This window comes from Ningiella algicola, assembly GCF_028401415.2.
Lineage (GTDB): Bacteria > Pseudomonadota > Gammaproteobacteria > Enterobacterales > Alteromonadaceae > Glaciecola.
Map to the genome: position 1 here is coordinate 634,385 of NZ_CP171821.2, position 57,391 is coordinate 691,775.

Consider the following 57,391-nt stretch of genomic DNA (forward strand, 5'->3'; position numbering starts at 1 on the left):
CCGACGGCACTTACAATGAAGGACTGTAGATCTGAAATATTTAGCCCGTATCGTGCTGCCTTACTGCGGTTAATATCGATGTTTACATATCTTCCACCCGCAACGCGCTCGGCATAAACTGATGCTGTGCCATCAAGGTGCATGAGCAAGGCCTCGAGCTGCCTGCCGATGTCTTGAATGACAACAAGATCGGGGCCACCCACCTTGATCCCCACGGGCGTTTTGATACCGGTAGCAAGCATGTCAATGCGCGTTTTTATGGGCATTACCCAAGCGTTGCTCAAGCCAGGAAAATCAACGAGCCGGTTGAGCTCATCAATCAGAGATTGAGTATTTAATCCGCTCCGCCATTGCGATTGAGGTTTTAACTGAATGAAGGTTTCAATCATTGTAAGGGGCGCAGGATCGGTTGCTGTATCTGCACGCCCTACTTTGCCGAACACCGTTTCAACCTCAGGTAAGGTTTTAATAAGCTTGTTTGTTTGCTGCAGAATATCCCGCGCCTCGCCTATCGAAACAGCGGCATAGGTAGTTGGCATATACATCAAATCGCCCTCGTCCAACGACGGCATAAATTCAGTGCCGATTTTTGTTGCCGGCCATAATCCGATCAGCAAAATAACGGTAGATAATGCGACTGTGGATTTTGGAAAACGTAAGACGGTTTTTAGAATAGGCCGATATACTGCGAAAAGGATGCGATTCAAGGGATTTTTGTGTTCAGGACGAATGCTACCGCGCACAAAATAGCCTATCAACACCGGTACTAAGGTAATCGCGAGTATAGCAGCTGCCGCCATGGCATATGTCTTGGTATAGGCGAGCGGTGCAAACATTCTTCCTTCTTGCGCTTCAAGCGTAAACACGGGAAGAAAGCTCACGGTAATAATAAGCAAACTGAAGAACAGAGCCGGCCCCACTTCAGCCGCAGACTTTGCAACAAGCTCCCATCGGTTGTTGTCGTTAATCGGTGTTTTTTCGATATGCTTGTGCATGTTCTCAACTAGCACAATCGCACCATCTATCATCGCGCCAATAGCGATTGCAATGCCCCCTAAAGACATAATATTCGCATTTATTCCCTGCATATGCATAACAATAAAAGCCGCTAAAATGCCTACCGGAAGGCTCAGGATGGCAACCAATGACGAACGAAGGTGGAAAAGAAAGATCATGCAGATAAGCGAGACAATGCCAAATTCAGCTAAAAGCTTATAACTTAAGTTATTCACTGAGCGCTCAATCAAGCCAGAGCGATCATATACCGTAGTGATTTCTACGCCATCAGGAAGGCTATTTTTGAGGGAGTTTAGCTTCGCTTTGATTTCATTTATGGTTGTTTGCGCATTTTCGCCATAGCGCATCACCACAATACCACCCACAGTTTCGCCCTCTCCGTCCAAATCAGCCACTCCCCGTCTCATTTGCGGGCCAATCTCTATATCTGCGATATCTTTTATCAATATGGGCGTTACATTGCCTGGTTTATTTGTGGGCAATCCGATTGGAATATTTTCTATGTCTTCTTTACTTGATATATAACCACCTACGCGAATCATATACTCAGCTTCTGCCATCTCAATCACAGATGCGCCGGTTTCCTGATTGCCGCGTTGTATCGCCATTTGGACATGAACAAGCGGAATATTAAACGCTTGCAGCTTAATGGGATCCACCATAACTTGATATTGCTTGACCATGCCACCAACGCTCGCCACTTCTGATACACCGGGCACGGTTTGTAATTCAAATTTAAGAAACCAGTCTTGGAGACTACGCAGTTCGCTTATATCGTGTTGGCCACTAGGGTCACTTAAGGCATACATATATACCCAGCCGACCCCGCTTGCATCCGGGCCTAACTGGGGCTTTGCTGTTGCTGGTAAATTAGGGGTGACCTGAGAGAGATACTCAAGCACCCTACTTCGTGCCCAATAAAGCTCGGTTGTGTCATCAAAAATCACATACACATAGGAGTCACCGAAAAATGAAAATCCGCGTACAGTTTTGGCGCCGGGTACCGACAGCATTGCCGTGGTCAAAGGATATGTAACTTGATCCTCAACGACCTGTGGAGACTGACCAGGAAAGGATGTCTTGATAATAACCTGAATATCTGACAAATCAGGAATAACGTCTACAGGTGTGTTTTTTATCGAATACAACCCGACACCTACAACAACAAGCGAGGCAAGTAACACAAACACGCGCTGACGGATTGACCAATAAATAACAGCCGCAATCATTGATGTTCTCCATCTACAAAATGCACCGTTTTCACTTGATACATGCCTGATGGTGCTTGCACAATCTCCACATGCACTTGCATGCTAACTTCAAAGGACGTGATATCAATGTTGTCAGCAAGCTCAAAATTCATTGTCATGCCCATCATGTTAAATGCATCGAGCGGGCCATGTGTTAGGCGAAGCATGCGCATGTCAGCCATGACCTCTTCTACACTTGCTTCAGTCCATGCGCTCAATGACTCCACTTCATTCTTTGTTGTAAAATGGTCCTGCATACGCATGAAATTAGATGTAATACTGCTCTCTGAATCAATGAGAAACTGCGCGGAAACAACCACTTCATCGCCTTCGCTTAATCCCTCAACCACTTCATAACCTTGGTCAAATTTTGCGCCAACCTTTACTTCAACGGATTTGAATTTACCCTCTCCCAAGGCCAAAACAACACGCTCTTGCTTGCCTGTTCTGATGAGCGCTTGTTCTGGAAGCATAAGAACAGGATTAGTTTGCGCTTTGTCTTCAGGGCTGGTATTGATTTGGACTGTTGCGAACATTTTGGGTTTGAGAGAAAGGTCGGCATTGCTAAGCACGAATCTAGCCTGCGCTGTACGGGTGTACTCGTTCAGTTGTGGATAGATATACTCAATTTGAGATAAATATGACTTAGACGGTAAATGGTCAAATTCAATACTTGCCGATTGACCGAGCGCGACTTTACTTAAGTCGGACGAAAGCACATCGGCGATCAGCCACACTGTGTCTAGAGATGCAATCGCAAGCATTGTGGTGCTAGGTTTTACAAAAAAACCTTCTTGAATATTGATTTCGCTAATAAAACCACTTTGAGAGGCGTAAAATGTGACGCTACGCGCGACTTCTCTGTTTTTACTAAGCGATTCAATCAGTGAGTTCGGTGCGTTTAGCGCAATAAGCCGAGCCTCGGCAGCGCGAATGAGTGCTCGGTTGTTCTGCTGTAAAGCTAGCAAGAGCTCTTCTTGCGCATTCACTAGTTCGGGCGAATATAACGAATACAATGGCGCACCCTTTTCCACGTATTCGCCTTGGGTCCGCGCATGTAGAGTTTCAATCCAGCCTTGGACTCGCGGATGTACATGCACGACTTTATCTTCTGCAAATCTTACCGTTGCAAAGCTCTCTATCGTATCTGACCGTATCAGCTTTTCCAGTATTATCGTTTTTACCCCTAAGTTTTGAATTGTCACAGGATCAATGCTTACAGTGCCGGGTGAATCTTGGGAGGCATCATCGGCATACACCGGCACTAAATCCATCCCCATGGGAGACTTGCCCGGTGTATCACGTTTAAAATTTGGGTCCATAGGGGCGACCCAATACAGGGGCTCGTCCGCAGTATCCTCATCAGCACTTGTGTTTTGCTTTATGGAAATTGCGAAAAAATACACGCAAGCACTCAATACAATGCCGAGTATTAAGCCAGTTAGGAGATTTTTTGAAACATATTTATTCATGGTTTGCTCCTACTGCTTGCATGTTTATTGAGTTATTGTTGATTGATGAGCAATAGAATATTTGGGCCAGTGCTTTTCGTTGCAAAACCTGAATCTCAAGTAAGGTCAGCTTGGCATCAAGCTCGGCAATTTTTGCGCTCACTACTTCTGCAAAGCCTTCTCTATCGTTTGCATAAGCTTGCAGTGTAGCTTGCGATTGCTGAGACATTTGAGGGAGTATTTGCTCTTCGTAAATGATGAGTCTTTGTGATGCTCCGTGGTAATCATCCAATGCGCTTCTTAAGGCCGCAATTAACTCTCGCACTACTAAGCGCTGCTCAGTGCGCATGGCTTCTGTCTTTTGTGTACTGTAAGCCACCTGGGCATCCTGTCTGGTGTTTGAAAACAAAGGCAAACTGACACTTAAGCCGACTGAAAAAAAGTCAGCGCGACTATTACCGCCTAACTGAGTGGGGGCGTCATCACGCAATGCGTAACTAGCATTTATCGCGTATTGCGGTTTATAGCTTTGTTTGGCAATTTCAATATCAACACTTGCGGCACGAATTTGTTGCTCCATTGCAGACACTAGCGGGTGCTCAAAAATTATCTCCATAAGTATTTGGGGGCTTGTGTTTTTCAATGACGCTAATTGTTGTTTTTCAGCATTGCTGAGCAAAGAAAGCGACTCAGGAAGTGTGAAGTGAGTATTTAATTGATCAGCAAGGCCCGCTTCATCATTGCCAATAAATTGAGAGAGTTTAGACATGGCAACACGCTGGCGCGTCTGTGCACTAAGGAGGCGATCTTGGAGTCTTCCCAGCTCTAGCTCTGCACGAATAATATCTTGCTGACTGGTGTTTCCAGAAGACGATGCATAACTGGCACTAACTATAGCGCCTAACTTATCAAGTAAGGGGCTTGTCTGTTCAATAAGCTCATAGCTATTGCTCGCTTGGTATGCATCCAGCCACAGTAAAGTGGTATGCAATGCGACTTTTTGCCGTCTATCCACTCGTCTATATGGTTGTTCTTGTGCGGCTATCTGGTGTTTACTTTGTGTAAGACTAAGCGTGTCACCACGCCCAAAGGTTTGGCTAGCGCCAATTTTCAGCTGCGTCATTGGCTCTTGGTTGAAAGCAAAACCGTCACTTGGCAAATTAAGCAAGCTCAGACTAACAGTCGGGTCTGGCAAGGCAGTTGCTCCTGCACTGAGATGCATAAGCCCCTGCTCTATCAACTCACTCTTTCGCAACCAATCATCTTTAGCATGCGCTTTTTGGATCGCCTGCTTAAGTGTCAATGCTGCTTTAGTGTCTTGCTCCTTCGAAATTGTATACGAAGACATGAATAACAGGACGATTAAGGCCTTCAGGAATACGCTGTGTTTAAATACTGATTTAACTTTGTTAAGGCTTGAGTAGAACTCTGGTTTAGAATATTTACACATGTCACATTCTCGCTACGTGTGAAGCATGGAAAACTGCAAAGAAAGCTTAAATAGCCATAGCTATTCTTGCGCTATCGATAGTTTCTTTGCTTGAGTGCCGACGCGCGTCGACTAAACGAAAGTTAAGCTATTGGGGGACGTTTTGTTTGAGCAATAAATGGGGGGGCAACATCCTGCATGGTGTAAACAAGCAGTTTATCGCTGAGTAAGGTCTGATCTTGAGCAATAGGAGAATACACGAATATAGATGAAGCGCTTGCAACAGAGCACTCGCAATCACCATTGCAGCAAGATACGGATGCTGTGCCATCACAACAATCCATTGGAAACACATCTGATGAAGCATGATTGCTTTGCATATGGCTATGTTCCATCATCGCTGCGTCAGACATATTCATAGAGCAGCCCTGATTTTCAGGGTCAGCAGCAAAGGCGTTACCCACTTGAGCAGCTAATAACACGAATATCAAAATGAAGCATTTAACGCAGGAATAACAGTTCATGCGACTGAGTATAATGAAATATTGAGCGATTTTCACATTTTATGGATAAAGGCCTTAGCCTAAGCATTGTTAAAGACCTGAATCAACGAACCACTCTATGGCAGTTTGTACATCCCCCTGAGACTTTTCCTGCAAAATAGTAGTTTGGTTGCGCAAAAGATGCATTTACTTTTGCTCTATCAACCTTTTTGGCGAAATCGCGCAAGTAGTCTTGCATATAGGGATGATTCGAACCGCCGTTTCCAGCGGATAGCTCTGTGGCAATTTTTGACATTTCTTTTAACGATGTAAGTACCTCATTTCGCTGTCGTTCCATCGCAAGCTCATCGTCATCTTGCGGCGGAACAAGTGCTTGATCAAGTAATCGCATTTGTAAGGCAAGTTCATCCATATTCGAGCGCACTTGAGCAGGTTCAGTGTAAGTAAAATCTGGCGGGTAAGTGACTTTTCTCAACGATTTCGCCACATCATTACTGCATGCAACAAGGATAAGAAGGCAAATTGCAATGATGATGAGGATGGTTAACTGCTTTATACGAAGTGAATTCATCTAGTTTGATACCTCAGTTGAACCCTTATAGCGTCCATAAACTGTTCAAGCTTTTTTGATAACACCCATATTGTGTTTTTCTCGCGTGCATATTTTGATGAGGATCAAGATTATTGTTGATTTTAGGTGATGAGATACCAAGTATTTGTTCAGGATAAAGATTGACTTACACGGTGTGAACGAATTCAATACAGCCTTACAGGCGCACATAAAAGCAGTAAAACATGCATAAGATCATCATTATCGGTACAGGCTTCGGCGGTATCAGTGCCGCTATAAACCTTAAAAAACGCGGCATCGAGAACTTCATTATGCTTGAGCGTCGCGAGTTTTTTGGCGGTACCTGGCTTCAGAATCGTTACCCTGGCGCAGCGGTGGATGTGCCCTCCCCTCTGTATAGTATTGAAGATGAGCCCTATCCATGGACTCAAATGTTTGCACAGCGCGATCAGTTAGAACAATACACGCTGCACATTGTTAAAAAGCATCAATTGGACAGTCACATTCATCTTAATGCACAGGTTAAAATCGCTTCTTGGCAAGGAGAACATTGGAAACTTGAATTGAGCAATGGCAACACCCTGCTCGCGCAGACAGTCATTAATGCAACTGGCCCCTTAAGCACGCCCGTTATACCTGAGTTCAAAGGGAAAGAAGACTTTAAAGGTGTAAGCTTCCATTGCAATGACTGGCCAAGTGATTTAGACCTAAAAGATAAAAAGGTTGCCATTATTGGCTCTGGGGCAAGCGCAGTGCAGATTATTCCCGCTATTGCGAAAGACGTGGCGCATTTGCACGTCTTTCAGCGTACGCCTCACTGGGTGCTCCCCCGCCCCGACTTTCGGTTTCCAAAATGGTTTCAGAAGCTTCTACCCAATAAATGGGTGTATGCATTATTGAAATGGGGTATTTACATTCACCATGAACTTCGTGTGCTGGCATTCAAATACTCCCCTTTGTTGCTGAAATGGGTAGCGCAGCGCCCCGCTTTGAGGCATTTGAAAAAGCAAGTAGGGAATGATGAGACACGAAAAGCATTAACGCCCGATTTCATCATTGGCTGTAAGCGCATTTTAATGTCTGACACCTACTATCCTGCACTGCAACGAGATAACGTAAGTCTACATGACAAGAGCGATAGTATTGTCACCATCAACAACAAGGGCTTATTGACGAGTAATCATCAACAAATTGACCTCGATGTTATTGTTTATGCTACTGGCTACGACGCTGCAGATAGCATGATTTCGTATCAAGTAGTGGGTAAAAACGGAATTGAATTGCAAGCGCAGTGGCAGGAGTATCCACGTGCATATTTGGGTACAAGCATGCCAAATTTTCCCAACTTTTTTGTTGTTACGGGTCCCAATACAGGCATTGGGCATACCAGTGCGATATTCGTTATTGAATCGCAAATGCGCTACATCATGCAGTGCATAGAAAAATTGCAAGCCCCTGATGTACTTAGCATGGAACCCACTGAATATGCTGAGGATAATTATACAAACATGGTGCACAGCGAAATGGAAAAGACCGTCTGGCACTATGGCGGTTGTCATTCCTGGTATCAAAATAAGTCCGGAAAAGTGATTGCAATGTTTCCAGGATTTAGCTTTAACTACCGTTTGATGTGTAAAAAGTTTAAAGCGCAGGATCATCTTATTAAGCGCAGTCATCTTCACGGCGCAAGCCCTTCAAACATTAATGAGCAAGCATCATGCTAATATTCGCGCTTAGTCTTCTGGCAGTCGCCGCTATTGCAACATACCTTCTGTTTTTTAGTCGATCGCTTACCATAGGAGAAGGTTTATACCAGCTAGCCATGTCGCTAGAGCGAAAGTTAGCTGGATTGGTAGAAACTTCCGTCATTATTGATGGAACGCAAGTCAGCTATTATAAAAGTGAATCATTCAGTGCGCATGAAGCCCAGACGAAAAAGCCAGTATTAGTCTTACTGCATGGCTTCAGCGCTGATAAAACTATTTGGCACCGCTTTGCTAAACTGGCAAAGCACGATTTTGATTTGATTGTTCCTGATCTGCTAGGCCACGGTAAAACGCCTTATTGCGCTAAACAGTCGTATTCAACCAAACAACAAACTGCCATGCTGCTCAAATTGCTAAAAGCGCTGAACATCAGTAAATGCTCTGTGGCAGGTAATTCCATGGGCGGAATGATTGCAGCGCAGTTAATTGAGGATGCTACTGAGCGGGTCGACAAAGTTGTGTTACTTGACCCTGCGGGTGCCAAATCTGAATTTGCGGTAGCGATGACTGCCTCAGGTATGAATCCCTTTGTACACGCAACACTCGCGCAGTTCTATGAGTTCTATAAGGTGTCGATGTCTAAGCCACCGCTTGTCCCTCCCTGCGTACTGGACTATTTGGCGGTTACGCGTTACTTAGAAAGGCAAAATCAACTAGCACACATGTTCAGCGACTTCTTCGATTTAGGTGATTTTTTCGATAAACCGTTCGTCAACACAAATGAAAACAACACACTCGTCATTTGGGGCGACCAAGATCAACTGCTGCCCGTTAAAGAAGCGGAATATTGGTCAAAGCTTACTGGCACCAAGCCTGTCATTTATGAGGGAATTGGTCATATGCCAATGGTCGAACACATTCAACATACTTATAAAGACTGTCGGCAATTTTTAACTATTTGAGTGCGTGTGACTGAACATTGGATAGCACATGGGCAAAATATACTTAGGTATAATGGTAAGCGCTCTATAAGCCTTAAAGATTGAATACACTGGCTCCGTCTGATTACATCATCAAATTTACATTGTGTAAGCCATAGGAGATGTCATGACAGGACGCGCATTTATTCGTCTCATTTCAAAGCGGGGCATTCCACTTAGCTGCATTGCAAACCGCTTAAATTGCCAGCTAAAAACACTGAGGGCTCTAGAGCAATCTGATAAGGTCCCATCCCACTATGTAAACGGATTCAAACGGGCTTTTAAAGAATCACTTACCCTCGCCGATATTCAATTGCTGTCTACTTAAGAGCGCTACGCCCTTAAATCAAAGCCTTCCATAACAATTTTTGAGAATGGCTGGCAAAAGACATTGATTCTCAATCAATTGAGATTGCGTAGTAGCGCATTTTTAAGCTATCTTATTGATTCATATTTAGATTTTGAGGCATTGCTGCAGGCATGGAATACTTACTATTACTCATTGCATTTTTGTGCGGTTTTGCATGTAAGTTCGTCAGCCTTCCTCCCCTTATTGGATATCTTGTTGCGGGATTCATTCTCAATGCACTTGGCTTTTCAAGTAATGAAACCTTAGTAAGCATTGCCAACCTCGGCATCACGGTAATGCTGTTTACCATTGGCCTTAAGCTGAACATCAAAGATCTCATAAAACGAGAGATATGGTTTGCCAGCATTGCACACAGCCTTGTTTGGATATTGGTGTGCGCAAGCATCTTGTTTCTGCTTAGTTTTACTACCATTGGATATTTTACAGAGCTTAGTTTCGCCCAAATGGCCTTGATTGGGTTCGCTTTTAGTTTTAGCTCTACCGTTTGTGTGGTCAAAATCTTAGAGGAAAGCGGTGAAACTAGGACGCGGCATGGTAAAGTCGCCATTGGTATATTGGTGATGCAAGATATTTTTGCCGTGTTGTTTCTCGTGTTTGCGACCGGAAAAGTTCCGTCAGTCTTTGCAATTGGATTGTTTGCTTTGATTCCTTTGGCACCACTTCTCAAAAAGCTATTGTTTGAAGCCGGACATGGAGAGTTGCTGCCACTTTGCGGATTTGTATTCGCGCTTGGCGGATATCACTTATTTGAGCTTGTGGGCGTAAAAGGCGATTTAGGCGCACTCATCTTTGGAATCTTGCTGGCCGGCAACTCAAAAGCCAGTGAATTATCTAAATCCTTATTAAGCTTTAAGGACATCTTCTTAATCGGTTTCTTCTTATCCATTGGCCTCACCGCCCTACCGGACATGCAAATGACGCTTATCGCGTTGTTGCTTACCTTAATTATTCCAATCAAATTCATCCTGTTTTTCAGTTTATTCACTCAGTTGAGGCTTCGAGCCCGAACCTCTTATTTAGCGAGTTTGGTCATGTCAAACTACAGTGAGTTTGGCTTAATCGTGGCGGCAGTGGCCGTTAGTGCAAATATGATTAGTGACCAGTGGCTAGTAATTATCGCGATGAGCGTTGCCTTCTCGTTTGTTATTTCAAGTATTCTTTACAAGAATTCACACAACCAATATCAATCGTTTAAAGACGCTCTAAGAAGATACCAAAAAACAAAAGCACTACCGGAAGACGAATACCCGAGTTTTAAACACGTTGATGTGATGGTGATAGGTATGGGGCGCGTGGGTAAAGGCGCTTTCAATGCCTTATCTGAATCATTGAATGATGCAGTATGCGGCATGGACGCGGACGTTGATAAGATCAAAAAACTAAATGAATCAGGTTTAAACGCCATTGTAGGTGATGGCGAGAATATCGACCTTTGGGAAAATATCGATATATCAAATTTAAAATTAGTACTGCTCGCACTACCTTCAATAGAGGACTCATCCAATGTCACTCAGCAGCTACGAAATGCAAATTTTTCCGGCAAAATTGCCGCGATTGCCCGCTATGAAGATGAAGTAAAACCCCTTCTACAGAATGGTGTAGATGAAGTGTTTAATTTCTTCACTGATGCGGGTGTTGGTTTCGCCCAGGAAAGTAAAGCTATTTTAGAGCAGCAAAAAACATAAAAACCCACCTTATGACCTCTCGTAATCGAATACGAAATGTAATCCTTAATGAGAATGATTACATTTATTAAATAATTGAATTATATAGTATTTTTTGATTTATCGCCCGTGTGTTGCTACACTCGCTTTATATCGTAACACTGGAGTACATTATGAAAGGTGATATGCCGGTAATCAAAGCGTTAAATGAAATGCTGACCATCGAGCTCACTTCTATTAACCAATATTTTTTGCACGCAAGAATGCACAAAAATTGGGGATTAAATAAGCTCAACGATGCTGCGTACAAAAAGTCCATTGAAGACATGAAACAGGCCGATAAATTGATTGAGCGTATTTTGTTTTTGGAAGGTTTACCCAACTTACAAGCCCTCGGAAAGCTATACATTGGTGAAGACACACCTGAGTCACTTGCGTGCGATACCAAATTTGAACATGAGCAAATCCCTCAACTCAAAGAGGCAATCGAACTTTGCGAGAAACACAGAGACTATGTGTCCAGAGACCTGCTATGCGAAATATTAGACGATGAAGAAGAATATCTAGATTGGCTTGAAACCCAAACCTTACAAATTGAACAAATGGGACTAGAAAATTATCTTCAGGCGCAAATCGGTGATTAGTCAAGGTGCGTTAATAAAACACAATTATTCAATAAGAAAAGCGCAGATATGTGCTGCGTGAGGTAAATATTATGCAAGGTAACGATAAAGTAATAGCGGGTTTAAATAGTCTTCTTGGCTACGAGTTGGCCGCGATGGATCAGTATTTCATTCATTCACAAATGTATCAGGATTGGGGCTTAAATAAGCTGTATGAACGAATTGCTCATGAATTTGATGATGAGAAGGGACATGCGACTAAGTTAATCGATCGAATGCTATTTTTAGGTGGCACGCCCGATATGCAAACCCGAACAGGGCTTCAAATAGGGAAAGAAGTGCCAGACATGCTTGAAAGCGATTTGCGCGTTGAATATGAGGTGGCCGCTAAGTTAAAAGAAGTGATAGCCATTTGCGAAGGGGCCAATGACTATGTATCTCGTGACATGTTAATTGTGCTGCTAGACGATACCGAAATGGATCATGCTCATTGGCTTGAGCAACAACTAGGTTTAATCAAGCGCCTTGGTTTGCAGAATTATTTACAGTCTCAAATGTAATTCAGCGTTTAATTGGGCAAAAGATGCTTGGCAGAACTTGTTGTAATCGACAAGCATATTAGGGCGTGTTGATCTTTGCTCAGTTAAGATAAGTGTTGAAAGGAAGGGCTAAAGTATGTTGCCCTTGCTTTGAATTGACACTAAGTTGTACTTTTAGTTGCCATTGCATTTCGTCTAAGTTACAGCTTCCTAAAAATGTGACGCCCCGATTCGGGGCGTTTTCGTCTTCAAACAAGACGGGCGTTTTTCCCATGTACATATTTACGCCCTCAATCCAAATATCCTCAATTTTGACTGTTTCTGGGAGTTCAAAATTCAGGAATAGCTCCTCCTCAGAAACTGGTGTTTGTTCGAAGCTCACTGTAATCGTATGATTTTCGATCAATATTTGGCATTTAGAGTCAGTTAAATTGCAATTAACGCGCTCACTTTGGTCCTGCACAAAGCGGCTTAAATAAATTCCGTACGCAAGCATTACGCCCAGTATTAATAGGCCTGCCAAGCGGAAAAATGAAATTTTTTTGAGCACTGTTTTGATAACGTAAACTTTCCTTTATTGACCAAGATCAAAGCTTGCGGCGATTCGGTATCTTTTTGTATTTAAAATCTTTATGATCTCTTTCGACCAGTGCCGAGTTTACTTTTCTTGCACGCGCCACTCAACTAGGACGTTTCAATAAAAGTTATTCATCACTCGTCTCAAAAATAAGACATTATTTTTACACCTTTTGTTGTTTCTATACACGGAAATTTTCAGTTATGAGCGAGACCAGCCAAGCACAACCTGACTACAATTATAAAGTCGTCAGGCAGTTTACAATCATGACGGTAATTTGGGGCATCATTGGAATGTTGGTAGGTGTGATATTAGCAGCACAGCTATTTGCACCTGCATTGAATTTTGACATTCCATGGCTTACTTACTCCCGTCTTCGTCCTCTTCACACCAATGCGGTTATTTTTGCCTTTGGTGGTTGCGCATTATTTGCCACCTCCTACTACATTGTCCAGCGAACCTGTCAGGTTAGACTATTTAGTGACAAATTAGCGGCATTTACTTTTTGGGGCTGGCAAGCGGTTATCGTATCGGCGGTGATTACCTTACCATTGGGAATTACAGCTTCTAAAGAATACGCAGAGTTAGAGTGGCCAATTGATATTTTGATCACGCTAGTTTGGGTGGCTTATATCATCAACTTCTTCGGTACGCTGGTGATTCGAAAAACCTCGCACATATACGTCGCAAACTGGTTCCTCGGTGCATTCATGCTCACCGTGGCCGTGCTTCATATTGGTAACAGCATGGCAATCCCGGTCACTTTCTTTAAATCCTATTCGATTTATGCCGGTGCAGTAGATGCAATGATGCAGTGGTGGTACGGGCATAACGCCGTTGGCTTTTTCTTAACGGCTGGCTTTTTGGGTATGATGTATTACTTTGTTCCTAAGCAAGCTGGACGCCCTGTTTATTCATATCGTTTGTCAATCGTTCACTTCTGGGCATTGGTTTCGCTTTATATTTGGGCAGGTCCTCATCACCTTCATTATACCGCGTTACCTGACTGGACCCAGTCTTTAGGAATGGTAATGTCGGTTATTCTTTTCGTTCCATCTTGGGGCGGCATGATCAACGGCATTATGACCCTTTCAGGGGCTTGGCATAAATTGCGCACCGACCCAGTTCTTCGATTCTTAATTGTTTCTTTGAGCTTTTACGGCATGTCGACTTTTGAGGGTCCAATGATGGCAATCAAAACCGTAAATGCGCTATCTCATTATACTGACTGGACCGTTGGTCACGTTCACTCAGGTGCACTGGGCTGGGTGGCCATGGTGTCCATAGGTTCTATTTATCACTTAGTGCCTATTTTGTTTGGTCAACCCAAAATGTATAGCACCCGTCTAATTAACGTGCACTTCTGGTTAGCCACCATTGGTGTGGTACTTTACATCGTTGCGATGTGGATATCGGGTGTACTTCAGGGCCTAATGTGGCGTGCTATTAACGCTGACGGTACTTTGGCTTACTCCTTTGTTGAGTCACTAGAGGCATCAAAACCTTTCTATGTTGTTCGCTTCATCGGTGGTTTATTCGTAGTCGCAGGTATGGTCCTAATGGCTTACAACTGCTACATGACCATTCGCGGTAAAACCGAAGAGACCGCAGACGATACTGATGCAGCAGCACTGGGAGCGGCGAAATGAAAAATCCACATGAGTTAATTGAAAAGAACGTTGGTTTGTTAACCATTTTGGTGTTAGTTGCCATTAGCTTCGGGGCGATGGCTCAAATTCTGCCGCTTATGTTCCAGCAAAGTGTATTGGAGCCAGTCAAAGGTTTAAAACCCTACACTGCCCTACAAATGGAAGGCAGAGATATATACATTCGTGAAGGCTGCGTGGGCTGTCATAGTCAAATGATTCGCCCCTTCAGGGCAGAAACTGAGCGCTATGGACACTACTCAGTGTCGGGCGAGTCTGTATGGGAACGCCCGTTTTTGTGGGGTTCAAAGCGAACCGGCCCTGATCTTGCCCGTGTTGGCGGTCGTTATTCCGACGAGTGGCATCGCGTGCACTTAATCAACCCTCGCAACGTAGTTCCTGAGTCTAATATGCCTGGCTATCCTTGGTTAGAAACAAATATTTTAACCGGTGACGACATTGCCAAAAAACTCGAAGTAAATCGCATGCTCGGTACTCCGTATACCGACGAAGATATTGCAGGTGCAAAAGCGGCCGTTGAGGGTAAAACCGAAATGGAAGCGCTCATTGCTTACCTACAATCTCTCGGCACATATTTACAATAATGCGCTTTGACTTATTGAGGTTATAGAAATGGATCAAGGCACAATTGGCAGTATTTTCACTGTAATAGTATTTGTTTCCTTTGTTGGTGCAGTAATTTGGGCGTTTAGCAGCCGCAATAAAAAGAGTTTTGATGAAGCGGCTAACCTACCCTTTGACGATGAAGAGAAACACCAGTCATCACAGAAAGATCAGGAGTCATAGATCATGACTATGTTTTGGACAATATGGATTAGCGTAATAACCTTAGGCACCATTTTAGGTTGTTATTTATTAATGCGCTGGACGCTCGCCAATAAAACGGGCGTTGAAGAAGGCGAATCGATGGGCCATGAGTTTGATGGGATTGTTGAAATTAACAATCAATTACCGCGCTGGTGGACCATCCTGTTTTATTTAACCATGGTATGGGGTGTTTTATACCTCGTGCTTTATCCCGGATTAGGTGGTTTTAAAGGCGTATTGGGCTGGGAAAGTGCAAACTTACACGTGCTTTCGCTAGAAGAGTCGGAGCAAGCCCTGAGAGAGGATATTGAGCAAGGCCGCTTAAATGAGTATGCGAGCCAAATTAAGCTTGCTGAAGATCTGTTTGATCCTATCTTTGCGGAGTATGCAAAAACACCCGTTGAGTTACTGGCGCAAAACGACGAGGCTTTACAGGTAGGCAAGCGTTTGTTTTTACAAAACTGCGCTCAGTGTCACGGCTCCGATGCGCGAGGTCAGCGCGGTGGCTTCCCTAACCTAACCGATAACGATTGGCTGTATGGTGGAAGCGGTGACAAAATCAAAGAAACGCTTATTAAAGGTCGCATTGGCGCAATGCCAGGCTGGTTAGCAAGTTTTGGTGAAACCGGTGTTGATGAGGTGGTCGCGTATACTTTGAGCTTAAGCGGTCGCGACGTAGACTCAGCGCTCGCCGCTGCCGGTAAGGTCCGCTTTGCCGCTTGCGCAGCATGTCATGGGATGGACGGAAAAGGCAACCAATTACTGGGTGCACCCAACTTAACTGATAACATTTGGTTGTATGGTGGCAGTCAGCGAGCCGTTACTGAAACCTTGTATTACGGACGTAATGGTGTAATGCCAGCCTTCGACAAAACCTTGGGCGAAGACAAGGTTCATGTGGTTGCGGCGTACGTTTACAGCTTATCTCAAGAATAATCGCGTATCCTAATGCAGTAACTTAGGGAAATACGTAGAATAAAGCCTCGTTTTACGGGGCTTTTTAATTTAGATTCGATAGAATATTGCTTCAAAAAACGTGCTAAGCAATAAGCCTAAAAGTGGTAACAATGAACTTACAAGATACAGATACTAAGCCTTGGTATAAGCAGTTTTGGCCTTGGTTTTTAATTGCTATTCCGACCTCATCATTAATTGTGGGCTCATTCGTTATACGTTTTGCAACCGATGGCACCAACACTTTAGTGGTCGATGATTACTACAAGGAAGGGAAAGCTATCAACGCCCGCCTTGACAAAATAGACCGAGCTATCGAATTAGGCATATCAACAACGTTGGATATCAAGCAAGGTCAGGTTGCCATAGAGTTTTTGGATGGAGCCCCACAGACCGGTGAAGCTTTAAGGCTCGAGTTTTTTCATGTCACCCTTGCGCATAAAGATTTTAATGTCCTTTTATCTCGAGATGCTAACGGCATATACCGCAGCAGCTTCGATGAAGATATCAAAGGCAAGTGGAGAATCCGTTTGCTGCCAATGGATGAGTCTTGGAAAGTCCAGGACACCGTAAATCTTCCACAAGAAAAGGTAATCAGTTTTAATCCCCAATGAGCATAAGCGTTTCTCAGGGTTGCTGTTTTCACTGTGGCCTCCCAAATATTGATGGTGACAAATATCCCGTAAGCATAATCGGCCAAACACACTTTATGTGTTGTCCTGGCTGTCAGGCGGTGGCCTCAGCTATTGTCGACAATGGCCTTGAAAGCTATTACGAATTTCGCACAGAACTAGCCGCCCGTGGTGACGCAGCGCTTGATAACACCATGTCAAAACTTGCGGTATACGATGAGCCTGAGCTGCAAGAGGAGTTTGTTTTCGAACAAGGCAAAGACAAACAAATCCAGCTTACGGTAGAAGGCATTACCTGTGCTGCGTGCGCATGGCTGATTGAAAAACAGCTCGCCAAGTTGCAGGGAATTAAGCAAGTATCGGTCAACGTCTCTGCCAGAAGAGCATTGGTAACATGGGATAACGATCAAATTAAGCTCTCTGGTGTGTTAAGCAGAATGAAAGCGATTGGCTATGAATCTCTGCCCTTTCAAAGCGACAATCACGAAGCATCCTTTAAAAAAGAGCAAAAAGCTTACCTTAAAAAGTTAGGGCTTGCTGGCATTATGACGATGCAAGTGATGATGCTGGCAATGGGTCAATATTTCGATATTTTTGGTAATATTGATGCAGAGGCGATTTCCTATTTCAATGCAGTAAGTTTACTTCTTACTACACCAGTGGTGCTGTATTCAGGCAGCATATTTTACGTCAGTGCGATAAAGGCAATACAGGCAAGAACCGTCAATATGGATGTGCCGATAACAGTGGCGATCATTGCAACCTACGTTGCAGGTGTGCTGGCGGTAAATAAAGATGCAGGTGAGGTCTATTTTGAATCTATCTGTATGTTTGTGTTTTTTTTGCTGATAAGTCGATATCTTGAACATCGCTCTCGCCATAAGGCCACTGAAATATCTTCAAACATGCTCAAGTTGATTCCTGTTACCGCTCTAAAAATGAGTGATGGTCAATGGACGTCTGTACTTGCCAAGCAGCTAATTACGGGAGATAAAGTGCTGGTCAAAGCGGGGCAATCCATCCCTATCGACGGCATTGTGATTGATGGTAAGTCCACGGCGGATGAGTCCATGCTAACGGGAGAGTTCGAGCCCGTTAAAAAGCAGGTTGGCGATCGGGTGTTTGCGGGTTCGCTAAATCAACAGGGTAGTATCACGCTTGAAGTATCAAATGGCCTAAAACATGCGATGATGAATCAGATTCTGCGTCTGCAAGAAATGGCCATGGGCAGTAAACCCAAAGTTGCGCTAATCGCGGATAAACTCTCTCGCTATTTTGTCAGCGCAGTATTAATCATAAGCGCCCTAACCTATTGGTATTGGTGGTCTCAAGACGATCCGCACGCCTTTTGGATCACAATTTCAGTCTTAGTCGCAACCTGTCCGTGCGCACTTGGACTGGCCACACCTTCTGCGCTTACGTGCGCTATGGCAAAGCTTAATAACATCGGTATTTTACTCAAACGCGCCGATGCATTAGAACAAGTTACTCATGCCAGTGACATCGTCTTTGATAAGACAGGTACGCTAACAGAAGGACAGTTTTCAATTGCACAAAGCATATTTGTCGAAAAGGACAAAGCCGAGCATTATCTGGCACTTGCTTGTTTACTTGAGAGTCGCTCTGAACATCCTATCGCTCGTGCGTTCAGTCTGGACAATGTCGCGCTCCCCTTAGACGAATCTCAGTGGCAGATAAGTGAATACCGCACAGAAATTGGTAAAGGAATTCGTGCTACCGTTAATAATACAGCGTGTTTAATCGGGTCGAAACGCTTCGTGTTAGCGCAATTGGGCATAAGCCAGGACACGCTTGACGCTCAGGCTAGTCTGACGTTGACTGGCGCAAATGTATTGCTGGCCGTTGACGGAGAAGTAAAAGCCGCTTTTTGGGTCACAGATACAGTTAAAAACGATGTCATTGAAGTGTTAACGCGCTTAGATAAATATAGTCTAAGGATTTTAAGTGGCGACGATACTAGCAATGTCGAAGCAATTGCTAAGCAAATCGGTATTAGGCATGCTTTTGGCAATTGTTCCCCAGAAGATAAACTCAGCCATATTAGAGAACAACAAAGCCAATCGCGTTCGCTCATTATGCTTGGGGACGGCATTAACGACGCACCTGTACTTGCTGCAGCTGATGTTTCAGTTGCCGTCGGTAATGCCTCTGATCTTGCAAAGAATGCGGCAGACGTAATTTTACTCAATCCTAGCTTACATTCACTAGTTGACCTAATTGAAATGGCAGAAAAGACCAAACGTAAAATTAAACAAAATATCGCTTGGGCGCTTGGGTATAACCTCCTTGTCCTTCCGTTTGCGGTCAGCGGTGTACTTTCGCCATGGCAGGCCGCACTTGGAATGTCGCTATCTTCGATAATAGTGGTATATAACTCTACACGATTAATGCGATAATAAGGCTTAGAACTTATTGTTAGGCGTAGCCATGAGCATTATTTTTGTCTTAATTCCATTAGCCATTATTATTGTTTCTATTGCAATAGGCGTGTTTTTTTGGGCCGTAAAGTCTAATCAGTTTGACGACCTTGAACGTCAGGGCTATAGCATTTTGTTTGATGATGATATAAAGCAAGATGACAAAGCAAATCCTACAAAATGCGAAAGCATCGCGTTTAGCTCAGATGAATGCTCAGATGAATCACAAAAAGACAGTTTGACTGAAAATCACAAAGAAATTTGATCATACTTCATCCTACTAATGAACCCCGCACATGAGTGAATTCAATTTACTATCAGCTTTTTTGATGGGACTCGCTGGCGGTGTTCACTGCGTAGGAATGTGTGGGGGTATCGCAAGTGCTTTTAGCTTCGCTATCCCAAAAGGCGAGTCCAAAATCGTTTATATTTTATCGTACAACAGCGGCCGCATTGCCTCATATACAATGGCAGGCGCGCTAACCGGCTTTCTAGGCGCTATCGCCAGTAGCGCCATTACCACCACCTTACCCATCTTAACAATGATAAGTGCCTTATTTTTAATTTTACTTGCTCTGTACATTAGTGATGTATACAAAGGATTGTCATATTTTGAAAAAGCTGGCGGATACCTGTGGCGTAAGATTCAACCCTTGTCTAAAAAGTGCTTACCCTTTAAAAACCCAAGTTATGCGCTCGCATACGGCGCTGTTTGGGGCTGGTTGCCTTGCGGTCTTGTTTACGCAGCGCTAACGTGGTCTTTAGCAGCTGGCGATGCAGTTAGCGGTGCGCTGTTTATGTTAATGTTCGGCCTGGGCACATTCCCCGCTTTAATTGCGACTTCTTTAGGCGCATCGTATATCATTCCTATTTTACAACACAGAGCGTTTCGATACATTGTGGCGCTTTGTTTGATTATTTTCTCGTTTGTTTTGATTTTCAATATGGTTCACGGTATAAAGTGATCTGAATAATAAAAAGGAATGTGGCCATGGCAACCAGTCCTGAGCTCTCCATACATTGTGAGACCTGTAGTTTTAGTCATCTTTGCCTACCTGTTAGTCTTAACAAGTCTGAATTAGAATCTTTAGATGACATTATCGAACGTAAACGTCCTTTACATAAGCATGATAAGCTTGTGAGTTCTGGTCAAGCTTTCCATTCCTTATACGCGGTACGTTCTGGCTCATTTAAGTCTTATGTTAGTGACAAAGATGGCGTCGAACAAATTGTGGGTTTTCATTTCCCGGGCGATATTATTGGCTTTGACGCTTTAAAGGACCAGACTCATCAGAGCTATTCACAGGCACTTGAGACTGCTATGGTCTGTGAACTGCCGTATGAAACCTTAGATAAAGTATCTGAAAAGTATCCAAAACTCCGTCAACAAATCATGAAGTTCATGAGTGCTGAAATTAAACATGACCATGATTTGATGATGCTTCTTAGTAAAAGGAGTGCTGAAGAGCGTTTGTTACATTTTATTAGCCACCTTTCACAGCGTTTTGATGAGCGAGGATACTCAGCAAAGCAGTTCAATTTATCTATGACACGCAACGAGATTGGAAATTACCTCGGCTTAACGGTTGAAACCATTAGTCGTTTGTTAACACGATTTCAAAAAGAAAACTTAATTAAAGTTGACGGTAAACTTATCACGATCGTAGATTTTGATGGTCTCAAGCAACGAATGCCAGAGTCAGAGATCCCCTTCGCTGCCGTTAATTAGCAGGTCTGATTGAAATCGTAAGTTTATTACCTTTATATTTTATCTAGCACAAGGTGGTTACATGCATATGTTAACCACCTTTTTTATAATGCTTAAGTGCTCTACCTGAAGTCTGGATAACAATCTGCAACGACATAACGGAGTAAATTATGACCTTAAGCTCACACGATAGCGTGTTCACATGCCAACGTATTCTCGTCGTTTTTGACCCTTATCACACTGAACAACCTGCGTATCATCGAGCCTGTTTTTTGGCCAAAAAGCTTAATGCAGAGCTTTTAGTAGTCAGTTGCATTTATGATGAAACATACGACATGACCAATTTTCTTAGCGCTGAACAGCGCGTTGACATGAAATCCGCCCTGCTTAACGGTCAACTCAAAGCCATGCAAGCCTGTACTGCAAAAACTATTGGTGTAAAAGTGTCCGTGAAATCTGTATGGCATAAGTCATTGCATCAAGGGATCATCGACGTCGCCACTCACGAAGATTGCGACATGATTGTAAAGGCATGTAAAAATCATACTAAATTTGCACATAAACTGTTTACTCCCTCCGATTGGCGTTTATTGCGGTATAGCCCACTTAATGTCTTGATGGTAAAAGATCATGACTGGCCAGAAAATGGAAATATTGTCGCTTCGATCAGTGTTGATACAAACGATAAAGTACACAATTTGTTAAGTGAACGCGTCACAAAAATCAGCTGCGACCTGGCGAAAATGGTCAACGCGCGAGTCAACTTGGCAAACACTTTTGCAGGCGCACCGGTGCATGTTGCTATCGAAGTACCTAGTTTTAACGCGCAAGCTTATAACCAAGATATCCAGGATAAACACGAGAAAGACGTGCATACCATTGCGCAAGCGCACGACATACCAGATGATCAGGTATTTGTATCAGAAGGACTTCCTGAAGATATCATTCCTAAAGTGTGTGAAAAGCTTGATGCCGAATTGTTAGTACTGGGCTCGGTTGGTCGCCGGGGTATATCTGCAGCGCTCTTGGGCAATACTGCAGAGCATATTATTGATCATGTCACATGCGATACCCTGGTGATAAAACCACAGTTAAAATAGTGCTTAATGGCAAACGATAAAGCGTACTTCTATGGGTGATTTACAGTCATAAGTCTCGTATACTGGCGGCGTTTTAAGTATTAGGTTTTATGCATTACGTTTTAGGAAAAGCTTATGTCAGTAAATGGCTCACTCACTACTCAGAGCAAATCGAAGTATAGTTTTAATAAACTACAAAAACGCTTACGCCGTGAGACCTCAAAAGCCATTGCCGACTTCAATATGATAGAAGACGGCGATCATATTATGCTGTGTTTATCAGGCGGCAAGGACAGCTATACCCTACTCGACTCATTAATGTATCTTCAGCGTATAGCACCCATTCACTTTTCAATTGTGGCGGTTAATCTTGATCAAAAACAGCCAGGCTTTCCTGAGCATATTCTTCCAGCGTATTTGTCTGAACTGGGAGTGGAATATAAGATAGTTGAGGAAGATACGTATTCCATCGTTAAAGAAAAAGTACCTGAAGGAAAGACGACCTGCTCTCTGTGCTCACGCTTACGCCGCGGTATACTCTATCGCACGGCAAGCGAGCTTAAAGCAACAAAAATCGCTTTAGGTCATCATCGTGATGACATGTTAGAGACATTGTTTTTGAATATGTTTTATGGGGGCAAAATTAAGTCCATGCCGCCAAAACTCCTAAGTGACGATGGCAAACACATCGTTATAAGGCCACTAGCCTACTGCAAAGAGTCAGATATTCAAAAATATTCAAGTGCAATGAACTTCCCAATCATTCCCTGCAATCTTTGCGGCTCTCAAGAAAACCTCCAGCGCAAAAATATCAAAATGATGCTTCAAGACTGGCAGCAACGTTTTCCCGGACGCGTGGAGTCGATGTTCAGCGCTATGCAGAATATTAAACCCTCTCATATGCTTGACCATGCGATGTTTGATTTTAAAGGCCTAAATCGAGATACCAAATTTAAAGGTGAAGGCGACATTGGCTTTGATAATGAGGCTTTTGAACAAAGCTTTAGCCAGCCAGATGCGGATAACACCATTCTGGAAATAAAGTGATTAGTAGAAGATGATCAATAACACGTGCACGAATAAACAGGAGTATTTGTGAAAATTGGTTTAGCACTGGGTGCGGGCGCTGCCCGAGGTTGGGCGCATATCGGCATCATTAAGGCACTTGAAGAATTAGGCATTAAAATAGACATTGTTGCTGGGTGCTCCATTGGCGCATATGTAGGTGCAGCCTATGCAAGCGGCAAGCTCGATGAACTCGAGGCCTGGGCAAACACGCTCACCGAATGGCAAGTATTCGGTTTACTTGGCATTGGCCTTCGTCGCGGCGGCCTTGCTAGCGGCCAAAAAGTATTTGATAAACATAAAAACGACTTTTGCGCCCCCAGTTTTGAACAAATGATAAAATCCTTTAGTGCAGTCGCTACCGATTTATATTCCGGGAAAGAAGTCATTTTTAATAAAGGCGATATAAACGATGCAATACAGGCGTCTTGTGCAATCCCTGCTCTATTTGCCCCCATCGAGCATGAAGGTAGGTGGTTAGTCGATGGCGCAGTGGTTAATCCAGTACCCGTGAATCAATGCCGCCAGTTAGGGGCAGATTTTGTTATCGCGGTGAATCTAAGCGCTGATTTTCGCCCTCAGCTAATAGAGCAGTTTGAAGAAGAGCACAAAGCCTCTCAACAAAAAACCGACGAAATAATCAGCAAAGGTGCGACGGGTTTCATGAAACAGTGGTTTTCACCAGACCCCAAACCCAATAAAAAAACGTCTCCCGGCATTGTGGGGGTAATGAGTAGTGCCCTTGAGATACTTCAAGCGCGCGTGACACGCTCTAGGCTTGCGGGTGATCCACCGGATATATTGATTGAGCCTCAGCTACGAGATGTAGGCCTACTTGAATTCCATAGAGCTGAAGAATTAGCACAAAAAGGACGTGAAAGCGTCCAGCGCCTGAGTGAGCAAATTAGCTATCAGCTAGACTTACCTTCACGACCTGAATAAGTTCACCTGAATCCTGTTTAATTTATTACTTGGTGGCTAGAGCTGTTATGCGTAACGGTTTAGCCGGCAATCTAAGTGGCTTTTTCGCTTCAAAGAACGCTTCTTCTAAGTTTAGTGTACCTTGAATGACTTGGTAACCCGCAGGCGTGCTCGTTGTAAGACTTTCATCCTCAAACTGAACAACCAGGCCTTCAACCGTTGGCATCATAAACGACAGAAAGCTTCCCATTTCATTGAAAAAGGCTTCATATTGCTCACGAATATAGACAATGTCTTCAAAACTATAATTCGCCTTCAGATACTCAGGTTTGGTTTCCAACTGTACTGAGATATCACATTTGTTTGTTGCTTCCTCCATGTCAAGTATGATCATAGCATCAGCAAGGCGAAGCGCACGCTCTCTGGGGATGGTAAATCGATTTTCTGGGCTGACCTCTAGTGGAATCTGTTGTTTTTGAGTAGAAATCCGCGCCGCATTAATCTGGCACAAACGTCCGGTGTCGATATTGACAAAGCCAAAAGCGAACTGTAAACCTTGAGTGTCATCATTATTTAGCTTTCTCAGGTGTGAATAAAAGGTTTTGTAGTCTACTTGTAGCTGTTCTGCGAATGCAATGCCCGCAGTTGTGAGATAAAGGGTAAATACCAAACAGAGTAAGCTCAGGCTAGTTGCTGCAGTTTTCAATTTATATTAGCTCCTGATTGGTTTTAATCATTTGTTCTAGTTCTTCGACGTATTCATGTCCACGCTCTGAATACTGCTCAAGCCCTTGAATTAATTCAAGGGCCGTTGGGCGCTTACCTTGTTCACGAAGATTTTTGCGAATAGCTCTTAAGTCATCATATGCGGGATGACGATTAAGATTGAGCATGTATTCGTACATGGCATGTGATAAGTCGTTGTACTTAGCGACCTCATGAATAGCGCCTTTATTTCTGCGTTTTGGTACAAAACCGCAACCTTCGCTAAAACACCATATCCCGAAAAAATTGTAACCTTCTTTAGCAAATCGACTTGTTCCCCAAGCGGACTCATTTGCACTTTGAATTAATACAAGCGCCTCAGGAATGATATCTATTTTTGATAGAAGCTGAGTAAATGCAGCACCTGCGCTTTGATTCTCATCAACACGATACTCCTGCAACAGCCACAGCACTTCATCTTGCTCGCGTTTGCTATATGACACCTGAAGTGCTTGGCGTAAGTCAAGTTCGTTCAATTCATCGCCTGAAGAGCTTAACTTTTCTTGCAGTTGTTGAACATAATCGCGCAGCGCTAAAAGATGCTCGTTTTGTAAGGCTATCGCCGGTTTTAAATAGGAGAAATATGCGCGTTTGCGTTCAGTTATATCCTCAATCTGTGAAAATCTTGGCACAGGCTCATGGGCATCATCGAGCGTTGGCGTATCGTACACCAAGGCGTTTTTTGAACGCGATACGACAATGGCAATCAATAAAATCGCTGCAAGCGCTATGCTCGCTGCCGCTCGAAGCTTGCGTGTTTTGGGATCCACAGCGACATCGGTAGTGTTAGGCATTGAAAACTCCTGATTGCCCGTCTTCGGATGTTTGTCCCTGTGAAGATGCTTGCTCGTCCTCTTTGCCACAGAATAACTCTGTGTACAACACAGCCTTAACATTAAAAAAGTACGGACCAACCCATATCGAAGCGAAACCGAAAGTAATTAATACACCAACAAACAATGCAAAAAATATTAGAAAGACCATCGTCATTTGATACAAGTACGCGTTTGTCATGCGAATCGACAAAAATATCGCCGAAAATGGTGTAAGACCTTTGTCAACGATGAGTGGCAATGTGAATGTGGTCGCCATAAATATATACAGCCCGGGCAGCACTAGCAGCATTAAGCCAATATCAAAGGCAATGGAAATTAATAAAGTCGCAACGCCAAGCGGTAAAATATAGCTAACATACGAAAATACATTGATTGCGCGAGCTTTTATGCCTCTAGCACTTGTAACGGCCAGCATCGCAATGCCCGCAAACAAGGGAGCCATTACCACGTTCATGATAAGACTCGCCACTGCATTTTGGGTATTTGTTAAGTTTTGGACATCTTCCGGTGTTTCGATTGCGAAGCTATAGGCAAACACAAAGCCTAAAAAAAATATCACAGCAACCAATGTAAGAAGCGCCTGAACCAGCACCCAGTTGTTCTCAGAACTTAACTCTCTGGCTCTAGAAAGTACGACGCGTATGTCGAAATGGTATTGTTTGGCCAGCATACGCTGAATATGAGCTTCGTCTTTCATTGCCGAGTTGAGTAATCACTAATCGCTGCTGTCATTTAGCAGAATATTAACATTTTCACTGAGTCAGCACTAATACAATTGCCATTGCGATGAGAACTGCACCCATTAGTCTGTCGAAAATATATCCGTGTGTAATGTAAGATTTCCGCACACGGTGATGGCTCGCGAGTATACTGACAAACACAAACCATAATGCAGTGGCTATGGCGAGGTATAGACCGTATAACGATTTAGACACTAAGCTGCTCTCTACCGGAATAGCAAGTGTGTAAAGGGTCAAAAAGAATAGCGTCGCTTTTGGATTTAAACCATTGGTAATGAAACCAATAAAAAAAGCTTTCATTGCGCTGTGGCTAACAATATCATCACTTTTCAAGCTGGTACCGCTGTTTGCTTGACTCCTGATTGCTCCTATTCCCATCCAAATCAAATAAAGCGCTGCTGCGTATATTAGACTTTGATATATCCAGGGCGTAGCTTTAATAATAATGCTGATACCCAAAATACTATAAGCAACATGCAGCAAGATACCGCTACCCACTCCCAAACTCGTAACAATACCTATTGCTCTGCCCTGCTGCAGACTTTGTTTCATCACCACAGCGAAGTCTGGCCCAGGGCTGGCGACAGCGAATGCATGCATAATGGCAATGGCTAGCCAAACAGAAAAGTCGAAACCCATTAAGTCACTCAATTTGCTGAATATGTTGATAAAACGCCCTTGATCATACAACAAATTACTTTGAGCGCTAGCGCCAATTTTTATTGTTAGGCGTAAATTTAAATCGTAAAAAGAATGTTAAATACAGGAGAGGATGTTGCCATTGACCACTGTCATGCTGTGACGCGGCTATCTCGTAAATCTAGGCATATTGCCTTGCGCTTGGTGTGTAGGCAGTTTGTTGTATATTTTAATCAAAGGTGACTTTATGATTTCTTATTCGTTTCATAATTTAATGAAGTGCGCAGCTTTAGTTTGTTCCCTGCTTGTGTTGAATCATTCGCATGCGAACCAAGCAGCTGAGCCAATCAGCTTTGAAGACATGCTTGAGCCAACAATCAAGCCCGGCGGCGGTGACTTGAATCCAGGCATATATAGCCATCCAAAAACGATGAGTGATTTTCAAGATATGAAAATTGGCCTAAGCGTGCATTGGGGGCCAAGTAGTTTGGGAGGTAAAGAGATTTCATGGTCTCGCGGCGAGCAGATACCGCGTGAAGAGTACGACGCTTACTATCAATCTTTCAATCCAACACAGTTTAATGCTCAGGCATGGATGGACTTGATGAAAGAAGGCGGTATGAAGTACATCATGTTAACCTCAAAGCATCACGATGGCTTTGCCCTGTGGGATTCAAAATATTCTACCTACGATATTGCCAGTACACCCTTCAAGCGCAACATTGTCCAAGAACTGGTGGATGCATCAAAACAAAATGACATTGTGTTTGGCAGCTATTTCTCAATTATCGATTGGTATCATCCAGACTATCAGCCCTATGATCACGGCGGACCTGGCGAACTTTATGCGACAGATGCATCTACTCCAAACTTTGAGCGTTATAGGATGTTTATGAAGGCTCAGTTGCGCGAACTCATCCAAGACTACGGTGCTAAAATCATTCAGTTAGACGGTGAATGGGATCCCTCCTTCAATCATGACATTGGTAGCCACTTATATGCTTATCTACGCCTGCTAGACCCCACTGTTATCATCAATAACCGTGTTGATGTTGGACGCGAACATTTGCCAGCAGACACCGGCATGTGGGACTGGAAACGCTACGCGGGTGATTTTGATGAGCGTGAACGCATGGTGGATTGGATTCAAAAAGAAAGCAAAGTCTTCGGACGCAGTGTGAACCCTTGGCAAGCTTGGGTAACCATTGACCAGGCTCAGTGGTCATACAATGAAACGCCTCGCCGTAACCGATCATTTTAGACCGTTCTTGACCGCCTGACTGAGATCGAGTTTAGCAACGCTAACGGCGGTCACTATGCCTGCCGGTACCTTGTGATGCGTTTTGCCATTGTTGTTAGCAATGAGTACCGTTTTTCTATTTTTCTTAAGTAATGTGCCAGTGATTGTTTTGCCCTCATGAGTAAACTGCACTTTCATGCCAGGACGCAGCATAGCAAGCGCTTCTCTATCTTTTTGCGCTCGTAACTCATCAATGCGGTCAACGACAGCTTGATTCAATATATATAATTGATCGATAGATAGTTGGCTAATGTCGATTGTCGTTTTTGTGTCTTTTTTGTTCATGGCGCTTTCACTTTTCTATGTCTGAGCGCAGGCGAATGCCTGCGAACAGCACTTTCCAGCGCCTAGGCGTTAAATCGATGATGTCTTTGGCTGGATGTTGCGATACGCGTTGCAGCACATCCACTAAATAATGATAGGGATTGATATTGTGTAATTTGCACGTCACCGTAAGCGTGTGTAGGGCACCTAGCTGTTTTGCCCCTAACTCACTCCAACAGAACAAGTGGTTCTTCCTACCCATGGGAACGACTCTCAAAGCCCTTTCTAAATGGTTAGTATCGATAAAAACTTGCGCATGCGTCAGGTAAGTCTTTAATTCGTGATGGCGCTCATACGCATAAGCTAAGGCTTTGCTTAAGGGGTCTTTCGGCAATAATTCTGGGCGTTGGCGTTGCTCATATAGCCATTTAAACAGTGCAGTGATAATAGGCTCGCTATATTTGAGCCGATATCGCACGGTATCATCGGCATTGGGCGCCTGTTTTCGTATATGTGCTTCAATCTTATACAGCTTTTGTATCTCGCTCAAGGCGTGTTGCGCCTCTTTAGGATGATAATCCAGTGCCTTTTCGAAGTAGCGACGGGTATGCGCCCAACACGCTGCATGAGTAATATGTTGACCTTGGCTATTCAATGTATCAATGACTTGGCTATACACCGCATAGCCATCGCTTAGCAAGGTGCCATTAAAACCAGATAGTTGTTCTATTGCATGTTGTTTGCCGCGTGAAGCCGACCATGTAAAGGCCACTTCATCTTGCTCGCCATAAATAGGCCAGAAGTAGGTTTGTTTCATGGTGTTGTGTTTGCGGCGAGTCGATGGTTGTCGACCCGCCTTCATCGGCGTTTCATCCATGCTAATGTTGCCCCCGCTGAGGATGTTGCTCAGCACCGCTTGTGCGATGGGGATGACTAAATCAATACTTTGGCTGACATAATTGATTAGGCTTGCTCGCGATAAAGTCACACCCGATTGCAGCATACGTAAATGTTGGCGATGAAGCGGTAAATGATAGACCGCTTTATCCACCATGAGGCCAGCGAGTAGTGATACATCCGCATACGCCCCTTCTAATACATTAACGGGTGTTGAAGGCGAACGAATCGCTCCGCTGTCTTTTTGGCGAACCACATCTTTACGGTAAATTAATACTTGGTAGCTACCTGGCAGTTGCGCTAGTCGATGCGTTTCTTTCGTGCCAATGACTTCATACTTATCGGCATCCTCACCTTCAAGCTCGGGGCAAGGCACATCAATCACCTTGGTCGGCACATCATCGGTAAAGCGAAGGCCAGTGTCATTGACGTTATTCTCATCTTTTTGCTTGTTAGAGCGGGCGTAACCTTTGACGGCTTTTTTCGGTAAAGGCGGTAATGCTTCATCTTGAGCTTGACCAAACAACTGCGCTTGGTCAGGGTTATCTACAATGTGCTTTTCTGACTTACGCCCAAACAACTGACGCTTGAACCAATCGACTTGTTGCTGCAACTGCGCGGCTTGTGCTTGTGACTCAACCAGTTTTGCACACACATTTGCATATTCTTCTTGTGGAATATGTGGAGTGTTTTGAGGCAAATGAGCAGCGCTTTTCATGCGACGAAGCATAGCAAATTCAGCTACTTAAGTCGCTTGTTTTGTCTGTCTTTTTGCCAATAAATACCATCAATTAAACACTGTAACTGCGCGGTGTTCAGCCCAATTTTATGCCCATGACCTACCACCTTGCCGAAGGTGCCGCGCTCGAGCCTTTTTGACCACAAACAGTAGCCCCCTTGATGGTAATACAGCACTTTTATCATGGTCCGTTTGCGGTTCACAAACACAAACCAATCGCCGAGTTGTGCTTGCATCTGCAATTGATTATTCACCAACGCCGCTAAACCATCGAACTGCTTGCGCATATCTGCAATACCAAGGTATAACCATATTTTAGCGCTACTGGCGGTGAGCATTATCCGTCAGTGCTCATATTGAGCACCACACCATTTGGCAAGGTTAATTCGATTTGCCATTTTCGTGTATCTGCCTGCCGTGATGTCATAGTATCAATCGGTAACCATTGCGGTGATGTTTGTGGTAACGACAGTTCTTGACGCTTTTTGCGTTGCAAATAGAACGTTGACTGATTAATGTTATGCGCGTGACAAAACTGCGCGATAGTCATATCGCTAGTTTCTTGGGCGTCGATGAATTGTTGCCATTCTTGGGGGCTACGTCTAGTCATTGATATTTTCTCCTGTCTTCATCAATGATTAGATTCTAGGGGCTTAGCTTAAGAAAAGAAGAACGGTCTATTTTGATCGGTTACGCCTCGCCTGCTCACATTGAATGAAGTCATTATTGATTTGGCCAAAACAATAGGCGATGGCGGCAACTACTTAATCAACTTGGGGCCAAAGCCCGATGGCACCTTTGATGAGGTTCAAGCACAAATCATTCGAGACATGGGAAAATGGGTCAAAGCGCATGCAAAGGGCATTTATGGCACGCGTGCAGGTGCGTTTATCAGTGAGGGAGCGTATACAAGTACCCAAAAAGGTGATTCCAGCTTTTTGTTTGTATTTGACCCTAGTAACTCTCAGTCTATTCCATTAGGTGATTACGATGTGTCCGACGTGAAAGATGCAGAGGGCAACAGCATTGACTTTTCAATTCAATCGGGTGATTTATTATTGGCTGAGGCCATGCAAAACATTCCAGCCATGCCGGTTGTCATGTTTGAACTTCTACACAAATAGTAAGCACTGAAGATGCAGCGCTAGTCAACCTATCTTTGCGTTGCATGGCTGTATGCGTATTAAATAAGTTGGTCCTATTCATGTTGGACTTTTTCATAGAAGCGCCTGATAACAGAGCGTTTCTTAGGCATGCACTTACGTTTGTATACATAAGCACGGTTTATAATGCAAAAAGTCATATACAAATTCTAACTGTCGATAAGCTTTTGTTCGAAATAAGTCTTTACCTCATTATAAAGCTGTGTATCGGCTCTATTCAGCGCTTGAATCACTCCAAGAGTTTCGTTATCGACTTCTACCGACTGTGCTTCAGGAGCAGTGTTTAATTTGCTTATCTCAATATCTTTAGAAATGAACCGTTGAAGAATCTCGACCGAGGCATTGTATTGTTCAGTTACTCCAACAAATCCAAAGTCTTTCCAATTGTGGGTGCTTAGAAATTTGGACATTACATTTCTGTTCCGCTTCTTTTTCGCAAAATCAATTAAAGTTCCTGTGTATGAATGATGACGTTGAAAATGCTTAAATTCCGAAATAACACGCTCTATCGGCTCTCTAACAAATGTCACCACATTCTCGGGCGCAGTGATTTTTATGTACTTTTTCGCGTAAAAATGACCCGCAATAAGGGATATGTCAACGCTTGCAAGACTATCTAAATCATTCGAGTGATAACAGTGCTTTAGAATTAAGTCTGACGTTCGTTTTGAGTTTTCACCATAGTCGTAAAGTATTTCCCCTGAGTGATAAGCCTGTGCAAGATTCTTTATCAAACTAGTTCCAGCTGTTTTAGGTATATGCACAAACACTAGCGGCTTGGCTGTATTAAGTACTTTTGAGCTTCTTTTAACAATAGACTTGTCATGATGAGACCTTTCACACTCTTCAAGCTGTGTCAATTTTTTAAGGATTAGAGGACCGTTAGGCCGTAATTTGAAAGCTTGCCGCCACAATTTTAGTGCAGCGGACTTGTCAAGTAGCTCCATCTTCAAAGCTAACTTACTAATCCACTCAACATTTTTACAATTAGTGGTATATGAAGAGGACATAACGTGTTCTACCACTAAATTCTTTTCGGCTTTACCGCAATTAATAAACACTTGCAATAGCCCGGTGAACCTTTCATGGGGAATTGTCTTGATAGAGTCTATTGTTTTGAAATAGCGACTTTTAACAAACTGTTTAGCAGTAGCGAGCTCTCGTTTTATGCCTTTTTTTTGCAGAAACTTGAGTTTTGCTTGCTCGTACCTTAAAAAACTACCTTCATCAAAGTTAAAGCGACACAGATCTCCATAAGTCTGATTATAGCCTCCTCTATTGAGTTTTATCGTAGCAGGTTCCGACGGCCGTCCTCTTTGAAGTAGTGAAACATATTCAGTTGGCGAGCGAAACATTCGATGGATAATCATGCATTCCCGCACTTTTATAAGAGATTCGTGTAAAGCCTCGTCACCCTGTTTGCCAGCCACGAAGGGCTCACCATCACACATTACTGTGGTTTCGTTGAATACCTTAGGCCTATGAAGCCTCAGTTCAAGGTTTTTCACCTGAGTTTTTACAAGGCTTTTAACTAAAAAATGCAATTTGTATTCACCGTTAGAACTTAACGTTGAAAAATCATTGTCATGCCCCATTTCGTTTAACCACTCAAAGCAATAAACGTCAGCCGCTTTAGCTTGATCAATAACGTCCTGAATTTTTACATCAAAATTGCGATTCACCCAGAACTCATCGATGTCAATGAATAGCAGATAATCGAATTTTCCTTCAGCTTGAGCAACTTGGAATGCGTGCTTATAAATATCGACTTGCATATTGCTTATGCCACTACTGAGGGGATCATCGAAACAGTCGGCTGCAATAGCGTTAACTGAAGGGTAACTCTTCGATATCTCGTTTATCATAGCCAACGTATTATCAGATGTTCTATTGACATATACATCGATCGCGTTGACTCCAATGTATATATGATGGAAAGCCCATTCCGGTAAATAGGCGGCTTCATCTTTCGCGACTGCCACTATTTTAACTCGCGGGCTATTCGATTTCTTAGTATCCTCAGCTAGTCGTTGCTTAACAGAGTTAGTTATTAAAGCTGTGTAATTACGAATTTTATTTAGCTTTTGCATATACTTCAGATGATTTAAGAGGAAAAAACATATGACTATCTAGTTCTAACTGCAATCGTATCCAATCTATTTGTATTTTCAATGACCTTTACTCAATATAAATGTTTCTAAGAGAAATTAAGTTAACTCCTAATTTGAAGTAAACTTGCAGTTTAAATGCCGTTAATATTGTCCTGTAATTATTAAAAACGCATGGGTTCTTTCGGTTTTAACAAAAAAATTGTACTATGCTCTTGTGTACCGGCTCGAATATATATTTGGCTTGCTCATCGCACAATACAAAAGGGGTAATTCGCGTAAAGCGTTTTTGATATTTAGACGCCTCATACATCAATGATCTTATTGATTTGTTGGGGTGGCAACTAAAAATTTTTAACGCAGGTTAAAGAAGTTCTTCGAATAAGTGCTACTGTTTGAAATCTAAGAGTTACCGACTTCCCCCATTTAGGCAAGCTATTCAGATATCTTTCAACGCTCTTCTTAAAAGAGGCAGTGACCAGTTAAAGTCACAAGTATGCGTTTTAAAATCAAGACAAATGCACATCGAATAGCCTTTTAACCAATCGCTGTTCAGTATTTAATCGTGCACAGCGCTTTACTTCATAGCGAACATCTCGGACTCATTAATAACTAAACTCTAATCAAACAAAAAGAAAGAGGTTATCAAGCAGGCTGTATTGTGTTATTGATAAAAACGACCTCAGTTTTAAAATCTAGTGTGTATTGTCGATAGCTTCATTTTTGACTCGTGTAAACACCCTAATCTTTGACTTGTTATTGTTTTTAATCGACGCAGACGCATTCGTTAGACTAGACCAAACCTCTAATTAATGTGTCGAAGTATTTTGGGCTATAACACATTCGTTCAATCGAATAACTTTAATTTACGTATTGATACAACCTAGAGAGTGTAGTTTTTATATCTTGCTCACTTTTTCCAATCGCTAAGTACATTTTAAATTGATGAATTTGGTTTGGCGCCCCTTCTGCGCGGAACGAGCTATTCATTTTTACCATTCCAACCTTTCCACTAAAACTGCTTCCAACATTGCTAAGGTACACTGCGTTATAAACTTGATGATATCCACGATTACCTTTATTAGTATTACCGATATTTTCATCAGGAGTGTATAGGCCCAGCCAAATAGTACGAGAATTATTGGTTATAATTGATGCTCTTTGACCTCGATACCCGTTATTGCCCTCGTAATTGAGAGAGCCTGTGTGAGGGTCGAAAGAATAAAAGGTATTAAGATCGGGGGTAAAATGTCCTGAAAAAATTTCAAATGTTATTTTGTTGTTTAAGGAACCAGAATTGTCTCCATAATTTACATTTATTGGTAAACTTGGCTCTAACTTAACTGAGGTATCAAATTCGATGGCATGAGGAATATTCACTCCCCCATTTACATATCCGATTGTTATTTTTTTCGAAATGACTGTGTCCGATAAAATTGTCGTATTTAATGCACACGAGCCAGGAGGTGCTGGAGTGCACTCATTAGGTTGCAACCAGAAAGCAGCTGAAGATGACGTGGTTACTGAATCTGACGAGCTACTAATACTGTGAAGATAGCTTGAACTATTAGAGCCATTCCCATCAAATCTAGACCCCGCTTCGGTTGGTACAAACGATTCAGGACCGGAGTTAGAAATGGTGTTTGGATAAAAGATAGCGGTTTGTATCTGGCGTCCGTGGTCATCATTATCAACCAGTTGGACTCCATTAAAAGTAAGTCCACAGACCGCACCCGCAAACTTATCACACGTGGATAGCAAAACACTATTTGAGCCCATCGAATCATAGATAAACCTGCTTCCGTTAGCTTCTGACATTACACTACTTGATGCAGATAGAAGTAAGCTAAAAATTGTCAGTTTATAAATTTTCATAATAATTCCTTAAATTTCTATTTAGGTTTCGCTTTCTATTGCATACAAATAGTGCATGTAAGTCTATCCTTAATGTAGCCTCAATTTGTCAGTTGAGGCACGCATTGTTCATAATGAAGCATTTTACTTCTATCCCATTAATTTACATATTGATAAAGGTTGGACATCACGGTTTCTATACCTTGTTTCGAACCAGCTAATGCTAAGAAATGCCTGAAATTATGCACTTCGTTTGCCCCCCCCATTTTTCTCATAACACTGTTAAGCTTTACAAGGCCCCTTTGACTACTAAGATCAGTATTTGCATCTAAGTACTGCATTCCATAATTATGCCAATACCCTTTCGAATTAACTTGCCAGTCTCCATTGCTTTGATTGTAAGTGCTTCCGTCGGGTGTGTACAAACCAAGCCAAACGGTACCCTGCTGATTGCTGACAACGAACGCGCCCTCATAACTATTATGTTTATTGCCTGATAAAAGCACTAACTTGCCTGTCGCTTCGTTAAATGAATAAAATTTGTTCAAGTCTTTGTGTAAATAAGCAGCTATGACTTCAAACGTCATTTTATTTCCAGCCGAGTTTTGGGAGTTACCATAGTTCACATTGTTCGGTAAGTTAGGTTCTAAAGTAATCTTATGGTTTATTTCAATTGCGTGAGGTATGTTCACTCCATTCTTCGAGTATCCGATCTTAATTTCTTTTTCGACGATGGTATTCGACACTAGCGAAGTATTTAAACCTGTCGCACCCAATCCAGCTGGGCTAGATTCACCAGGTTGCAGCCAATACGCGGGACGTATCTTAGTCTTAAGGTAGTCTGCGTTTGAATAGATAGACTGTAAAAGACTAGTGCTATTGTTACCTTGTCCATCAACTCTGGAGCCAGCCTCTGTAGGAGCAAATGCTTCGGAACCCATCCTCGAACCATCGGCGTTGAACGCGGAATTAGGGTAAAAAACAGCTGTTTGAATTTGTCTTCCGTGGTCAAAATTATCAACCAACTGTTTACCATTGAAAGACAGGCGGCATATTGCTCCGGCGAACTTGTCACAGGTCGCAATCACAACAGAGTTGGAACCCATATTGTCATAAATAAAAGCTGTCCCGTTTGGCTCTGAATAAGCATAATTAATCGAACACAAATTAATTATGAAAAAGGGTAGAAATAGTTTTGAGTAGCTGCGAAAGCTTTGCATAAATTTGACTCCGTTCAATCATTTGAATATCAAAAAGACGTGACTTGTCTCTTTGAAGTATTTGAATTAGTAAAAATTCCAACCTAATCCTGCGTAGAATCATAGTGTATAATCAAAAAAGGTAAAGTATGCCGATTAGAAATATTGATCTGCATCAAATACTTGAAACCAGATTTTCAATCAAGCGGATGTTTGATTCACCGATATCTATTGTTATGACCCAATTCACTAACTAAGGTTTTAAGTGTGTATCGCTTTAATCAACGTGTCACGATTGTTAATCTTTCAGTTTTTGTTAATACGCTTTTATCCGGTATCTCTTCGCGTTCCTGATATAGGTGGTTGGTGAACTTTGGTTTATGGAAGAAGTATGGCTCAAATGAATATTACGTCACAACACTCAAATAGTGAAGTGCACATAATAATCAAACTAACGCTGCGCACGGCATCATTACCACAATCAATTTTTCAAAAATTTCAAATACTCATCGCTGGTTTGTTGAGTGACTTCTCTGAGGCTTGAGCGTCTCTCGCGATAAACATTGGTCTCTTCCTCTTTGAGTGACGAAAAAACGATAGCGCTTAGCTCACAATCAAAAAATGCCGTCTTTATCGTCGACAGTACGCGAGCGCTTTCTGAGATAGCGACTGCACCCGATTTGACTTGTCCGAGCAAAATAGCGTCTGCGCTTTGTCCCTTGCACGCGCTACTTAGCACCTCAAGATCCTGTTTATTTGTTCTTGCATTTATAAGCTTAAGCGTGTCTTTATTGCCAATGTTCTCACTTGTCAGTATCTCATGAAATTCTGACAATGCTTTTGTAATATAGTTTTGAACGTATTTGGAAGTGTCACCCACAAATGGTTGAATGATAATACGCTGATATTGCTTACTAGGATGATTTGTTGAGCCACCTGATGTGCTTGAACAAGAAAAAACGGCAAATACCACAACTAAAAAGGTAGATTGAATATGAAGTCTTTTCATTTTTTGGATAAGCGCTAACGGCACTCTACTGCGATGCAATTTCAACAGGCTTCCTTCGCACAACGATTTTGGAAGATGATATCAAAAACGACACCTGACGTGTTTTATATTTATCAATGTCAACGTGTCATAAAGAATGATTAAACGGCCATTCATAAAATGGTAAACGCAGATATTATGATTGTATGAAGAAAAAAGAAGTGGTGCCCGGGGCCGGACTTGAACCGGCACACCCTTACGAGCGAGGGATTTTAAATCCCTTGTGTCTACCAATTTCACCACCCGGGCACTGATGTTTAGCGATAGCAACACAAGTTTGTGCATGCTGCGTTAAATGGAGGCGGAACCCGGAGTCGAACCGAGATCCACGGATTTGCAATCCGCTGCATAGCCATTCTGCCATTCCGCCGCTTATCGCTTAAGTCTTTACGTTTAATACTTCAAAAGTATTGGCAAGCAAAGCATTTCAGATAACCAATTTTAGAAAATTGGAGCGGGAAACGAGATTCGAACTCGCGACCCCGACCTTGGCAAGGTCGTGCTCTACCAACTGAGCTATTCCCGCTCTGAAATGTGCGGTGCATTCTACCTGCTAAACGCTTTCTGTCAACAATAAATCTGAGCATTAAGAGCCGATTTACTATTTTTTGAGCGACAGCGAAGATACAAACTTCAAAACAGACTGAAGCGTCGCTATCAATTCAGATTTTTAAGCGTTTTCCAACCGGCAATACCATAAATAATCATTGACCATACCGACAAAACCGCTGCTATCCATAATAATATATACCCTAGCGTCACCCAATAGATAGTAACGCCCATAAACACTTCTAATCCAGAAAGTAGGCCAATTAAAGCCAGCATTTGCGCCATCGTTTTTGCTTTACCCAGAAAGCTGACTTTTACCGCGTCGGACGCATCTTGCTGGCTCATCCATTCGCGTAATGCCGATACAAAAATCTCGCGCATGAGTATTACAATAGCGGGAACGGTTACCCATAAGGTGGCGTAGGTGTGCGTAATCATCAGTAACGCTGCTGCCACTATAAGTTTATCGGCTACAGGGTCTAAAAAGGCACCGAAGGCACTGGATTGCTCAAGCTTGCGAGCCAAGTAGCCGTCAAACCAATCGGTAATCGCCGCGAGCCAAAATATAAACGCGCCTGCATACTGTGCCCATTTCCAATCAAGAAAATACACAGTGACGAATATCGGAATTAACATAACGCGCAATAGCGTCAGAATATTAGGTACAGTCCACATCACTTATTTTGTTTTAACAACCGTTTCTTATTTACCCCAAACATTGTCGTGATGATATCAGAACAAGCGCTCAAGCGTGCAAGTAATCGTATATAGTCTCAGCCAAATCTTCGCTAATTCCCGGTACTTTAGCAATTTCTCCCCTGCTCGCCTTTTTCAAACCTTGTATACCACCGGTATACTTAAGTAAGGCTTGTCGTCGTTTAGCGCCTACCCCCGGTATATCTTGCAATACTGACTGGTTTTTCACTTTTTGACGACGATTTCGGTGACCGGTGATCGCAAAGCGGTGCGACTCATCTCGAATGTGTTGCACAAGATGCAAGCCCGGCGCGTCTGATTGAATAGCTACGGTTTCATGAGAATCAGCCATTATCAGGGTTTCTAATCCTGGTTTTCTTGTTGTGCCTTTTGCAACACCTACAATGAGCGGCGTATACTCCGCGGGCCACTCTGCAAAATGCTGCTCTGCTTGCGAAAGCTGACCTTTACCGCCGTCTATTAATAGCAAATCAGGTAATTTTGCATCATCGCTTGGCTTCTTGTAGCGGCGTTTTAGCGCCTGAGCCATAGCGGCGTAATCATCACCGGGCGTAATGCCTTCAATGTTAAAGCGGCGATAGTCAGATTTAAGCGGCCCATTGCGATCAAATACAACACACGAAGCCACCGTCTGCTCACCAGACGTATGTGAGATATCAAAGCATTCCATGCGTTTAATGGGTGTATCACAATTAAGATGAGACTCAAGATCACTAAAGCGTGCAAAGATAGATTTTTGCTGATTTTGCTGAGTTTCTAGCGCATTCTCCGCGTTAGTGTTGGCAAGTTTTAGGTATTTACGCTTTTCATCTCGCACGCCTTCATAGAAACTAATCTTTCGTTTAGCCTCTATAGACAGTACCTCTTGCACCTCGGGCATATCATCAAATTTAAACGGAATCACAATCTGCTTGGGGATGAGCTTATTACCCGCTAAATAAAACTGAAGCATGAAAGATTCGAATATTTCTTCTCGCGTAGCGCCTTTTGGAATTTTGGGAAAGAACGATTTGCTGCCCAACAGTTGATTGTCTCTAATAAACATGCCATATACACATGCCATACCGTGCTTAAATGAAAAGCCGAAAACATCCAGCTCTTGTTGAGAGCCGCTCACTAGTTGCTGCTCTTGTACTTTTCTAAGCGCGCTGATTTGATCTCGATATTTTGCAGCGGCTTCAAAGTTTAAAGCTTCACTGGCAATTTCCATTTTGCCCACTAAGGTTTGTATAACCTCTTTATTTTTGCCTTTTAAAAAAAGCACTGCTAAGCGAACTTGCTCACTATATTCTTCATCCGACACATAACCTTCCACGCACGGCGCTGAACAACGCTCTAGTTGGTATTGCAAGCAGGGTCTTGAGCGGTTTCTATAGTAACTATCATCACACTGGCGTACGGGAAACAGCCGCTGCATGGAGCGAAGGCTTTCTCGCACTGACCAGGCGCTCGGATATGGCCCAAAATATTCACCTTTGGCTTTTTTTGAACCCCGATGAAAGCCCAATTTAGGATGCTTGTGCTCTGATAAAAATATAAACGGATAAGACTTATCGTCACGCAATACAACGTTGTAGCGGGGCCGATACTTTTTTATATAGTTGTTTTCGAGTAAGAAGGCTTCCGTTTCACTGCTAACAAGCGTCACATCCACATGCGCGATATTTGCAACCAGCGTCTGCGTTTTAACGCTATCAACCTGTTTACGGAAATAGGAACTTAAGCGTTTTTTGAGGTTTTTTGCTTTACCAACGTATATAACATCGCGCGCGGCACTGTACATGCGGTACACGCCGGCACTTGAGGAAACGTGCTTTAAAAACTGTTTTGCATCAAAACTGTTTTCGTCACTCATGCCTACACGTTAGAAGATTGAATCAAGTTATGACGCAAAGCTAAGTGAGTCAGTTCAACATCAGATTCGATGCCGAGTTTGTCAAATGTTCTATAGCGATAGGTGTTGACTGTTTTAGCACTTAAACTTAGCGAACGCGCAATTTCTGTGACTTTGACGCCTCTTGTAATCATCATGGTTATTTCAAGCTCTCGCTCGGTGAGCGCTTCAAATGGATTATTCTGATTTAGGTCAAGTGCCCCAAGCGCAATTCTCTGTGCAATATCAGGAGATACATACTTTTGGCCACTGGCGACTTTGTACACAGCGTTTACCATTTCGCTGTGCTCAGCGTCTTTGGTTAAAAAGCCGTAGGCACCTGCCTGCATGATTTTAGCCGGCAATGGGTTTTCTTTGTGCATCGACAAACAAATAACGCGCGTGCCGTCGCAAACTCGAAGCACCTTTTTAGTCGCTTCAAGCCCACCAATGCCGGGCATGCTGATATCCATCAATACAATATCGGGAGTGTGCTTGCGACAATATGCGACAGCATCTTCACCGCAGTTTGCCTCTGCTACTACTTGAAAGTCTTGTACATCGTTTAAAATTCGGCTTATCCCTGCCCGTACGAGTTCATGGTCATCCACTACTAGAATTTTGATCACGTCGTAACTTAGCCTGTATTTTTATTATGCCTAACAAACATGTAGCGAATGATAATGATAGAACCATCGCCAATATTTGAGCGCGTGAATACGCGTATCGGCTAGTATTATACAAACTTGTGAAATTTGGAATAGATTTTTGTTTAAGTAATAGAACGAGGCATCATTGCGTATTCATAATTAGCACGTACAAAAAAGCCCACACGAAGTGGGCTTTTTTGTATATGGCGGAGAGTGAGGGATTCGAACCCCCGGAACGTTTGACCGTTCGCCTGATTTCAAGTCAGGTGCATTCAACCGGGCTCTGCCAACTCTCCAGTGGGGCGCATATTAAAATTGTATGTGACTAATGTAAAGTGTAATTCCCAAAAAATCGTAAAAACCTTCGTTGTTCGTATATTTTTACGACAGTGAAGTCATTAGAAACAATATATACTCGAAAATACTTGAAAACATGAACTAAAACCCATAAAAAGACACTAATGCTAAAGGCAATCACAGTTATATTGCCAGCTTGTGAGCATTTTGCTTAGCAGCTATGTATTAGCAATAAACCTTTGAGTTTGTCTGTTTTTAATGGTCTAGCGTTTAGACGGCAGGCAAGCACGCATCAAAGCAACAACTGGAGAAAGAGATGGACAGGCGTACTACGTATTCTAGCGCGGCACAAAGCCCCGCGATTGAGATTAACAAGGTACTTAGAAATACTTATATGTTACTTGCATTAACCATTGGTTTTAGCGCAATAACTGCAACTATCAGCATGTTCTTAAACGTTGGCATGATTGGCTATTTCGCCATGATCATTGGCGGCATCATTAGCTTGTTCATTGTCCACAAAAAAGCGGACTCCGCATCAGGCTTAGCGTGGGTTTTCGTGTTCACTGGCTTGTTCGGTGGCGCTTTAGGTCCACTGCTAAGCATGTACTTCGCGGCTGGCGCAGGTCATGTTGTAGCGCAAGCTTTAGCAGCAACTGCGGTTGTGTTCTTTACGTTATCGGGATATGCCTTGGTCACTAAAAAAGACTTTAGTTTCTTAGGCGGCTTTTTGATGGTGGGTCTAGTGGTGGCAATTATCGGTATCATTGCTAACATTTTCTTAGCCATCCCTGCAATGAGCATGGCAATCAGCGCATTGGTGGTATTTATCATGTCGGGTTTGATTTTATTTGATACCAGCCGAATCATTCACGGCGGTGAAACTAACTACATTCGCGCAACGGTAGGTTTGTATTTGAATATATACAACATCTTCATTCACTTGCTAGCGCTAATCGGCATGGGCGAAGACTAGACTTTACCGATGTTAACTTACACTAAACGCCTCACTCGCTGGGGCGTTTTTGTATGCACATTTCATCAAAATCTTTGTTAAGAAAAGCGCTAAGCCGTATACTCTTTAACACCAGTTCAATACTAAGCCATTAAATTAGCAGTAATGCCTGATAAGCCTACATTCGCAATATTTGTCACAAGTAGTCCATACGATTCACGCAATGGCGAATCCGCGTCTCGATTCTGTCTATCTGCGCTCAAGGCAGGTTATGAAGTGGAGCAGGTCTTTTTTTATCAAGCGGGCGTTCAGCATGCATCTAAATTACTTGAAGTAAATTCTGACGAGGTTGACATGCGCGCTCGCTGGCAAAGCATTGCTCAAAAACATCAGGTTGCGCTCAATGTTTGCGTCACAGCTGGCGCAAAACGTGGGCTTTGTGAAAAAAACTTAGCAGCACATTTTCGATTAGTGGGAATAAGCGAATATTTTGCCACCCTTCGTCACGCACAAGCATCTGGCCATTGTATTAAGAGTGTACAATTTTGAACGCTTATCTACTTGCTGTAAGCACCAAAGCGCCCTATCACCAAAGCGCCGCCATTGATGCTCTGGAGGCTGCTTATGCGGCAACTAATGTTGGTATTCAGGTCAAGATTTTGTTTTTAGACGACGGGGTTTTTCAGCTTATTCCCGACCAAAATCCTCAACATATTGAGCATAAGAACACCTTTAAAAAGCTCTGTGCAATGCCCTTGTTTGATGTAGAAGATATATTTGCAGATAGCCAAAGTGCAAACGCACGCAGTGTCGAACTCAATCTAAAGGATATTCCTGTGCAAGAACTTAATGCTGAACAACGCATAGCGCTTATTCATAACGCAGCACAGGTGTTGGTGTTTTAATGTTAATTCAAGTACTAACAAATCGATGTGAAACACTGCTTTCGTTTATAAACAGTGCGCATGGCCCTAGTGCAAGTAATGCAGTTAATGCACGCCGCGATGGCAACACTCAGGATGCTTACGTGCTTCTACAAGATGGTGTTTACCTTTTCTCTATGCTTATTGACCATGTCCCTTCAAGTGCAATATATATACTTAAGGCCGATTTGGATGCAAGCGGATTAGAAAGCACTTTGAAAGCGCATTTAGAAACAAAAAGTAGTGCCAAACTGCAAGTCATTAGCGACGAACAATGGGTAGCGCTATGTACCGAAAATTCTCCTATTGTTACAGTTCAATGACGCAATGGTCAAAACAGCAATATTCAATACTTTCAATAGCGATAAAGCCTCATGCAATCACTTAGCGTAAACGGAAAAACTGTAGACTTAGATAAAAACGGATATCTACTTCATTCAGGCGAATGGGATGAGTCGGTTGCTTTAGCCTTTGCGCAACGCGAGAAAATCGACCTCAGCGACAAACATTGGTTAGTTATTCGTTTTGTACGTGAATTTTATGAGCGCTACGACACCAGCCCTGCGATTCGAGCCTTGGTTAAAGCACTAAAAGAAAAATACGGTGAAGAAATAGGAAACAGCCGCTATTTGCATCGACTGTTTCCTGATGGACCCGCTAAGTTAGCAAGTAAGCTGGCAGGATTGCCCAGGCCTGCTAAGTGTCTTTGACTGGCCTAGCGCTAGATTAACTGGCTCTCATTTCAGTTAAACCCTTCATATAAGGCATCAATACTTCCGGAATTTTAATACTTCCGTCTTCGCGCTGGTAGTTTTCTAGAATGGCGACCAAGGTGCGACCCACGGCTAATCCTGAACCGTTTAGAGTATGAATGTATTCTGGTTTTTTCATATCGCTAGATTTATACCTTGCCTGCATGCGCCGCGCCTGAAAATCCCCCATATTTGAACATGAACTGATCTCTCTATAGGTGTTTTGAGCAGGCAACCAAACTTCTAAATCATAGGTTTTGGTGGCGCTAAAACCGGTGTCACCACCGCATAGGATCACCTTTCGATAAGGTAAGCCCAGTTGCTGCAAAATGGCTTCAGCATGGCCGGTTAGCTCTTCAAGGGCGTCCATTGACGACTCAGGCTTAACCAACTGCACCATCTCAACTTTGTCAAATTGATGCTGACGAATTAACCCACGCGTATCACGACCATAGCTGCCAGCTTCGCTGCGAAAACACGGTGTATGCGCCGTCATTTTTACGGGCAATTCATCGGCATTGAAGATGTGATCACGCGCGATATTTGTAAGCGGCACTTCAGCTGTCGGAATCAAGGACATGCCCTGCCCCTCTTCCGTTGCAGGCTTTGTATGAAATAAGTCCTCACCAAATTTAGGAAGCTGACCGGTGCCATACAAACTGTCCGAGTTAACCAAATACGGAACGTAAACTTCTTGATAGCCGTGGTACATCACATGTCTGTCGAGCATAAATTGTGCAAGCGCTCTATGAAGTCGAGCAACCAAGCCGTTCATCACCACAAAGCGCGAACCAGAGAGTTTTGCGGCGACTTCAAAATCCAATCCATTGTCTAGGCCATGCGCCAAATCAACATGATCTTTGACCTCAAAATCAAACTCAGGTACATCACCCCACTTGCTAATTTCAACATTGTCATCTTCGCTTTCACCATCAGGTACATCGCTGGCGGGAAGATTGGGCGTTTCTTGATAAAAAATGTTCAGTGAATTTTGCACTTGATCTAATGCAGATTTCGCCTGCTCTAATTTATCTCCAAGTTCGCTGACGTGTTCAAGCAATGGAGCAATGTCTTCACCTGCCGCTTTTGCTTTGCCAATGGCTTTTGAGCGTGTATTTCGCTCGTTTTGCAATTCTTGTGTTTCAACCTGCAGAGACTTTCGCTTTTCTTCTAGTTCGTTGTATGAAGCGATATCAAGGGCGAACCCTTTTTTTGCCAAAGCTTTAGCCGTTTCTTCTATATCATTTCGAAGTAAACGTGGGTCTAACATAGCGCGTATTATCCTTTCATTAATGTAAATGCACACCAAACAGCCGCGAGGCATAGGCATACATTGAGTAATATTGTGAGTCCGGCATTGAGCCACTCGCCCTGCTGAATTGCAACAAAGACCTCAAGGGAAAATGTTGAAAACGTAGTTAGCGCGCCCAAAAACCCTACCATTATAAAGAGTTTTATGTCGTTGTTCACTTGAGAATGTTGCGAAAAGTAGGCAACGGCAAGCCCTAAACCAAAAGAACCGACAACATTTACACCTAAGGTAGCAATGGGAAGCGCTTTGCCAAAATAGCTACTCACGCTAAGATTGACAAACAACCGCACGCACGCGCCTAGTGCACCCCCGATAGCAACAAATAGATAGGTCATCCATGTAATGGTCATTCAATACAACTCTTAAACCGGATTCAGCTTATCTAGCATTATCCTCTAATTCTTTCAGGTAGGCGATTTTTTGTTGCAGATGTTTCTCAAAACCACGAGAACGAGGACTATAATACTGCGCTTCCGGCATATTGTCAGGAAAGTAAGAAACGCCAGTCGCATAAGCGGTGTCTAAATTATGTGGGTAAACATAGTCTTTACCGTGCCCAGCGTCTTTAGCAATTTGACTTGGGGCATTTCTCAAATGAAACGGTACAGGCTCACTGTGGTGGGTAAGTGCATCTCTCTTGGCGGCTTTGAATGCCTCATATACAGCATTGCTCTTAGGCGCCAAAGCACAATAAATGACTGCTTGAGCTACCGCTCGCTCGCCCTCTGCTTGTCCGACCCTGTGGTAAATATCCCATGCGTTCAAGCATACCTGTAAGGCTTTTGGATCTGCGTTTCCGATGTCCTCAGATGCAATTGCAAGTAAGCGACGACAAATGGGAGTAACGTCACTGTTGGCAGTAAGCATTCTTGCAAACCAATACAAAGAGGCGTCTTGTGCGCTGCCGCGAATGGATTTATGAAAGGCAGACAGCAAGTCATAATAATGATCGCCTTGTTTATCAAAGGCAGCAATCTTTTCACCTACCGCGCGCTCAATGTCGGGTAGCGAAATTTGAATCTTTGAATCCTGATGTTGAAGAGGAGAAGCCCCGTGGCTTTGACCCATCACAATATCACTTGCAAGCTCTACTGCATTGAGCAATCTGCGAGCATCACCATTTGAATAAACGATTAGGGCGGCTTTGGCCTGCGCTTCAATCGTCCACGCGGAAGATGGCATGTTCGCGCGTTTATCAAAGCCTTCCCTGTCGTCTGTGGATGAAGATTCGGTCAAGTATTGCAAGGCGCGATCACACAAATGAGATAATTCATTTTCGTTTAGAGCATGCAATGTGAATACACGCATGCGCGAAAGCAAGGCTCTATTAATCGAAAATGCAGGATTCTCTGTGGTAGCGCCGATAAGACGAATAAGCCCACTTTCAACATGCGGCAGAAATGCGTCTTGCTGCGCTTTATTGAAGCGATGGATTTCATCAACAAATACAATCGGGCTTTGAGTAAATAGGCCTGCTTGATTATCAAGTGCCATTTTTGCTATGTCTTTGATGTCCTTCACACCTGCGCTGATGGCTGACAAGCTTATAAGCTCTGTGTTTAGCTCGTTGGCAATCACGTTGACGATTGATGTTTTTCCACAGCCCGGAGGCCCCCATAAGATCATAGAGGGAATTTTTGCGCCTGAGATAAGCGATCGAAGCAGTCCGTTCTCGCCCATTAATTCACTATTACCCAAATAATCATCAAATTGCTTGGGCCGTAAAAGATTCGCCAGTGGGCTATTGTGCGTTTTGACGTTGGTCATCTACAAAGTAGCTGTTTGGGATGTCGATACTAAAGTCATCATCGTTTAGGGCGAGGTTTTGGCGAACATCTGAAAACACAATATGATTAATTTGTTGTTGACGATCCTCAGATACCAATCGCATGAGTTTGCCAGCATGAAAACTCAGCGCCAAGGTGACGATGTTTGCATCTGGCGCGAGTGATTTAATCATGAAACTAGATTGCTCTACTTCATCAATGGATTCTACTCGATTTATGGATACCTGATCCCATGCCTCATCGTCATTCGAAATTAGCAGCATAAGCGGGTTATTCCCTACAATAGAGGATTGATCTAACAACGTGACCTGTTCAACGAAGGGATCCAAATTATATACGGTCGCACCATCTGCTATGAAAAGCGATTCATCTGGAGAGCGAACTTCCCATCTTAATTGATTGGGTTTGCGAAGCTTCATCATACCGTTACTGACTTGCAGTATTTGTCCTTGCGCGTCTTCAATGCGCTGTTCAAACCCTGATGAAAAAGTATTGAGTTTTGACAATAGTGTTTTAAGCTCTGCCCTCGCCTCTGCGTTTTCTTTAACACCGCTTACCTTATCCTGCGCGCTTATGTGCGACGTAAAAACGAGCGTCGTGATTAGCGCAGCCAGTAAAAACATTTTCTTCAGCGGTAAAAATTGCCTACGCGACAAGCAATCTGCGCATACTACATTCATATCAATCCTTAGGTGGAGGCGCTGCCAGCACTTCTCGATTTCCGTTGTGACCTGCAGAACTTATGACGCCGTCTAACTCCATTTGTTCAACAATGCGCGCTGCACGGTTGTAACCAATCCGGAACTTGCGTTGGATACTGGAAACCGATACCTTGCGCGTTTCAGTTACGAAAGCGATCGCTTCATCGTGGAAGGCATCGTATTCTTCACCGCTTGATGATTCACCTTGCTCACCCGGCAACAACACTTCTGCACCCATCTCACCATTAAGAATTTCATCGATATAATCGGGTTCACCACGTGCTTTCCAGTCGGCCACCACAGCGTGTACCTCGTGATCATCCACAAATGCACCGTGAACACGTGTGGTAATGCTGGTACCCGGAGGGTTATATAGCATATCGCCCATGCCTAATAGCGACTCTGCACCTTGCTGATCTAAAATAGTACGAGAGTCAATTTTACTCGACACTTGAAACGCAATCCGAGTCGGAATATTGGCTTTTATCAAGCCAGTAATAACGTCTACAGATGGTCGCTGAGTGGCCAAAATAAGGTGGATACCGGCAGCTCTTGCCTTTTGTGCAATACGGGCAATTAACTCTTCTACCTTTTTACCCACAATCATCATCATATCGGCGAATTCATCGACAATCACGACAATAGACGGGAGTTTTTCAAGCGCAGGCGCAGACTCTTCCATACTCTGACTCGGCTGCCAAAGCGGGTCGAGAATATCTTCACCGTTGGCTTTAGCTTGTGCAATTTTTTTGTTATAGCCTTTTAAATTTCTTACGCCCAATGCAGACATCAATCGATAGCGGCGCTCCATCTCGCCTACACACCACCTTAGTGCGTTAGAAGCTTCCTTCATGTCGGTAACCACTTCGGCAAGCAAATGGGGAATGCCTTCATATACCGAAAGCTCCAGCATTTTAGGGTCAATCATAATCAAGCGCACATCTTCAGGCGTTGATTTGTAAAGCAGGCTCAAAATCATCACGTTTACGCCTACTGACTTACCCGAACCGGTTGTACCAGCCACCAGCAAATGCGGCATCTTCGCCAAGTCTACGACAACTGGATTCCCCGAAATATCGGCTCCAAGAACCATGGTCAGTGGTGAATCATCGCTTTGAAAGGCATCACAAGCAATAACTTCACTCAAGCGCACCATTTCACGATGTTTGTTAGGTAACTCAAGCCCAATAACCGATTTTCCCGGTATGACTTCTACGACCCGAACAGAGATAGCGGACATAGCGCGCGCTAAGTCTTTGGCGAGGCCGGTAATACGGCTAACTTTCACACCAGGCGCAAGGTCAAGCTCAAATCTTGTAATCACTGGACCAGGTAAAACATCTACTACTTCTGCTTGAATGTTAAAGTCTGCTAATTTTGCTTCCAATAATCTCGAAACCTGATCGAGCTCCTCTTGAGAAATTGGATTTTCACGTTTATTGGCCCGCTCTAGTAAGTCAAACGAAGGCATTGGCCCAATGCTTTGCTCAACAGCACTTGCACTTTGCTTACTGGGACTTAGCGGCTGCTTTTTACCTTTTGTACTAGTTGGAGCTGCCGTTTTCTGGGTGTTTGGTGGCGCGTCATCAGTATCTGTTGCACTAAAAGGTGGCAAGTCGTCATCGAAGACTTCATCTGGAATTGTAAATACGGGCTCTTTAGTTTCACTAGGTGGCGGTTCTGCGCGCATACTCGTGATTGTTACCTTGCTGGTTTTGGTGCGAGGTCTTTCATCATCTTCATCATCACTTTCGTCATTGCGGTTACCAAATGAAGGACTGGGCAGGGAAAGCTGACCTACAGCAGATGGCAACGCAATTATACGTTTGCTGGAGCGAATGGTAATATTGCCAATACCATCGATGATATTCATCCATGACACGCCTGTCGCCAGCGTAAAACCGGTACAGAAAAAGCACAAAAGAAGCAGTACTGAGCCAACAAACGAGAAGTGCGGAATTAACGCAGCACTGATGATATCGCCCATTGCCCCGCCAGCCGACACGCTATAAAAATCATCAAAATTAATACTGGCAATCCCAGTGAAACCGAAAATCAATAGCACCACACCAATCAAACGTAAGCTAATGGTTAGATAATCTAGCTCTTTAAGGCTTCGAGTATGAAGGAAAACAAACCAGCCAATAAACGCAATGGCAAAGGGAATTAAATATGCAGTAAAACCGAAGGTAAATAGCAGGATGTCAGCGCAATAGGCGCCCACGGCTCCCATCATGTTTTGAACTTGGGTGTTCAATCCAGCCTGAGACCAGCCAGGATCCGCCGGATGGAAAGAAGCTAAGGAAACTAACAAGAAGAATGCAAAGCCACATGAGGCAATCATGCCCACTTCCATTATTCTTTGTATGCCTGACAGTCGCGCCATGTATTTATATTCTTATCATTATCGTTATTATTGGAGCGATACCAAAGCAGGCACTAAAGCGCGTTAAGAAAAGCAACATTAGCGACGTGCATGGACGCATTTTCTCACTTATTTTCACTCCCATAAAGTCAGCCAAAACAAGTCAATCTAGGATGAAAGAATAACATGTTTATATCGATATTTCTCACAATAGCCACCGTATTCTTTAAGCAGTTTAATCTAGTAAACTCCACTATAAGTTAATTTTAATGCGTGAAGTATGCTTGACCTCTTCCATCACCACATAACTTCTGGATTCGCTGACACCCGGCAGTCTTAATAGCGTGTCGCCTAATAGCTTTCGATAGCTCGACATATCGGCTACCCGTGTTTTTAATAGAAAATCGAAATTACCCGACACTAAATGACACTCTTGAATGTCATCATGCTCTTGCACCGCGGCTGAGAATTCAGCAAATATATCCACCGAAGTCTTGCTAAGCGTGATTTCAACAAACACGAGCATCGCAGCGCCCAATTTCTCTGGATTGAGACGTGCATGATAATTATTGATGTAATGCTGAGCTTCTAGGCGTTTCACCCGCTCTAAGCATGGGCTTGGGCTTAATCCAACAAGTTTAGATAGCTCGATGTTCGAAATGCGAGCGTTACTTTGTAATTCGCTCAATATTTTTCGGTCTATCCTGTCAATATGCTTAGGCGTTTTTACAAGCATTTTATATACGCATAAATGAATTATTTACAGAATAATATATGGCATTTTATTAAACTTCAAAATTATTATTTGCTTAAAGTTCGTTAAAATGCGTGAAATTTTATTGTGAAGGAATCCCTAATGATTGTTGGCGTACCAAAGGAAATTAAGAATCATGAATACCGCGTCGGCTTAACGCCTGCGGCTGTACAAGAGTTTGTTGCACATGGACACTCGGTTGTAGTAGAAACAAATGCTGGTGCGTCGATAGGATTTCCAGATAGTTTGTACGAAAACGCAGGCGCTGAAATTCTGAACTCAGCAGAGTCTATCTTTGAGCGCGCGGAGATGATCGTTAAGGTTAAAGAGCCTCAGCCCAATGAATGTAAAATGCTCCGTGAAAATCAAATTCTTTATACTTATTTACACCTGGCACCAGATCCGCGCCAAACTGAGCTATTAGTGGCGTCTAAAGCCACATGTATCGCTTATGAAACGGTTACCGACAACAAAGGTACACTACCCTTGCTCGCGCCTATGTCGGAAGTGGCTGGGCGTATGTCGATTCAGGCTGGCGCGCACTTTCTTGAAAAAGCGCATGGTGGAAGTGGCACCCTGCTTGGCGGTGTACCTGGTGTATCACCCGGAAAAGTCCTTATTATTGGCGGGGGCGTTGTAGGTACGCAAGCGGCTAAAATGGCCGTAGGACTTGGCGCAGATGTGACTATTTTAGACCGCTCACTTCCACGCTTACGTGATCTAGACGATATATTCTTAGGCCGAGTCCATACAGTTTACTCCACAGCCGAAGCTATCGAACATTATTCATCCCGTGCTGACCTAGTCGTGGGTGCAGTACTCATCCCAGGTGCAGCAGCGCCCAAACTCCTTAATAGAGCTCATATCAAAGCCATGAAACCCGGTTCAGTGTTGGTTGATGTCGCGATTGATCAAGGTGGCTGTTTTGAAACTTCAAAAGCGACTACGCATCAAGAACCTGTCTATGTCGTTGATGATGTAGTCCATTACTGTGTAGCCAACATGCCCGGTGGTGTAGCCCGCACCTCTACCATGGCCTTGAACAATGCCACGCTTCCTTTTGGACTTGCGCTGGCAAACAAAGGTGCAAAGCAGGCCATGCTTGAGGATCCGCATCTTCTCAATGGTTTAAACGTACACAAAGGACTCATTACCTATAAAGCCGTTGTGGATGCGCTTGGTAGCGAATTGAATTTAGAATACTGCGACGCACGAGAAGCCATAAATAGCTAAGCGATAGCTCAAACTTAACGGACATTTTGACTCACTGCATACAACAGGCACATAGGCCATTGGACTATGTGCCTGTTGTATGCAGTGAGTTAACCTGTCAAACGGAAGGTATTCGGCTTACTAAAGATTCATCAAGGACTGGTTGATTTGATGCAGTACTTCGCTAGGTGAGCCAGCCTGCGTTATAGGGCGACCAATAACCAAATAATCAACACCTGCCATAATGGCAGCTTTGGGTGTCATAACTCGTTTTTGATCATCTAAGCTTGCCCCCTCTGGTCGTATGCCGGGAGTAACTAGCTTAAACGTGGAGTTTACCGTATCGCGAAGCATCGAGGCTTCTTTTGCAGAGCACACGACACCATCTACACCAGATGACTGTGCGAGAAGTGCCAAGCTTTGCACCTTCGACGCTATATCACTAGAAGCATACACAGGCACAAATTGTGTTTCATCCATACTGGTCAGCACCGTCACTGCGGTTACCAGTGGTGTATTCTGAGCGCTAAGTGCAGCGTCTTTTGCAGCGCGCATCATAGCTGCCCCGCCACTTGCATGTACGTTAAGCATCCATACACCAAGCTTACATGCAGCACTCACGGCTTTTGCAACCGTGTTAGGTATATCGTGAAATTTTAAATCTAGAAAGACTTCAAAGCCCTCCCCAACTAAGTATCTTACCCAATCAGGCCCAAATAAGGTGAACATTTCTTTACCCACTTTAAGTCGGCATTGCTCTGGGGATAATTGTGACACTAACAGTTTAGCCTGACTTACATCATCAAAGTCTAACGCGACAATAACAGGAGATTGGGTGGAGGGATGACTCACATTTACTACCTTTTAGTTATTTTTCCTAGACGCTCATGTTAAAAAAAGCGCGCTACTCGCCGTCTAAGCCTTTAATAGGCTTGATCACTGACCACTTTTTACATGATGGACATAACCAGTAAAGCTGACGACCGGAAAATCCACAGCTATGACACCGATACTTCGGCCTTTGCGTAATCTGCTTCCCAATTAAACCCTGCATTTGCTCCAGGCTTTGTTGAGTGCGTTTGTCTGGAAGCGCTTTTTGATAGAGATCTAGAAGCGATTCGAAGCCTCGCATGGTTGGATGCTGCACTAGCTGCTTGTTAAGGGTTTCGATAGCATTTTCAGTTTCGCCTTTACGAGCAAGAATTTTTACCTTTGCAATATAGGACGATGCACATTTTTGCCAGTAAGGTTCAAGCAATTGCTCTAATTTATCCCAACCATCGGTTTTTGCAGCGCAGAGTTCTAAAAGCGGGATAGCCTCACTAAGCCAATCCAGATCGCGTTTTGGAATTTCTGCTAAGTAATCCATTGCTTGGGTGTATTCTTCTTTTTCGATAGCGAGTTTGCCAAGTTCAAGCCATGCGCGAACTTCTTTACCTTCCACCATAATGGCTTTTTTCAGGGTAAGTTCTGCGCCGTCCAAGTCCTTTTCCTGTATTTGTTCCAATGCTTGCTCACAATAAAAATGCGCAAGCAGTAAATACATAAATTCATCGTTAGGCGTAATTTTTAAGCTGCGGCTAGCCAGTTCAACGGCTTTGTGCCACTCCTTGGTGACTTGGTAAATGCTAAACAGCTTAGATTGGGCAACACCAAAGTGTTTTTCGTCCTCCAGCAATTGAATAAATACACCCTCTGCTCGCTCAAGAAAGCCTGCTAACAAATAGTCACTGCCCAATTCAACGAGCGCCAGCGCCTCTTGGCGCTTTGAAATTTCATCGCGACTGATTAAGTTTTGATGCACTCTTATCGCGCGGTCAAGTTCACCTCTGTGACGGAAAAAATTTCCCATCGCGATATGGGTTTCGATAGTGTCATTATTCACACTGATCATTTTCATAAAGGTATCAACTGCTTTATCAGCTTGATCTGACAACAGAAAATTCAAACCCTTATAGTAGTGATTAGAGAGAATAGAGGATTGTTTGCGCTGGGCGCGTCGAAGTGAATTGCGCCCCATTACCCAACCGTAAGCAACAGCTACCGGCAATAGTAGAAATAAAAACTCCAGCATTTAATGCTCAGCTTTGGCAAGTTTATTGAGTTTGCGATTAAGCATGCCGACTTTCACACGAAGTGCTAAATATTTGGTAAATATAGTGCATACGCCAATGATGAAACCAGCGATAATAGACCACACCATAAATGTTGATACACGCATGTCGGTTTGAGCAATTAAATAATTAACAGTGATAATATCTGCATTTCGAGAGCCAACCACAATAGCAAGCAAGACTAGCAATACGACAATAATAATAACTAAAATTGCTTTCATTAAGCTTTCTTACTCCCTACAAAACTATTATGAGTGGATTATTAGACTGGGACAATGCTAACAGGATACTGCTAGCAAGAAAGTCCTTATTGGAAAATTTTAACAGAAAATAATCGCAAGTCGCTATAAATCGACTCTATCTCTTAACTCTTTTCCTGCTTTGAAATGGGGGACATGCTTACCGCTTAGCTCAACCGTCTCACCTGTTTTTGGATTACGTCCAACACGCGGTGCACGATAATGCAGAGAAAAACTCCCGAATCCACGTATTTCAATTCGATCGCCACGCTGAAGCGTTTGCGCCATTTGTTCTAGCAATTCTTTAACAGCAGATTCAAGTTCTTTACCCTGAAGGTGCTCGACTTTATCGCCTAAACGTTCAATTAATTCTGATTTGGTCATGGTGTAGCTCCTTAGTCAACTTACTGGGAGGTAACCTTTTAATGATGGAAGTCAAAAAAAGGAGCGGCAGAGTAGCCGCTCCTGATATTGCGATTACTCGCCTTTTGCGGCTTTAAATGCTTCTGCCATTGCGTTCGCAAAACCAGCGTCATCACCATCACTGTTAACTTTATCAAGGGCTTCTTTTTCATCCGCTTGATCTTTAGCTTTCACAGATAGGTTAACGATGCGATTTTTGCGGTCAACGCCCATGAACTTCGCTTCAATGGAATCACCCACTTTAACGACGTCATTTGCATCTTCTACTCTATCACGCGCAAGGTCACCAATTCGAATATAACCGTCAACTTCTTCAGCAAGATTAACAGTTACACCTTTAGCATCGACCTCGGTCACAGTTCCATTAACAATAGCACCTTTTTTATTATCTGTCAGATAACTATTGAATGGGTCTTCTTCGTTCTGCTTAACGCCTAGAGAGATACGCTCACGCTCTGGATCGACTTGCAATACAACGGCACTAATTTCGTCGCCTTTCTTATAGTCACGAACCGCTTCTTCGCCCGCTTTCTGCCACGAGATGTCAGATAAGTGAACTAGACCGTCGATACCGCCATCAAGGCCAATAAAGATACCAAAGTCAGTGATAGACTTGATCTTACCAGACACTTTGTCGCCTTTTTCGTGCGACTTAGCGAAGGTTTCCCAAGGATTGTCAATGCACTGCTTCAGACCTAATGAGATACGACGTCGCTCTTCGTCAATTTCAAGCACCATCACGTTCACTACGTCACCTAAGTTAACAACCTTAGATGGATGAATATTTTTGTTTGTCCAATCCATTTCAGAAACGTGGACAAGACCTTCAACGCCGTCTTCAATTTCAACAAAGCAGCCGTAGTCAGTTAAATTGGTAACTGCACCGCTTAGACGCGAATTCTCTGGATAACGCTCAGCGATTTCTTGCCATGGATCGTTGCCCATCTGCTTCATACCCAATGAAACGCGTGACTTTTCTTTGTCAAACTTGAGCACTTTAACGTTGATTTCATCACCTACGTTGACGATTTCACTTGGATGTTTAACGCGCTTCCAAGCCATATCCGTAATGTGAAGTAGACCGTCTACACCGCCTAAATCAACAAACGCACCATAATCGGTAAGGTTTTTCACGATACCTTTAACTTCATCGCCTTCTTCAAGGTTAGCAAGCAGTTGATCACGCTCTGCGCTGCTCTCGGCTTCAATCACTGCACGACGAGAAACAACAACATTGTTGCGTTTTGCATCAAGCTTGATAACTTTAAACTCTAGCTCTTTGCCTTCAAGGTGAGTGGTTTCACGCACTGGACGCACGTCAACCAATGAACCCGGTAGGAATGCTCTAACTGTATTTACTTCAACCGTAAAGCCACCTTTGACTTTACCATTGATAACGCCTTTGATTGTTTCTTTTTCTTCGTATGCTTTTTCAAGCTCAACCCACGCTTCATGGCGTTTGGCTTTTTCACGAGAAAGGATTGTTTCACCGAAACCATCTTCAACTGCGTCTAGTGCCACATCTACTGTGTCACCAATTTCGATTTCTAGACTTCCGTCAGCTGCTTTGAATTGATCAGCTGGAATAGCACTTTCTGACTTAAGGCCAGCGTCAACAAGTACAATGTCCTTGTCGATAGAAACTACGGTACCTTTAACAATTGCGCCAGGGCGCGTTTCTAATTGTTGGAGGCTCTCTTCAAAAAGATCTGCAAAATTTTCAGTCATATTTAAGTTCAATGTTAGTCCGTCAATTCAATCCAGAATTACGGGGTTATTAATAAGACCGCTTTCATCCTAAAATTGGTCGCTTGGTTATGGGTATCTAAATACTTTTAAAACAACTTGGTATCTATATATTCTTTTGCTTTTTCAAAGACTTGAACAATTGAAAGCTCGCTCGAATCTATAATCAAAGCATCCTTAGCTGGACGAAGCGGAGCCGCGCTGCGATTTTGATCGCGCTCGTCTCTTGCTTGTATATCCAATAAAAGGCGCGAGAGTTTAACATCATGGCCTTTATCTTTCAACTGCTCATATCTACGCTGTGCGCGGGCTTCGGCAGAGGCCGTCAGGAATATTTTTGCATCCGCATCTTGGAAAACCACTGTTCCCATATCTCGACCATCTGCCACTAAACCTGGAGTTTGCGCAAAGCCTCGCTGACGACGCAGCAGTGCTTCCCTCACCCTTGGGATTACAGCCACTTTCGATGCGCCTGCGCCGACTTCTTCCGTTCGGATATCGTCAGTTACATCTTCGCCC

Annotated in this window: 59 protein-coding genes and 4 tRNA genes (2 of these 63 cut by a window edge); 26 read left to right on the forward strand and 37 right to left on the reverse strand. The window is 43.3% G+C overall.

All coding sequences use genetic code 11. The annotated features are described in order from the left end of the window. The 5 genes from PN836_RS02775 to PN836_RS02795 form a co-directional block, all read right to left on the reverse strand. Positions 1-2,246: the 5' portion of an efflux RND transporter permease subunit gene (locus PN836_RS02775; RefSeq protein WP_395343215.1), read on the reverse strand. It extends 865 nt beyond the left edge of the window; only the first 2,246 of its 3,111 coding nucleotides appear in the window; the start codon lies at positions 2,244-2,246; its stop codon lies beyond the left edge, outside the window. Continuing rightward, positions 2,243-3,739 (reverse strand): efflux RND transporter periplasmic adaptor subunit, encoded by a 1,497-nt coding sequence (locus tag PN836_RS02780; protein ID WP_395343218.1) that lies wholly within the window; start codon positions 3,737-3,739, stop codon positions 2,243-2,245. Before PN836_RS02780 ends, PN836_RS02775 begins: the two co-directional genes overlap by 4 nt. Further along, positions 3,732-5,066 carry a TolC family protein gene (locus PN836_RS02785; RefSeq protein WP_415926387.1) on the reverse strand — a complete coding sequence of 445 codons (1,335 nt, stop codon included), beginning with the start codon at positions 5,064-5,066 and terminating at the stop codon, positions 3,732-3,734. The genes PN836_RS02780 and PN836_RS02785 overlap by 8 nt, the downstream gene beginning before the upstream one ends. Positions 5,067-5,290: 224 nt before the next feature. Further along, on the reverse strand, positions 5,291-5,638 hold the full coding sequence (locus PN836_RS02790; RefSeq protein ID WP_395343223.1) for a hypothetical protein: 348 nt from the start codon (positions 5,636-5,638) through the stop codon (positions 5,291-5,293). Between the two features lie 115 nt (positions 5,639-5,753). Then, positions 5,754-6,221 (reverse strand): hypothetical protein, encoded by a 468-nt coding sequence (locus PN836_RS02795; RefSeq protein WP_395343224.1) that lies wholly within the window; start codon positions 6,219-6,221, stop codon positions 5,754-5,756. A gap of 224 nt (positions 6,222-6,445) precedes the next feature. On the opposite strand from PN836_RS02795, the gene PN836_RS02800 reads away from it, so the two are divergent. The 6 genes from PN836_RS02800 (at position 6,446) to bfr (PN836_RS02825) (ending at position 12,124) form a co-directional block, all read left to right on the forward strand. Beyond that, a complete protein-coding gene (locus PN836_RS02800; RefSeq protein ID WP_395343226.1) occupies positions 6,446-7,945 on the forward strand; it encodes a flavin-containing monooxygenase in 1,500 nt (499 codons plus the stop codon). After that, on the forward strand, positions 7,939-8,889 hold the full coding sequence (locus PN836_RS02805; RefSeq protein WP_395343227.1) for an alpha/beta fold hydrolase: 951 nt from the start codon (positions 7,939-7,941) through the stop codon (positions 8,887-8,889). Before PN836_RS02800 ends, PN836_RS02805 begins: the two co-directional genes overlap by 7 nt. Positions 8,890-9,034: 145 nt before the next feature. Beyond that, the gene (locus PN836_RS02810) at positions 9,035-9,235 is read left to right on the forward strand and encodes a hypothetical protein (protein WP_395343230.1); all 201 of its coding nucleotides are present in this window, start codon (positions 9,035-9,037) and stop codon (positions 9,233-9,235) included. Positions 9,236-9,387: 152 nt separating this feature from the next. Beyond that, positions 9,388-10,962 (forward strand): cation:proton antiporter, encoded by a 1,575-nt coding sequence (locus tag PN836_RS02815; protein WP_395343232.1) that lies wholly within the window; start codon positions 9,388-9,390, stop codon positions 10,960-10,962. 152 nt (positions 10,963-11,114) lie between these two features. After that, complete coding sequence (gene bfr / locus PN836_RS02820; protein ID WP_395343234.1) at positions 11,115-11,585, forward strand: bacterioferritin; 471 nt, start codon at positions 11,115-11,117, stop codon at positions 11,583-11,585. Between the two features lie 71 nt (positions 11,586-11,656). Further along, complete coding sequence (gene bfr / locus PN836_RS02825; RefSeq protein ID WP_395343237.1) at positions 11,657-12,124, forward strand: bacterioferritin; 468 nt, start codon at positions 11,657-11,659, stop codon at positions 12,122-12,124. 79 nt (positions 12,125-12,203) lie between these two features. Here the strand turns inward: bfr (PN836_RS02825) and PN836_RS02830 are convergent, their stop codons facing one another. Further along, positions 12,204-12,509 (reverse strand): hypothetical protein, encoded by a 306-nt coding sequence (locus PN836_RS02830; RefSeq protein ID WP_395343238.1) that lies wholly within the window; start codon positions 12,507-12,509, stop codon positions 12,204-12,206. Between the two features lie 374 nt (positions 12,510-12,883). Between PN836_RS02830 and ccoN the strand changes: the two genes are divergently transcribed. From ccoN to rssA, 12 genes are all read left to right on the forward strand, one after another. After that, complete coding sequence (gene ccoN, locus PN836_RS02835; protein WP_395343240.1) at positions 12,884-14,329, forward strand: cytochrome-c oxidase, cbb3-type subunit I; 1,446 nt, start codon at positions 12,884-12,886, stop codon at positions 14,327-14,329. Beyond that, positions 14,326-14,931 (forward strand): cytochrome-c oxidase, cbb3-type subunit II, encoded by a 606-nt coding sequence (gene ccoO / locus PN836_RS02840; RefSeq protein WP_395343243.1) that lies wholly within the window; start codon positions 14,326-14,328, stop codon positions 14,929-14,931. The genes ccoN and ccoO overlap by 4 nt, the downstream gene beginning before the upstream one ends. A 28-nt stretch (positions 14,932-14,959) precedes the next feature. Next, positions 14,960-15,133 carry a cbb3-type cytochrome oxidase subunit 3 gene (locus PN836_RS02845; protein WP_395343246.1) on the forward strand — a complete coding sequence of 58 codons (174 nt, stop codon included), beginning with the start codon at positions 14,960-14,962 and terminating at the stop codon, positions 15,131-15,133. A gap of 3 nt (positions 15,134-15,136) precedes the next feature. Next, on the forward strand, positions 15,137-16,090 hold the full coding sequence (ccoP, locus tag PN836_RS02850) for a cytochrome-c oxidase, cbb3-type subunit III (RefSeq protein WP_395343248.1): 954 nt from the start codon (positions 15,137-15,139) through the stop codon (positions 16,088-16,090). A gap of 131 nt (positions 16,091-16,221) precedes the next feature. Then, complete coding sequence (locus tag PN836_RS02855) at positions 16,222-16,722, forward strand: FixH family protein (protein ID WP_395343251.1); 501 nt, start codon at positions 16,222-16,224, stop codon at positions 16,720-16,722. After that, positions 16,719-19,157, forward strand: coding sequence for a heavy metal translocating P-type ATPase (locus PN836_RS02860; RefSeq protein WP_395343253.1), 2,439 nt, complete (start codon positions 16,719-16,721; stop codon positions 19,155-19,157). The genes PN836_RS02855 and PN836_RS02860 overlap by 4 nt, the downstream gene beginning before the upstream one ends. A 31-nt stretch (positions 19,158-19,188) precedes the next feature. Beyond that, complete coding sequence (gene ccoS / locus PN836_RS02865) at positions 19,189-19,443, forward strand: cbb3-type cytochrome oxidase assembly protein CcoS (protein ID WP_395343255.1); 255 nt, start codon at positions 19,189-19,191, stop codon at positions 19,441-19,443. Positions 19,444-19,474: 31 nt separating this feature from the next. After that, complete coding sequence (locus tag PN836_RS02870; protein ID WP_395343257.1) at positions 19,475-20,143, forward strand: sulfite exporter TauE/SafE family protein; 669 nt, start codon at positions 19,475-19,477, stop codon at positions 20,141-20,143. A gap of 26 nt (positions 20,144-20,169) precedes the next feature. Beyond that, positions 20,170-20,907: a fumarate/nitrate reduction transcriptional regulator Fnr gene (gene fnr / locus PN836_RS02875; RefSeq protein WP_395343259.1), complete on the forward strand. Its 738-nt coding sequence runs from the start codon at positions 20,170-20,172 to the stop codon at positions 20,905-20,907. A 149-nt stretch (positions 20,908-21,056) separates the two neighbouring features. Further along, positions 21,057-21,986 carry a universal stress protein UspE gene (gene uspE / locus PN836_RS02880; protein ID WP_395343260.1) on the forward strand — a complete coding sequence of 310 codons (930 nt, stop codon included), beginning with the start codon at positions 21,057-21,059 and terminating at the stop codon, positions 21,984-21,986. 114 nt (positions 21,987-22,100) lie between these two features. Then, positions 22,101-23,012: a tRNA 2-thiocytidine(32) synthetase TtcA gene (ttcA, locus tag PN836_RS02885; protein ID WP_395343262.1), complete on the forward strand. Its 912-nt coding sequence runs from the start codon at positions 22,101-22,103 to the stop codon at positions 23,010-23,012. Positions 23,013-23,060: 48 nt separating this feature from the next. Next, positions 23,061-23,972 carry a patatin-like phospholipase RssA gene (gene rssA / locus PN836_RS02890; RefSeq protein WP_395343263.1) on the forward strand — a complete coding sequence of 304 codons (912 nt, stop codon included), beginning with the start codon at positions 23,061-23,063 and terminating at the stop codon, positions 23,970-23,972. A 25-nt stretch (positions 23,973-23,997) separates the two neighbouring features. Here the strand turns inward: rssA and PN836_RS02895 are convergent, their stop codons facing one another. From PN836_RS02895 to PN836_RS02910, 4 genes are read right to left on the reverse strand one after another with little or no spacing between them, the layout of a single operon-like run. Continuing rightward, positions 23,998-24,657: a DUF2987 domain-containing protein gene (locus PN836_RS02895; RefSeq protein WP_395343264.1), complete on the reverse strand. Its 660-nt coding sequence runs from the start codon at positions 24,655-24,657 to the stop codon at positions 23,998-24,000. Between the two features lies 1 nt (position 24,658). Continuing rightward, positions 24,659-25,510 (reverse strand): glucosaminidase domain-containing protein, encoded by an 852-nt coding sequence (locus tag PN836_RS02900; protein WP_395343266.1) that lies wholly within the window; start codon positions 25,508-25,510, stop codon positions 24,659-24,661. Further along, positions 25,503-26,249, reverse strand: coding sequence for a stress protein (locus tag PN836_RS02905; RefSeq protein ID WP_395343268.1), 747 nt, complete (start codon positions 26,247-26,249; stop codon positions 25,503-25,505). Before PN836_RS02905 ends, PN836_RS02900 begins: the two co-directional genes overlap by 8 nt. A 55-nt stretch (positions 26,250-26,304) precedes the next feature. Next, complete coding sequence (locus PN836_RS02910) at positions 26,305-26,931, reverse strand: LysE family translocator (protein WP_395343270.1); 627 nt, start codon at positions 26,929-26,931, stop codon at positions 26,305-26,307. A gap of 247 nt (positions 26,932-27,178) precedes the next feature. Here PN836_RS02910 and PN836_RS02915 point away from each other — a divergent pair, with 247 nt between their 5' ends. Beyond that, positions 27,179-28,192, forward strand: a complete 1,014-nt coding sequence (locus PN836_RS02915) for an alpha-L-fucosidase (protein ID WP_395343272.1) — start codon at positions 27,179-27,181, stop codon at positions 28,190-28,192. On the opposite strand, the gene PN836_RS02920 is transcribed toward PN836_RS02915, so the two are convergent. The 4 genes from PN836_RS02920 to tnpA are packed head-to-tail and all read right to left on the reverse strand — an operon-like array spanning position 28,184 to position 30,741. Further along, positions 28,184-28,516 carry a hypothetical protein gene (locus tag PN836_RS02920; protein ID WP_395343275.1) on the reverse strand — a complete coding sequence of 111 codons (333 nt, stop codon included), beginning with the start codon at positions 28,514-28,516 and terminating at the stop codon, positions 28,184-28,186. The genes PN836_RS02915 and PN836_RS02920 overlap by 9 nt on opposite strands. A gap of 7 nt (positions 28,517-28,523) precedes the next feature. Beyond that, positions 28,524-30,110, reverse strand: coding sequence for an IS66 family transposase (tnpC, locus tag PN836_RS02925; protein WP_395343278.1), 1,587 nt, complete (start codon positions 30,108-30,110; stop codon positions 28,524-28,526). Between the two features lie 23 nt (positions 30,111-30,133). Beyond that, positions 30,134-30,469 (reverse strand): IS66 family insertion sequence element accessory protein TnpB, encoded by a 336-nt coding sequence (tnpB, locus tag PN836_RS02930; RefSeq protein WP_395343281.1) that lies wholly within the window; start codon positions 30,467-30,469, stop codon positions 30,134-30,136. Further along, positions 30,469-30,741 carry an IS66 family insertion sequence element accessory protein TnpA gene (tnpA, locus tag PN836_RS02935; RefSeq protein ID WP_395343283.1) on the reverse strand — a complete coding sequence of 91 codons (273 nt, stop codon included), beginning with the start codon at positions 30,739-30,741 and terminating at the stop codon, positions 30,469-30,471. Before tnpA ends, tnpB begins: the two co-directional genes overlap by 1 nt. Positions 30,742-30,841: 100 nt before the next feature. On the opposite strand from tnpA, the gene PN836_RS02940 reads away from it, so the two are divergent. Beyond that, the gene (locus PN836_RS02940) at positions 30,842-31,255 is read left to right on the forward strand and encodes an alpha-L-fucosidase (protein ID WP_395343285.1); all 414 of its coding nucleotides are present in this window, start codon (positions 30,842-30,844) and stop codon (positions 31,253-31,255) included. A 188-nt stretch (positions 31,256-31,443) separates the two neighbouring features. Here the strand turns inward: PN836_RS02940 and PN836_RS02945 are convergent, their stop codons facing one another. The 11 genes from PN836_RS02945 to PN836_RS02995 form a co-directional block, all read right to left on the reverse strand. Continuing rightward, a complete protein-coding gene (locus PN836_RS02945) occupies positions 31,444-33,384 on the reverse strand; it encodes a glycosyltransferase family 2 protein (RefSeq protein WP_395343288.1) in 1,941 nt (646 codons plus the stop codon). A gap of 879 nt (positions 33,385-34,263) precedes the next feature. Then, on the reverse strand, positions 34,264-35,277 hold the full coding sequence (locus PN836_RS02950; protein WP_395343290.1) for a hypothetical protein: 1,014 nt from the start codon (positions 35,275-35,277) through the stop codon (positions 34,264-34,266). A 137-nt stretch (positions 35,278-35,414) separates the two neighbouring features. Then, on the reverse strand, positions 35,415-36,476 hold the full coding sequence (locus tag PN836_RS02955) for a hypothetical protein (RefSeq protein ID WP_395343292.1): 1,062 nt from the start codon (positions 36,474-36,476) through the stop codon (positions 35,415-35,417). A 460-nt stretch (positions 36,477-36,936) separates the two neighbouring features. Further along, on the reverse strand, positions 36,937-37,509 hold the full coding sequence (locus PN836_RS02960; RefSeq protein ID WP_395343295.1) for a hypothetical protein: 573 nt from the start codon (positions 37,507-37,509) through the stop codon (positions 36,937-36,939). Between the two features lie 156 nt (positions 37,510-37,665). Next, positions 37,666-37,752: transfer RNA gene (locus PN836_RS02965), tRNA-Leu, on the reverse strand. Positions 37,753-37,799: 47 nt separating this feature from the next. Next, positions 37,800-37,873 (reverse strand) — tRNA-Cys (locus PN836_RS02970). Positions 37,874-37,953: 80 nt separating this feature from the next. After that, positions 37,954-38,029 (reverse strand) — tRNA-Gly (locus tag PN836_RS02975). Positions 38,030-38,160: 131 nt separating this feature from the next. Continuing rightward, the gene (gene pgsA, locus PN836_RS02980; protein WP_395345433.1) at positions 38,161-38,727 is read right to left on the reverse strand and encodes a CDP-diacylglycerol--glycerol-3-phosphate 3-phosphatidyltransferase; all 567 of its coding nucleotides are present in this window, start codon (positions 38,725-38,727) and stop codon (positions 38,161-38,163) included. A 70-nt stretch (positions 38,728-38,797) separates the two neighbouring features. Continuing rightward, positions 38,798-40,624: an excinuclease ABC subunit UvrC gene (gene uvrC, locus PN836_RS02985; RefSeq protein ID WP_395343298.1), complete on the reverse strand. Its 1,827-nt coding sequence runs from the start codon at positions 40,622-40,624 to the stop codon at positions 38,798-38,800. Between the two features lie 2 nt (positions 40,625-40,626). Further along, entirely contained in the window at positions 40,627-41,271 is a 645-nt protein-coding gene (uvrY, locus tag PN836_RS02990) for a UvrY/SirA/GacA family response regulator transcription factor (protein ID WP_395343301.1), read from the reverse strand. Between the two features lie 225 nt (positions 41,272-41,496). Continuing rightward, positions 41,497-41,588, reverse strand: a tRNA-Ser gene (locus tag PN836_RS02995). 317 nt (positions 41,589-41,905) lie between these two features. Between PN836_RS02995 and PN836_RS03000 the strand changes: the two genes are divergently transcribed. The 5 genes from PN836_RS03000 (at position 41,906) to PN836_RS03020 (ending at position 44,177) form a co-directional block, all read left to right on the forward strand. Continuing rightward, a complete protein-coding gene (locus tag PN836_RS03000; protein ID WP_395343303.1) occupies positions 41,906-42,565 on the forward strand; it encodes a Bax inhibitor-1/YccA family protein in 660 nt (219 codons plus the stop codon). Positions 42,566-42,709: 144 nt separating this feature from the next. Next, the gene (gene tusD, locus PN836_RS03005) at positions 42,710-43,093 is read left to right on the forward strand and encodes a sulfurtransferase complex subunit TusD (protein ID WP_395343305.1); all 384 of its coding nucleotides are present in this window, start codon (positions 42,710-42,712) and stop codon (positions 43,091-43,093) included. Continuing rightward, positions 43,090-43,449 (forward strand): sulfurtransferase complex subunit TusC, encoded by a 360-nt coding sequence (tusC, locus tag PN836_RS03010; RefSeq protein WP_395343306.1) that lies wholly within the window; start codon positions 43,090-43,092, stop codon positions 43,447-43,449. Before tusD ends, tusC begins: the two co-directional genes overlap by 4 nt. After that, on the forward strand, positions 43,449-43,790 hold the full coding sequence (locus PN836_RS03015; RefSeq protein WP_395343308.1) for a DsrH/TusB family sulfur metabolism protein: 342 nt from the start codon (positions 43,449-43,451) through the stop codon (positions 43,788-43,790). The genes tusC and PN836_RS03015 overlap by 1 nt, the downstream gene beginning before the upstream one ends. 51 nt (positions 43,791-43,841) lie before the next feature. Next, positions 43,842-44,177: a TusE/DsrC/DsvC family sulfur relay protein gene (locus tag PN836_RS03020; protein WP_395343311.1), complete on the forward strand. Its 336-nt coding sequence runs from the start codon at positions 43,842-43,844 to the stop codon at positions 44,175-44,177. Positions 44,178-44,193: 16 nt separating this feature from the next. Here the strand turns inward: PN836_RS03020 and serS are convergent, their stop codons facing one another. The 6 genes from serS to lrp all read right to left on the reverse strand — a co-directional run bounded on the left by serS (position 44,194) and on the right by lrp (position 51,120). After that, on the reverse strand, positions 44,194-45,489 hold the full coding sequence (serS, locus tag PN836_RS03025) for a serine--tRNA ligase (protein ID WP_395343314.1): 1,296 nt from the start codon (positions 45,487-45,489) through the stop codon (positions 44,194-44,196). Positions 45,490-45,497: 8 nt separating this feature from the next. Further along, complete coding sequence (gene crcB / locus PN836_RS03030; protein WP_395343317.1) at positions 45,498-45,881, reverse strand: fluoride efflux transporter CrcB; 384 nt, start codon at positions 45,879-45,881, stop codon at positions 45,498-45,500. Positions 45,882-45,909: 28 nt separating this feature from the next. After that, positions 45,910-47,298 (reverse strand): replication-associated recombination protein A, encoded by a 1,389-nt coding sequence (locus tag PN836_RS03035; protein WP_395343318.1) that lies wholly within the window; start codon positions 47,296-47,298, stop codon positions 45,910-45,912. After that, positions 47,273-47,998: an outer membrane lipoprotein chaperone LolA gene (gene lolA, locus PN836_RS03040; RefSeq protein ID WP_395343321.1), complete on the reverse strand. Its 726-nt coding sequence runs from the start codon at positions 47,996-47,998 to the stop codon at positions 47,273-47,275. Before lolA ends, PN836_RS03035 begins: the two co-directional genes overlap by 26 nt. A gap of 1 nt (position 47,999) precedes the next feature. Further along, positions 48,000-50,405, reverse strand: coding sequence for a DNA translocase FtsK (locus PN836_RS03045; RefSeq protein WP_395343323.1), 2,406 nt, complete (start codon positions 50,403-50,405; stop codon positions 48,000-48,002). A 232-nt stretch (positions 50,406-50,637) separates the two neighbouring features. Continuing rightward, positions 50,638-51,120, reverse strand: a complete 483-nt coding sequence (gene lrp / locus PN836_RS03050; RefSeq protein ID WP_395343326.1) for a leucine-responsive transcriptional regulator Lrp — start codon at positions 51,118-51,120, stop codon at positions 50,638-50,640. Positions 51,121-51,240: 120 nt separating this feature from the next. Between lrp and ald the strand changes: the two genes are divergently transcribed. Then, positions 51,241-52,371 carry an alanine dehydrogenase gene (gene ald, locus PN836_RS03055; RefSeq protein ID WP_395343328.1) on the forward strand — a complete coding sequence of 377 codons (1,131 nt, stop codon included), beginning with the start codon at positions 51,241-51,243 and terminating at the stop codon, positions 52,369-52,371. Positions 52,372-52,491: 120 nt separating this feature from the next. Here the strand turns inward: ald and pyrF are convergent, their stop codons facing one another. From pyrF to cmk, 6 genes are all read right to left on the reverse strand, one after another. Continuing rightward, a complete protein-coding gene (pyrF, locus tag PN836_RS03060; protein WP_395343331.1) occupies positions 52,492-53,202 on the reverse strand; it encodes an orotidine-5'-phosphate decarboxylase in 711 nt (236 codons plus the stop codon). A 52-nt stretch (positions 53,203-53,254) separates the two neighbouring features. After that, on the reverse strand, positions 53,255-54,424 hold the full coding sequence (lapB, locus tag PN836_RS03065; protein ID WP_395343334.1) for a lipopolysaccharide assembly protein LapB: 1,170 nt from the start codon (positions 54,422-54,424) through the stop codon (positions 53,255-53,257). Beyond that, entirely contained in the window at positions 54,425-54,685 is a 261-nt protein-coding gene (locus PN836_RS03070) for a lipopolysaccharide assembly protein LapA domain-containing protein (protein WP_395343335.1), read from the reverse strand. 123 nt (positions 54,686-54,808) lie between these two features. Further along, complete coding sequence (ihfB, locus tag PN836_RS03075; protein ID WP_395343338.1) at positions 54,809-55,087, reverse strand: integration host factor subunit beta; 279 nt, start codon at positions 55,085-55,087, stop codon at positions 54,809-54,811. Positions 55,088-55,180: 93 nt separating this feature from the next. Then, on the reverse strand, positions 55,181-56,854 hold the full coding sequence (gene rpsA, locus PN836_RS03080; RefSeq protein WP_395343340.1) for a 30S ribosomal protein S1: 1,674 nt from the start codon (positions 56,852-56,854) through the stop codon (positions 55,181-55,183). A 107-nt stretch (positions 56,855-56,961) separates the two neighbouring features. Beyond that, positions 56,962-57,391 carry the 3' portion of a (d)CMP kinase gene (cmk, locus tag PN836_RS03085; protein WP_395343343.1) on the reverse strand. The gene runs 275 nt beyond the window's last position, so only the last 430 of its 705 coding nucleotides appear in the window; its start codon lies off the right edge, out of view — the gene reads right to left on this strand; it ends in the stop codon at positions 56,962-56,964.

Excerpts from the sequence above, each read along its gene's own strand:
- PN836_RS02780 (WP_395343218.1), bottom strand. The coding sequence starts at position 3,739 with ATGAATAAATATGTTTCAAAAAATCTCCTAACTGGCTTAATACTCGGC.
- PN836_RS02785 (WP_415926387.1), bottom strand. The coding sequence starts at position 5,066 with ATGTCTTCGTATACAATTTCGAAGGAGCAAGACACTAAAGCAGCATTG.
- PN836_RS02795 (WP_395343224.1), bottom strand. The coding sequence starts at position 6,221 with ATGAATTCACTTCGTATAAAGCAGTTAACCATCCTCATCATCATTGCA.
- PN836_RS02800 (WP_395343226.1), top strand. The coding sequence starts at position 6,446 with ATGCATAAGATCATCATTATCGGTACAGGCTTCGGCGGTATCAGTGCC.
- PN836_RS02805 (WP_395343227.1), top strand. The coding sequence starts at position 7,939 with ATGCTAATATTCGCGCTTAGTCTTCTGGCAGTCGCCGCTATTGCAACA.
- PN836_RS02810 (WP_395343230.1), top strand. The coding sequence starts at position 9,035 with ATGACAGGACGCGCATTTATTCGTCTCATTTCAAAGCGGGGCATTCCA.
- PN836_RS02815 (WP_395343232.1), top strand. The coding sequence starts at position 9,388 with ATGGAATACTTACTATTACTCATTGCATTTTTGTGCGGTTTTGCATGT.
- bfr (WP_395343234.1), top strand. The coding sequence starts at position 11,115 with ATGAAAGGTGATATGCCGGTAATCAAAGCGTTAAATGAAATGCTGACC.
- bfr (WP_395343237.1), top strand. The coding sequence starts at position 11,657 with ATGCAAGGTAACGATAAAGTAATAGCGGGTTTAAATAGTCTTCTTGGC.
- ccoN (WP_395343240.1), top strand. The coding sequence starts at position 12,884 with ATGAGCGAGACCAGCCAAGCACAACCTGACTACAATTATAAAGTCGTC.
- ccoO (WP_395343243.1), top strand. The coding sequence starts at position 14,326 with ATGAAAAATCCACATGAGTTAATTGAAAAGAACGTTGGTTTGTTAACC.
- PN836_RS02845 (WP_395343246.1), top strand. The coding sequence starts at position 14,960 with ATGGATCAAGGCACAATTGGCAGTATTTTCACTGTAATAGTATTTGTT.
- ccoP (WP_395343248.1), top strand. The coding sequence starts at position 15,137 with ATGACTATGTTTTGGACAATATGGATTAGCGTAATAACCTTAGGCACC.
- PN836_RS02855 (WP_395343251.1), top strand. The coding sequence starts at position 16,222 with ATGAACTTACAAGATACAGATACTAAGCCTTGGTATAAGCAGTTTTGG.
- PN836_RS02860 (WP_395343253.1), top strand. The coding sequence starts at position 16,719 with ATGAGCATAAGCGTTTCTCAGGGTTGCTGTTTTCACTGTGGCCTCCCA.
- ccoS (WP_395343255.1), top strand. The coding sequence starts at position 19,189 with ATGAGCATTATTTTTGTCTTAATTCCATTAGCCATTATTATTGTTTCT.
- PN836_RS02870 (WP_395343257.1), top strand. The coding sequence starts at position 19,475 with ATGAGTGAATTCAATTTACTATCAGCTTTTTTGATGGGACTCGCTGGC.
- fnr (WP_395343259.1), top strand. The coding sequence starts at position 20,170 with ATGGCAACCAGTCCTGAGCTCTCCATACATTGTGAGACCTGTAGTTTT.
- uspE (WP_395343260.1), top strand. The coding sequence starts at position 21,057 with ATGACCTTAAGCTCACACGATAGCGTGTTCACATGCCAACGTATTCTC.
- ttcA (WP_395343262.1), top strand. The coding sequence starts at position 22,101 with ATGTCAGTAAATGGCTCACTCACTACTCAGAGCAAATCGAAGTATAGT.
- PN836_RS02900 (WP_395343266.1), bottom strand. The coding sequence starts at position 25,510 with ATGCCTAACACTACCGATGTCGCTGTGGATCCCAAAACACGCAAGCTT.
- PN836_RS02905 (WP_395343268.1), bottom strand. The coding sequence starts at position 26,249 with ATGAAAGACGAAGCTCATATTCAGCGTATGCTGGCCAAACAATACCAT.
- PN836_RS02910 (WP_395343270.1), bottom strand. The coding sequence starts at position 26,931 with ATGGGTTTCGACTTTTCTGTTTGGCTAGCCATTGCCATTATGCATGCA.
- PN836_RS02915 (WP_395343272.1), top strand. The coding sequence starts at position 27,179 with ATGATTTCTTATTCGTTTCATAATTTAATGAAGTGCGCAGCTTTAGTT.
- PN836_RS02920 (WP_395343275.1), bottom strand. The coding sequence starts at position 28,516 with ATGAACAAAAAAGACACAAAAACGACAATCGACATTAGCCAACTATCT.
- tnpC (WP_395343278.1), bottom strand. The coding sequence starts at position 30,110 with ATGAAAAGCGCTGCTCATTTGCCTCAAAACACTCCACATATTCCACAA.
- tnpB (WP_395343281.1), bottom strand. The coding sequence starts at position 30,469 with ATGCTCACCGCCAGTAGCGCTAAAATATGGTTATACCTTGGTATTGCA.
- tnpA (WP_395343283.1), bottom strand. The coding sequence starts at position 30,741 with ATGACTAGACGTAGCCCCCAAGAATGGCAACAATTCATCGACGCCCAA.
- PN836_RS02945 (WP_395343288.1), bottom strand. The coding sequence starts at position 33,384 with ATGCAAAAGCTAAATAAAATTCGTAATTACACAGCTTTAATAACTAAC.
- PN836_RS02950 (WP_395343290.1), bottom strand. The coding sequence starts at position 35,277 with ATGAAAATTTATAAACTGACAATTTTTAGCTTACTTCTATCTGCATCA.
- PN836_RS02955 (WP_395343292.1), bottom strand. The coding sequence starts at position 36,476 with ATGCAAAGCTTTCGCAGCTACTCAAAACTATTTCTACCCTTTTTCATA.
- pgsA (WP_395345433.1), bottom strand. The coding sequence starts at position 38,727 with ATGTGGACTGTACCTAATATTCTGACGCTATTGCGCGTTATGTTAATT.
- uvrC (WP_395343298.1), bottom strand. The coding sequence starts at position 40,624 with ATGAGTGACGAAAACAGTTTTGATGCAAAACAGTTTTTAAAGCACGTT.
- PN836_RS03000 (WP_395343303.1), top strand. The coding sequence starts at position 41,906 with ATGGACAGGCGTACTACGTATTCTAGCGCGGCACAAAGCCCCGCGATT.
- tusD (WP_395343305.1), top strand. The coding sequence starts at position 42,710 with ATGCCTGATAAGCCTACATTCGCAATATTTGTCACAAGTAGTCCATAC.
- PN836_RS03015 (WP_395343308.1), top strand. The coding sequence starts at position 43,449 with ATGTTAATTCAAGTACTAACAAATCGATGTGAAACACTGCTTTCGTTT.
- PN836_RS03020 (WP_395343311.1), top strand. The coding sequence starts at position 43,842 with ATGCAATCACTTAGCGTAAACGGAAAAACTGTAGACTTAGATAAAAAC.
- serS (WP_395343314.1), bottom strand. The coding sequence starts at position 45,489 with ATGTTAGACCCACGTTTACTTCGAAATGATATAGAAGAAACGGCTAAA.
- crcB (WP_395343317.1), bottom strand. The coding sequence starts at position 45,881 with ATGACCATTACATGGATGACCTATCTATTTGTTGCTATCGGGGGTGCA.
- PN836_RS03035 (WP_395343318.1), bottom strand. The coding sequence starts at position 47,298 with ATGACCAACGTCAAAACGCACAATAGCCCACTGGCGAATCTTTTACGG.
- lolA (WP_395343321.1), bottom strand. The coding sequence starts at position 47,998 with ATGAATGTAGTATGCGCAGATTGCTTGTCGCGTAGGCAATTTTTACCG.
- PN836_RS03045 (WP_395343323.1), bottom strand. The coding sequence starts at position 50,405 with ATGGCGCGACTGTCAGGCATACAAAGAATAATGGAAGTGGGCATGATT.
- lrp (WP_395343326.1), bottom strand. The coding sequence starts at position 51,120 with ATGCTTGTAAAAACGCCTAAGCATATTGACAGGATAGACCGAAAAATA.
- ald (WP_395343328.1), top strand. The coding sequence starts at position 51,241 with ATGATTGTTGGCGTACCAAAGGAAATTAAGAATCATGAATACCGCGTC.
- lapB (WP_395343334.1), bottom strand. The coding sequence starts at position 54,424 with ATGCTGGAGTTTTTATTTCTACTATTGCCGGTAGCTGTTGCTTACGGT.
- PN836_RS03070 (WP_395343335.1), bottom strand. The coding sequence starts at position 54,685 with ATGAAAGCAATTTTAGTTATTATTATTGTCGTATTGCTAGTCTTGCTT.
- ihfB (WP_395343338.1), bottom strand. The coding sequence starts at position 55,087 with ATGACCAAATCAGAATTAATTGAACGTTTAGGCGATAAAGTCGAGCAC.
- rpsA (WP_395343340.1), bottom strand. The coding sequence starts at position 56,854 with ATGACTGAAAATTTTGCAGATCTTTTTGAAGAGAGCCTCCAACAATTA.